Annotated in this window: 53 protein-coding genes; 27 read left to right on the top strand and 26 right to left on the bottom strand. The window is 67.2% G+C overall.

Annotation, left to right across the window (positions count from 1 at the left end; genetic code table 11):
* Window positions 1-31 precede the first annotated feature (31 nt).
* Window positions 32-439, bottom strand: a complete 408-nt coding sequence (locus TF1_RS10925) for a CD225/dispanin family protein (RefSeq protein WP_011290679.1) — start codon at window positions 437-439, stop codon at window positions 32-34.
* 951 nt (window positions 440-1,390) lie between these two features.
* Between TF1_RS10925 and TF1_RS10920 the strand changes: the two genes are divergently transcribed.
* The 3 genes from TF1_RS10920 (at window position 1,391) to TF1_RS10910 (ending at window position 3,666) form a co-directional block, all read left to right on the top strand.
* Window positions 1,391-1,774, top strand: a complete 384-nt coding sequence (locus TF1_RS10920) for a cold-shock protein (protein ID WP_011290681.1) — start codon at window positions 1,391-1,393, stop codon at window positions 1,772-1,774.
* Window positions 1,775-1,910: 136 nt separating this feature from the next.
* On the top strand, window positions 1,911-2,729 hold the full coding sequence (locus TF1_RS10915; RefSeq protein ID WP_011290682.1) for a DUF3027 domain-containing protein: 819 nt from the start codon (window positions 1,911-1,913) through the stop codon (window positions 2,727-2,729).
* Between the two features lie 277 nt (window positions 2,730-3,006).
* Window positions 3,007-3,666 (top strand): AIM24 family protein, encoded by a 660-nt coding sequence (locus TF1_RS10910; protein ID WP_016188073.1) that lies wholly within the window; start codon window positions 3,007-3,009, stop codon window positions 3,664-3,666.
* Between the two features lie 5 nt (window positions 3,667-3,671).
* Here TF1_RS10910 and TF1_RS10905 read toward each other — a convergent pair whose 3' ends face one another.
* The 3 genes from TF1_RS10905 to TF1_RS10895 all read right to left on the bottom strand — a co-directional run bounded on the left by TF1_RS10905 (window position 3,672) and on the right by TF1_RS10895 (window position 8,672).
* Window positions 3,672-6,731 (bottom strand): sacsin N-terminal ATP-binding-like domain-containing protein, encoded by a 3,060-nt coding sequence (locus tag TF1_RS10905; protein WP_041427573.1) that lies wholly within the window; start codon window positions 6,729-6,731, stop codon window positions 3,672-3,674.
* A gap of 73 nt (window positions 6,732-6,804) precedes the next feature.
* Window positions 6,805-8,289: a DUF7059 domain-containing protein gene (locus tag TF1_RS10900; RefSeq protein WP_061783862.1), complete on the bottom strand. Its 1,485-nt coding sequence runs from the start codon at window positions 8,287-8,289 to the stop codon at window positions 6,805-6,807.
* Window positions 8,290-8,327: 38 nt separating this feature from the next.
* On the bottom strand, window positions 8,328-8,672 hold the full coding sequence (locus tag TF1_RS10895; protein WP_011290686.1) for a DUF2530 domain-containing protein: 345 nt from the start codon (window positions 8,670-8,672) through the stop codon (window positions 8,328-8,330).
* A gap of 128 nt (window positions 8,673-8,800) precedes the next feature.
* On the opposite strand from TF1_RS10895, the gene TF1_RS10890 reads away from it, so the two are divergent.
* The 5 genes from TF1_RS10890 (at window position 8,801) to TF1_RS10870 (ending at window position 14,126) form a co-directional block, all read left to right on the top strand.
* The gene (locus tag TF1_RS10890) at window positions 8,801-10,282 is read left to right on the top strand and encodes an NCS2 family permease (protein ID WP_011290687.1); all 1,482 of its coding nucleotides are present in this window, start codon (window positions 8,801-8,803) and stop codon (window positions 10,280-10,282) included.
* Window positions 10,283-10,427: 145 nt separating this feature from the next.
* The gene (locus TF1_RS10885) at window positions 10,428-10,877 is read left to right on the top strand and encodes a MarR family winged helix-turn-helix transcriptional regulator (protein ID WP_038043139.1); all 450 of its coding nucleotides are present in this window, start codon (window positions 10,428-10,430) and stop codon (window positions 10,875-10,877) included.
* Window positions 10,878-11,015: 138 nt separating this feature from the next.
* Window positions 11,016-12,290 (top strand): MFS transporter, encoded by a 1,275-nt coding sequence (locus TF1_RS10880; protein ID WP_011290689.1) that lies wholly within the window; start codon window positions 11,016-11,018, stop codon window positions 12,288-12,290.
* Window positions 12,290-12,838, top strand: coding sequence for an RNA 2',3'-cyclic phosphodiesterase (gene thpR, locus TF1_RS10875; protein WP_011290690.1), 549 nt, complete (start codon window positions 12,290-12,292; stop codon window positions 12,836-12,838). Before TF1_RS10880 ends, thpR begins: the two co-directional genes overlap by 1 nt.
* Window positions 12,839-13,061: 223 nt before the next feature.
* Complete coding sequence (locus TF1_RS10870; protein WP_152436213.1) at window positions 13,062-14,126, top strand: YncE family protein; 1,065 nt, start codon at window positions 13,062-13,064, stop codon at window positions 14,124-14,126.
* A 105-nt stretch (window positions 14,127-14,231) separates the two neighbouring features.
* On the opposite strand, the gene TF1_RS10865 is transcribed toward TF1_RS10870, so the two are convergent.
* From TF1_RS10865 to TF1_RS10855, 3 genes are all read right to left on the bottom strand, one after another.
* Window positions 14,232-15,230, bottom strand: a complete 999-nt coding sequence (locus TF1_RS10865) for a glycerophosphodiester phosphodiesterase family protein (RefSeq protein ID WP_011290692.1) — start codon at window positions 15,228-15,230, stop codon at window positions 14,232-14,234.
* A 100-nt stretch (window positions 15,231-15,330) separates the two neighbouring features.
* Complete coding sequence (serC, locus tag TF1_RS10860) at window positions 15,331-16,452, bottom strand: phosphoserine transaminase (RefSeq protein WP_011290693.1); 1,122 nt, start codon at window positions 16,450-16,452, stop codon at window positions 15,331-15,333.
* A gap of 157 nt (window positions 16,453-16,609) precedes the next feature.
* Window positions 16,610-17,716: a citrate synthase 2 gene (locus TF1_RS10855; protein WP_011290694.1), complete on the bottom strand. Its 1,107-nt coding sequence runs from the start codon at window positions 17,714-17,716 to the stop codon at window positions 16,610-16,612.
* 140 nt (window positions 17,717-17,856) lie between these two features.
* Between TF1_RS10855 and pdxH the strand changes: the two genes are divergently transcribed.
* The 3 genes from pdxH to TF1_RS10840 all read left to right on the top strand — a co-directional run bounded on the left by pdxH (window position 17,857) and on the right by TF1_RS10840 (window position 21,934).
* The gene (gene pdxH, locus TF1_RS10850) at window positions 17,857-18,522 is read left to right on the top strand and encodes a pyridoxamine 5'-phosphate oxidase (protein ID WP_011290695.1); all 666 of its coding nucleotides are present in this window, start codon (window positions 17,857-17,859) and stop codon (window positions 18,520-18,522) included.
* A 253-nt stretch (window positions 18,523-18,775) separates the two neighbouring features.
* The gene (locus TF1_RS10845) at window positions 18,776-19,486 is read left to right on the top strand and encodes a metal-dependent transcriptional regulator (protein ID WP_016188080.1); all 711 of its coding nucleotides are present in this window, start codon (window positions 18,776-18,778) and stop codon (window positions 19,484-19,486) included.
* A gap of 186 nt (window positions 19,487-19,672) precedes the next feature.
* The gene (locus tag TF1_RS10840) at window positions 19,673-21,934 is read left to right on the top strand and encodes an ATP-binding SpoIIE family protein phosphatase (protein WP_011290697.1); all 2,262 of its coding nucleotides are present in this window, start codon (window positions 19,673-19,675) and stop codon (window positions 21,932-21,934) included.
* A gap of 59 nt (window positions 21,935-21,993) precedes the next feature.
* Here TF1_RS10840 and TF1_RS10835 read toward each other — a convergent pair whose 3' ends face one another.
* Both TF1_RS10835 and TF1_RS16255 read right to left on the bottom strand, forming a co-directional pair.
* Window positions 21,994-22,995: a YihY/virulence factor BrkB family protein gene (locus TF1_RS10835; protein WP_011290698.1), complete on the bottom strand. Its 1,002-nt coding sequence runs from the start codon at window positions 22,993-22,995 to the stop codon at window positions 21,994-21,996.
* A gap of 82 nt (window positions 22,996-23,077) precedes the next feature.
* Window positions 23,078-23,248, bottom strand: a complete 171-nt coding sequence (locus tag TF1_RS16255; RefSeq protein ID WP_011290699.1) for a hypothetical protein — start codon at window positions 23,246-23,248, stop codon at window positions 23,078-23,080.
* Window positions 23,249-23,510: 262 nt separating this feature from the next.
* Between TF1_RS16255 and TF1_RS10830 the strand changes: the two genes are divergently transcribed.
* Complete coding sequence (locus tag TF1_RS10830) at window positions 23,511-24,653, top strand: acetyl-CoA C-acetyltransferase (protein WP_011290700.1); 1,143 nt, start codon at window positions 23,511-23,513, stop codon at window positions 24,651-24,653.
* Window positions 24,654-24,693: 40 nt separating this feature from the next.
* Here TF1_RS10830 and TF1_RS10825 read toward each other — a convergent pair whose 3' ends face one another.
* From TF1_RS10825 to TF1_RS10810, 4 genes are all read right to left on the bottom strand, one after another.
* On the bottom strand, window positions 24,694-25,905 hold the full coding sequence (locus TF1_RS10825; protein ID WP_061783861.1) for a winged helix-turn-helix domain-containing protein: 1,212 nt from the start codon (window positions 25,903-25,905) through the stop codon (window positions 24,694-24,696).
* Between the two features lie 31 nt (window positions 25,906-25,936).
* Window positions 25,937-26,455 carry a hypothetical protein gene (locus TF1_RS10820; protein ID WP_011290702.1) on the bottom strand — a complete coding sequence of 173 codons (519 nt, stop codon included), beginning with the start codon at window positions 26,453-26,455 and terminating at the stop codon, window positions 25,937-25,939.
* Window positions 26,456-26,819: 364 nt separating this feature from the next.
* Complete coding sequence (locus TF1_RS10815; RefSeq protein ID WP_011290703.1) at window positions 26,820-28,244, bottom strand: sensor histidine kinase; 1,425 nt, start codon at window positions 28,242-28,244, stop codon at window positions 26,820-26,822.
* Window positions 28,241-28,966 (bottom strand): response regulator transcription factor, encoded by a 726-nt coding sequence (locus TF1_RS10810; protein WP_011290704.1) that lies wholly within the window; start codon window positions 28,964-28,966, stop codon window positions 28,241-28,243. Before TF1_RS10810 ends, TF1_RS10815 begins: the two co-directional genes overlap by 4 nt.
* Before the next feature lie 323 nt (window positions 28,967-29,289).
* Here TF1_RS10810 and TF1_RS10805 point away from each other — a divergent pair, with 323 nt between their 5' ends.
* Entirely contained in the window at window positions 29,290-30,084 is a 795-nt protein-coding gene (locus TF1_RS10805) for an exodeoxyribonuclease III (protein ID WP_011290705.1), read from the top strand.
* A gap of 36 nt (window positions 30,085-30,120) precedes the next feature.
* Entirely contained in the window at window positions 30,121-31,008 is an 888-nt protein-coding gene (locus tag TF1_RS10800; RefSeq protein ID WP_011290706.1) for a ribokinase, read from the top strand.
* Window positions 31,009-31,101: 93 nt separating this feature from the next.
* Here the strand turns inward: TF1_RS10800 and TF1_RS10795 are convergent, their stop codons facing one another.
* Window positions 31,102-31,725: a DUF4352 domain-containing protein gene (locus TF1_RS10795; RefSeq protein WP_011290707.1), complete on the bottom strand. Its 624-nt coding sequence runs from the start codon at window positions 31,723-31,725 to the stop codon at window positions 31,102-31,104.
* Between the two features lie 227 nt (window positions 31,726-31,952).
* Between TF1_RS10795 and TF1_RS10790 the strand changes: the two genes are divergently transcribed.
* Window positions 31,953-33,995: an N-6 DNA methylase gene (locus TF1_RS10790; protein ID WP_061783860.1), complete on the top strand. Its 2,043-nt coding sequence runs from the start codon at window positions 31,953-31,955 to the stop codon at window positions 33,993-33,995.
* A 461-nt stretch (window positions 33,996-34,456) separates the two neighbouring features.
* Here TF1_RS10790 and TF1_RS10785 read toward each other — a convergent pair whose 3' ends face one another.
* From TF1_RS10785 to TF1_RS10775, 4 genes are read right to left on the bottom strand one after another with little or no spacing between them, the layout of a single operon-like run.
* Complete coding sequence (locus TF1_RS10785) at window positions 34,457-34,645, bottom strand: DUF397 domain-containing protein (RefSeq protein ID WP_011290709.1); 189 nt, start codon at window positions 34,643-34,645, stop codon at window positions 34,457-34,459.
* The gene (locus tag TF1_RS10780) at window positions 34,642-34,866 is read right to left on the bottom strand and encodes a Scr1 family TA system antitoxin-like transcriptional regulator (protein WP_255266171.1); all 225 of its coding nucleotides are present in this window, start codon (window positions 34,864-34,866) and stop codon (window positions 34,642-34,644) included. The genes TF1_RS10785 and TF1_RS10780 overlap by 4 nt, the downstream gene beginning before the upstream one ends.
* A complete protein-coding gene (locus tag TF1_RS16520; RefSeq protein ID WP_255266170.1) occupies window positions 34,808-34,990 on the bottom strand; it encodes a Scr1 family TA system antitoxin-like transcriptional regulator in 183 nt (60 codons plus the stop codon). Before TF1_RS16520 ends, TF1_RS10780 begins: the two co-directional genes overlap by 59 nt.
* 23 nt (window positions 34,991-35,013) lie before the next feature.
* A complete protein-coding gene (locus tag TF1_RS10775; protein ID WP_038043137.1) occupies window positions 35,014-35,454 on the bottom strand; it encodes a helix-turn-helix domain-containing protein in 441 nt (146 codons plus the stop codon).
* Window positions 35,455-35,800: 346 nt separating this feature from the next.
* On the opposite strand from TF1_RS10775, the gene TF1_RS10770 reads away from it, so the two are divergent.
* The 3 genes from TF1_RS10770 to TF1_RS10760 all read left to right on the top strand — a co-directional run bounded on the left by TF1_RS10770 (window position 35,801) and on the right by TF1_RS10760 (window position 37,882).
* Window positions 35,801-36,220: an ATP-binding protein gene (locus TF1_RS10770; RefSeq protein WP_041427585.1), complete on the top strand. Its 420-nt coding sequence runs from the start codon at window positions 35,801-35,803 to the stop codon at window positions 36,218-36,220.
* A 136-nt stretch (window positions 36,221-36,356) separates the two neighbouring features.
* Window positions 36,357-36,680, top strand: a complete 324-nt coding sequence (locus TF1_RS10765) for a hypothetical protein (protein WP_011290713.1) — start codon at window positions 36,357-36,359, stop codon at window positions 36,678-36,680.
* Window positions 36,681-36,967: 287 nt separating this feature from the next.
* On the top strand, window positions 36,968-37,882 hold the full coding sequence (locus TF1_RS10760) for an alpha/beta hydrolase (protein ID WP_016188091.1): 915 nt from the start codon (window positions 36,968-36,970) through the stop codon (window positions 37,880-37,882).
* Window positions 37,883-37,932: 50 nt separating this feature from the next.
* On the opposite strand, the gene TF1_RS10755 is transcribed toward TF1_RS10760, so the two are convergent.
* The 4 genes from TF1_RS10755 to plsX form a co-directional block, all read right to left on the bottom strand.
* On the bottom strand, window positions 37,933-38,532 hold the full coding sequence (locus TF1_RS10755) for a YceI family protein (protein ID WP_016188092.1): 600 nt from the start codon (window positions 38,530-38,532) through the stop codon (window positions 37,933-37,935).
* Window positions 38,533-38,679: 147 nt separating this feature from the next.
* The gene (argS, locus tag TF1_RS10750; protein ID WP_011290716.1) at window positions 38,680-40,410 is read right to left on the bottom strand and encodes an arginine--tRNA ligase; all 1,731 of its coding nucleotides are present in this window, start codon (window positions 40,408-40,410) and stop codon (window positions 38,680-38,682) included.
* Between the two features lie 49 nt (window positions 40,411-40,459).
* Window positions 40,460-41,776: a hypothetical protein gene (locus TF1_RS10745; RefSeq protein WP_011290717.1), complete on the bottom strand. Its 1,317-nt coding sequence runs from the start codon at window positions 41,774-41,776 to the stop codon at window positions 40,460-40,462.
* Between the two features lie 61 nt (window positions 41,777-41,837).
* Entirely contained in the window at window positions 41,838-42,920 is a 1,083-nt protein-coding gene (plsX, locus tag TF1_RS10740) for a phosphate acyltransferase PlsX (protein WP_011290718.1), read from the bottom strand.
* A 399-nt stretch (window positions 42,921-43,319) separates the two neighbouring features.
* On the opposite strand from plsX, the gene TF1_RS10735 reads away from it, so the two are divergent.
* Window positions 43,320-44,663 carry a KamA family radical SAM protein gene (locus TF1_RS10735; protein WP_016188095.1) on the top strand — a complete coding sequence of 448 codons (1,344 nt, stop codon included), beginning with the start codon at window positions 43,320-43,322 and terminating at the stop codon, window positions 44,661-44,663.
* Here TF1_RS10735 and TF1_RS10730 read toward each other — a convergent pair.
* Window positions 44,640-45,725: an ROK family glucokinase gene (locus tag TF1_RS10730; RefSeq protein WP_011290720.1), complete on the bottom strand. Its 1,086-nt coding sequence runs from the start codon at window positions 45,723-45,725 to the stop codon at window positions 44,640-44,642. The two genes, TF1_RS10735 and TF1_RS10730, sit on opposite strands and share 24 nt — an antisense overlap.
* 9 nt (window positions 45,726-45,734) lie before the next feature.
* A complete protein-coding gene (locus TF1_RS10725; RefSeq protein ID WP_011290721.1) occupies window positions 45,735-46,565 on the bottom strand; it encodes a hypothetical protein in 831 nt (276 codons plus the stop codon).
* A gap of 327 nt (window positions 46,566-46,892) precedes the next feature.
* On the opposite strand from TF1_RS10725, the gene TF1_RS10720 reads away from it, so the two are divergent.
* On the top strand, window positions 46,893-47,666 hold the full coding sequence (locus TF1_RS10720) for an SDR family oxidoreductase (RefSeq protein ID WP_011290722.1): 774 nt from the start codon (window positions 46,893-46,895) through the stop codon (window positions 47,664-47,666).
* Between the two features lie 11 nt (window positions 47,667-47,677).
* The gene (locus TF1_RS10715) at window positions 47,678-48,442 is read left to right on the top strand and encodes a crotonase/enoyl-CoA hydratase family protein (protein ID WP_011290723.1); all 765 of its coding nucleotides are present in this window, start codon (window positions 47,678-47,680) and stop codon (window positions 48,440-48,442) included.
* Window positions 48,443-48,517: 75 nt separating this feature from the next.
* Here TF1_RS10715 and TF1_RS16250 read toward each other — a convergent pair whose 3' ends face one another.
* Window positions 48,518-48,679, bottom strand: a complete 162-nt coding sequence (locus TF1_RS16250; protein WP_159056018.1) for an LPXTG cell wall anchor domain-containing protein — start codon at window positions 48,677-48,679, stop codon at window positions 48,518-48,520.
* A gap of 995 nt (window positions 48,680-49,674) precedes the next feature.
* A complete protein-coding gene (locus TF1_RS10710; protein ID WP_011290725.1) occupies window positions 49,675-51,063 on the bottom strand; it encodes an aspartate aminotransferase family protein in 1,389 nt (462 codons plus the stop codon).
* A gap of 241 nt (window positions 51,064-51,304) precedes the next feature.
* Here TF1_RS10710 and TF1_RS10705 point away from each other — a divergent pair, with 241 nt between their 5' ends.
* From TF1_RS10705 to TF1_RS10680, 6 genes are all read left to right on the top strand, one after another.
* Window positions 51,305-52,759, top strand: a complete 1,455-nt coding sequence (locus TF1_RS10705) for a gamma-aminobutyraldehyde dehydrogenase (RefSeq protein WP_011290726.1) — start codon at window positions 51,305-51,307, stop codon at window positions 52,757-52,759.
* A gap of 93 nt (window positions 52,760-52,852) precedes the next feature.
* Window positions 52,853-54,007 (top strand): ABC transporter ATP-binding protein, encoded by a 1,155-nt coding sequence (locus TF1_RS10700; protein WP_016188099.1) that lies wholly within the window; start codon window positions 52,853-52,855, stop codon window positions 54,005-54,007.
* Window positions 54,008-54,060: 53 nt separating this feature from the next.
* Entirely contained in the window at window positions 54,061-55,299 is a 1,239-nt protein-coding gene (locus TF1_RS10695; protein WP_011290728.1) for a polyamine ABC transporter substrate-binding protein, read from the top strand.
* A 6-nt stretch (window positions 55,300-55,305) separates the two neighbouring features.
* Window positions 55,306-56,169 (top strand): ABC transporter permease, encoded by an 864-nt coding sequence (locus TF1_RS10690; protein ID WP_011290729.1) that lies wholly within the window; start codon window positions 55,306-55,308, stop codon window positions 56,167-56,169.
* The gene (locus tag TF1_RS10685; RefSeq protein ID WP_011290730.1) at window positions 56,166-56,990 is read left to right on the top strand and encodes an ABC transporter permease; all 825 of its coding nucleotides are present in this window, start codon (window positions 56,166-56,168) and stop codon (window positions 56,988-56,990) included. The genes TF1_RS10690 and TF1_RS10685 overlap by 4 nt, the downstream gene beginning before the upstream one ends.
* 39 nt (window positions 56,991-57,029) lie before the next feature.
* Window positions 57,030-57,337 (top strand): FAD-dependent oxidoreductase (locus TF1_RS10680; RefSeq protein WP_156482502.1); only part of this gene is annotated, 308 nt, incomplete at its 3' end.

Here is a 57,337-nt window from a genome sequence, read left to right as displayed (position 1 = left end):
CCACATGGCGGAGCGCAGGTTGCGATAGCGGTCAGTAGTTCACCCCCGGTGAGATTGCTTCCTCTACCCACGATCCTGCCTGGGTGAGGAGAACACCGAAGGAGATGAGCATGACCAGGAGCATCACTGCGCCGGCTCCAAGGCAGTACCAGGAGTACCTGGTCAGAGTTTCGGCCTGAGTGTAGAGCCCTTGGTCGCGCTTGTGCGCGGCACGCACCGCGAAAACGATGCCGAGGATGCCGAACAACCAGTTCCCGCAGCACAGGAAGGTGAGTGCGTGCAGGATGAGCGCCATCGTGGAGCTGCTCGCACCGGAGGGACGGAAGGCCGCATCGCCCTCCGCGCGGTCCCCGTCCTGCGTGCCTGCGGTCCGGCGGGCCCGAGGCAACGGTTCGTCGCGGGGGTCGGCGGCTCCCGGGGGCAGCGGCGGGTTGCTCATGGGGGAGAAACCTCGATTCCGTACACCAGAAGTGGGTTGATCCCATCACATCAGAATCTGCGGCGGAGTGCCGAACAAGCCCGTGGCTTGCCGAGGGCTGCGGGGAGCGGCCCGCGCCGCCGACGGGGCCGGGGGATGCCGTGCCCCGCCTGCCCGCGGCAGTACCGTGCGGGATCGGTCATGACCACGATGGGGATTGTCCCCCGGTGACCGGAGCGGTTCACCGCGAGCGGGTGCGGGCCGCAGTGGCATGGCAGCTCGGAAGGGCTGCAGGGACCGCTGCGGATCGGTCACCGGGTAGCGTAGCGGCATGTGACGACAGAGTCGCGGAATGCCACAGGGGTGTGTGCGAGGTGCGTGCGAGGGCGCGGGCGTGCAGCGGGCTGTCCGGCATCAACCAGAAGCAAACGATCCGGAATATCACCGCATATGCCCGGTTGGCAGGCGTGCGCTACGGGAGTGATGAGAGACGATGGCCCTGCGTCCCGGCCCAGAACATGGCTGTCTCGGTGGGTCTGTCTGTCCTGCGAGTGCCGAGGCCCGAGGACGACGGTTGCCGGCCGCCGGTGGAGCCCGTCACCGCAGCGGCCGGCAACCGTGGCGGCAGCCCGGAGAATCGCCGGATCCCGTCCCACAACTCCGCAACCGGTGGTACGCGCGGGCGGCCGCAAGCGGAGAGGCCCGGAACACAGTTTTTCCGGGCCTCTCGTCCGTTTTCGTTAGCAGCTTACGGATAGGAGTGGAAAACTCGCCCCAGACCGGCCACAGTGGGAATTAGCTTGCTTTTTGGTCGTTTTAAAGAAGTTATCTAGTGGCTGTCCTGGACAGCCGCGGTTAGCCTGAAAGACCCGTCCACTGTTGGAAGGACGGGGGCCGTTCCCCACTGATCCGGTATGACCGGAGTGGGTGACGGGTCCCGGTGTTTCGACTGCGAAAGCGAAGAGGTCACACGTGCCCACTGGCAAGGTCAAGTGGTACGACGCGGGCAAGGGGTTCGGCTTCCTCACCAAAGATGACGGCGGCGAGGTCTTCCTGCACGCCTCGGCGCTTCCGCCTGGCACGACCACACTACGGCCCGGCCAACGGGTCGAGTTCGGCATTGTGGAGGGGCGCAAGGGCACTCAAGCGCTCCAGGTCCGGTTGCTCGACACGCCGCCCTCGGTGGCCAAAGCGCTACGCAAGAAGCCAGACGAGATGGTGGTCATCATCGAGGACCTGATCAAGCTGCTTGACAATGTGTCCAACACCTATCGCAGGAACAAGTATCCCGACCGTCGCGAAGCGACCAAGATCGCCAAAGTCCTTCGGGCACTCGCCGACGATATCGAACTTTGACACCCCGCACGCAACGCGCCCTGTGGCGGACGCCACAGGGCGCGTCCACACTTCTCAGGCGCGATAAGCGCGTAACGGTCAGTTATCGATCCCTTTCGTGGTCAAGCCGGTGGCGGTCATCAGTGACAATGGAGACGTGAGACGCACCCGTCGATCCCCCGTACCAGACAAGGCGTGCATTGAGGCGCAGGATCTCGCCCGTGCAGCGGCCGTGGAGATCGGGCGCCCGGAGTGGGTGGGTGAACACCTCGGCACCAAGGTCGAGGACACCCGCCTGGTCACCCACTTCTTCGAGTGCCTGAACCCCGCCTACCCGGGGTGGCACTACGCGGTCACGGTGGTGCGTGCCGCCCGGGCCAAGTACGTCACCGTCAACGAGTCGGTGATGCTGCCCGGCCCGGATGCGCTCATCGCACCCGAGTGGCTGCCGTGGAAGGAGCGCCTGCGCCCGGGCGACCTCGGGGTGGGAGACCTGCTGCCGACCCCTGAAGACGACGAACGGCTGATGCCGGGCTACGCCCAAGTCCCCACCGAAGAGACCGACGCAGACGGCGAAGACCAGCAGATGCTGTGGGAGCTGGGACTGGGGCGGGCCCGCGTGCTTTCCGAAGTGGGACGGCAGGCAGCGGCGAAACGCTGGTACGCCGGCCCGGGCGGTCCGAAGAGCCCGATCGCCACTGCAGCCCCGGCCCAGTGCGCTACCTGCGGTTTCCTTGTCCCGTTGGCGGGCAAGCTCCGGCAGATGTTCGGGGTGTGCGCCAACGAGTACGCGCCCGACGATGGCCGGGTGGTCTCCCTGGACCACGGCTGCGGGGCGCATTCAGAGGCCGCGGTGCCGGAGCGCACCTCTGAACGGCTCACGCCGGTGGTTGACGAGATGGGCTACGACACCATCGTGTTCGACGACACCAGCGAGCTGGAGCTGGTCTCCTCTGACAAGCAGGCCCGGCAGTGACGTGGGGCCTGGCAGCACCGCCGGGCCCCACGCCTGCCGCGGCGGCAGCGCGGTGTCGCTAGCGCTCACCTTGAAGGCAAGGGAACCCGCCGCGGGCCCGCGGACGTCCGAGGACTAGGGCTACGGGCCCCGTCCGGGGGAGCAGGACGCCTAGCAGGCACGCGGTGCTGGCCGTGGTGTCCCTTACCTTCGGGCCGGAAAGGACGGCTGTCCGGCAGCCGCCGCCCGCAGGGCGAACACCGCGGGCGGTGCCGCCATCGTGGAGGAGAGTAAGCGCGTGCGGAGTGAACTGTTCAACCAGGCCCAGGAGAACGACCTACCCGGGATGTCGCTGCAGAACCCCCGGATGCTCCGCGTCGTCTGCGACGGGGAGTTCTACGCACGCAAAGGCACGATGGTGGCCTACCAGGGCGACATCGACTTCGCCCACCAGGGCTCGGGGCTCGGCCGGTTCACCAAGAAGATGCTCACCGGCGAAGGCCTGCCTCTCATGCGCGTGTTCGGGAAAGGCACGGTCTTCCTCGCCCGGGACGCGTGGGAGATCCACATCCTCGACTTGGAAGACGAGTCGATCACCGTCAACGGGAACAACGTGCTCGCTTTCGAAGCGGGCCTGGAGTGGGACATCCACCGGGTGCGGGGCATGGGCATCATCGCTGGCGGCCTGTTCAACACGGTGTTCCGGGGCCGGGGCCGGGTCGCGGTCGCCTGCCACGGCACCCCGGTGCTACTCAACGCCGACCAGATGACTTTCGTGGACACCAAAGCCGCGGTCGCCTGGTCCACGTCGCTCACCACCAGCCTGCGCAGCACCGTCAAAGCGGGGGCGCTGATCGGCCGCGGCAGCGGGGAGGCGTTCCAGCTCGCTTTGGAAGGCCGCGGGTTCGTCCTCGTGCAAGCCTCGGAAGGAGGCGTGCGGGCCATGCAGCAGGGGTGAGCCGGTCACTCCAGGTCGGCTTCGGCGTGCAGCAGCGGCAGAGACTGCGGGTCGCGCAGCAGCGCCGCGACCAGGTGGCGGCGCGGCCACTGGCCGGTCGCCCAGCACAGGGCGCGGGCCAGCCCGTCTGACGTGGCGGCGTGCAGTTGGCCGGACGTGCAGCGCCACTCCACGGCCGCCCCGTCCACCAGCAACTCGCCGTGGTGCAGGTAGGTCAACGGCACTGTGCCGAGGAACGCCCGCACCTCTTCAGGAACAGGGCGGGCCTCCCCAGTCGAGGTGACCCGGCCTGCCACCACTTCGGAGGCCAGGTCGAGGTCGAGAACGTCGGCGAGGTCCACGGCACGGTCGACCGGGGCCAGGATTACGGGACGGTCTGCGAGCAGCGGCAGCAGGTCCGGGGCGTCCACGACCACGGTTTCTTCGGCGTCGGCTACCACCACGGAGCCGCCGTGCACCGCGCGCACCCGATCCGGGGGCGTGACCCGGTCCGGGGGGACGTCGGCCAGCGCCGCCCACAGCCGGCGCAGCTCAGCGCGGGAGATGTGGCGGTCCGGATCGCCCAGGCGCTCCAGGAGGTCGTCAGGGCCGTCCGGGTCGGCGAGCAGGTCGTCTAGGCGGGAACGCACTCCCAGGGCGCGGGCGAACTCCGGGTCCACGTCCACGGGGAGCTCGTCGTAGAGGCCGGTGAGGGCGGGGTCCGCGTCGGCGGTGCGCAGCTCGCTGGGGGTGCGGTCGCCGAGCAGCGCACCGGTGCGCAGCCACCATGCCGTGTAGGAGGGCACGTCCACAACCCGGCCGTCCCCGGTGAACACTCGGGTGGGTTCGACGATGGCGGCGCGCGGTCCGGGAGCGGACAGGAGTTCCAGGGCTTGGGGCCAGCGGTCTTCCCGCACGAACTCCAAGTCGCGGACTCCCACGAACTCGGGGACGACCGGGGGGAGTTCAGGGTCGCCGAGCAGGGCCGACACGGCGGCCGCCCATTCGTCCACGCCGTCGAGTGGGAGGTCGTCGAGGCTGTCTTCCAGCCCGGCGCCCAAGGTCACGTCGTGGGCGCGGTGGACAGTGAAGAGCCGCATCACCCCCACCGACTCCAGCGTCTCCGTGTCGTACGCCTCCGCCAGGTCGGCGGCGAGCACCCCGAAGGGGGCGTCGTCGGTGAAGATGTCCACGAGCGGGCTGTCCGGGTGCAGGAGTTCGGCGGCGGGCGCATAGTCGCCGTCCGCGTCCCGCAGCGCCAGCTCTGCCAGCCACGGCTCGTCAGCGACCGTCACCCCGGAGGCCGCGACCAGTTCGAGGACGGCCCGGGCGATCAGGTCCGGGTCGTTGGCGTCCAGCGAGTTCTCTACGGCGGCCCGGGTCATCGGGTCGGTGAGGATGGCGCGTTCGTTGGCTTCTACCGCTCCCAGGCGGACGAGCAGCGGGTCGACCGCTTCCGGGTGCACGATCCGCAAGCCCAGCGGTTCGAGGGCCGTAGCGTCCAGGATGCCTGAGGTGAACGCCTCCCCCGTGGGCAGCAGCAGGCCCCGGGGCCCGCGTACCAGCCGTCCGTCCCACAGCGGCACCGGCAGCGCCCCCAGGTTGTCCAGGGCGGCGCCGCGCTGTCCGACCGCGCGCAGCGCCGCGTACAGGCGCGCCCACCAGGCGGGTTCCCGGTCGACCCCGGTGAGCAGGTCGGCCAGGTCGGCAAGCGAGACTCGGCGCAGTTGCAGGGCGCGCACCCCGGGGTGGTGCAGGTCGGTGTCGCCGGGCAGCGCGTTCGGCACCAGGCCGTCCAGCACGTCCAGCAGGGTGTCGCCTCCTTCGACGAGCACCGCGTCGCGAGGGCTGAGGGAGACTCCGGTGACGGTCTGCAGGAACGGAAGGTCCGGCAGGAGTGCCGCGACCCGGGCCCGGAACCGGGCGTCGAATTCGTCGCCGCTGAGCCGCTCCAGCGGAATCAGGTCCCAGGTGGCGGGGGCGGCTATGCGGCGCAGCAGCTCGGTGTAGGCGTCGGCAGCCGCGTCGAGCAGCACGTCGGTGGCCGGGCCGAAAGCGATCCGGCGACGGTCGGGGGACAGCGGGAAAGTGCCGATCAGCAGGGCGGGGACGTGGAGTTCGTCGTCGCTGGGAGTGGGCGCGTGCACGACCCGGGGCACGTCTGGGGGCAGCACGGCTGCCCCGCTGGCCGGGTCGAGCGCCACTGCCCAGGTCAGCGACCAGTCGCGGCGTTCGCGTTCTTCGACGGGCCGGTCGGCGAGGTCTGCCTCGGTGAACTGTCCGGACCTGGTCACCGTGGACCAGCGGGTGACGTGGTCCCCCGAGGCATCGCTGCTGCGGATGGTGACCGTGCCGTCGGGCTCCCAGGTGGAGCGGAGAGAACGGACGTGGCTGTCCGTGTCGATGGTGATTTCGGCGAGCCATGGGAGGGCCAACAGCAGCGCTTGGCCGGTCTCCGCGAGCTGCAGGGCCAGACGGGCGCCAGCGTCCGCGTCGCGGAGCTGCAGGATGACTGCGCTGTCGAAACCGTCGGGCGGGCGGGTGCGGTCGGCGAACGGCAGCCGCAGCAGCGGCACCCGGTTGTCGCGGCGGGCCAGTTCTTCCGCGAGTTTCGGGTGGGCCCGGCCCGTGGCGATGAGCTCGTCGTGGACGAGGGCGGCGGCCCGGTCGCGGTTCCACCGCACTGCCCCGTCCCGGGACGCAAATACCACGTCGTCGCTGAGCGAGGCGACCGCGGTGAAGCCGACCCCGAAGCGGCCCACCGCAGCGGCGTCGCGTTTCGCGGAGGCACGCAGCGTGGACAGGGACTCCACGCCTTCGGCGGTGAGCGGGGCACCGGTGTTCGCGGCGGTGAACTCTCGGCCGCGGAGCCGCAGAACGAGGCGTCCCCGCCTGCCGGCGCGCTGGGCGGCGTCCGCGGCGTTCTGCGCCAGTTCCACGACGACACGGTTGCGGTAGCCGCCGAGGGCGTAGTCGTCTTCAGCGTTGGCGTCTTCCCGGAAGCGCGCGGGGGAAGCAGCCCAGCTGTCGAGGATCCGCGCGCGCAGGTCGGCGACGCCGAACGGGTCGGCCATAGTGTGCGTCATCCCAGAAACACTCCGCGACGATCGTGACATCTTCGGGCCTCCGGAGGCGGGAGAGAGCCCGGAATAGCTAAGATCATCGGGCTACTCGGAAAAAGCCTTCCGCGATGAGCCCACGCAACGACGCCGGGGTCCGCTCCCGCAGCACCGCTGGATCCTGACCGATCAGTTCCGCGATCGCGTCCAGGAGCGGTCCCACCGGGATTGTGCCGTCGCATACCCCAGCGAGCGCGGCCTCAACCGTCCCCACTTGGGCTACTCTGCGCAGGCCTTGAGTCTGGCGGAGCAGGATCCGTTCCGGGTCGGGCGCACCCGGGACGCTGATCCGCTCCTCCCGCACCCCGGGGGCAAGGGCGACGCGGGCCGCCAGCAGGGCTGCGTCGGTGAGGCGGTGCGCACTCATCGCCCCGTCCACCACGTCCGGCAGGTAGGGGCCCACCGGCTGGTCGATTTCGTGCCGCAGCTCCTCCACGCGCACGGTGGCGTCCTGGGCGGCGTCGTTGCGCAGGCAGATCCACCCGAAGCCGATGCCTTTGACGCCTTCCCGCTCGAAGTAGTCGAGCCAGGCGTCGTAGCGCTGGGCGTATTCAGGGCTGCCCGCTTCGCAGGAGTCGCGCAGCCACAGTTCCACGTATTCGGCAGGGTCTTGGACGTCGCGCTGCACCACCCAGCCGGAGCAGCCGGTCCCTTCGACCCAGCCGCCGACCCGGTCCCGCCAGTCTTCTCCGTCCACGTGCAGCCAGTTGGCGAGCAACTGGCACCAGCCGCCTTCCGTGAGGTGCGCGGGGGCAGCGGAGACGAGGGCGGCGCACACCGCGTCGCCGGGCAGGTCCGATTCCCGGTAGGTGTAGCGGGCCGTATCCGGGGTGATCACGAACGGCGGGTTGGAGACGATGAGGTCGAACCGTTCTCCCTGCACCGGCTCGTACAGCGACCCTTGCCGGGTTTCGACATTGTCCACCCCGGAGAGGGCGCAGCTCAGCCGGGTCATCCACAGGGCGCGCGGGTTGACGTCGGTGGCGCAGACCCGGGTGGCGCGTTCCGCCAAGTGCAGCGATTGCACGCCGCAGCCGGAGCCCAGGTCGAGGGCGCGTTCGACTGGACCGTCCACGATGAGCTGGGCGAGGGTTGCCGAGGCGCCGCCTGCGCCGACGACGTGGTCGGGGCGCGGCTGCCCCTCCCCGGGGCGCACGGTCAGGTCGGAGACGGTGTAGTAGGGGCGGCCGTCGGCGAGTTCCCACGGTTTGATCTGCACGAGGGCGCGGGCTTGGCCGTCGCGGATCGTCAACAGGCCCGCCTCAGCGAGGTCGGTGAGCGGCAGGGAGCGCAACGCGGTCTGCGGTACCGCTTCGCCGAGCCACCACAGGCGCAACAGCAGGCCGAGCCGTTCTTCTCCACCGGTAGCGCGCAGGGCGGGAACCACTTGTTCCCGGGCGAGGGCTCGCGCCGCGATGTCGCCGAGGCGGTCGCGGACACCGGAGACGGTGTAGTCGGCGTCGAGCAGGGCGTGGCGGAGCCGGTCAGCGAGGTGCGGTGGAAACGGGCGGAACGTTTCGGACACCCGTTCATTATCGGGGACATTCCCCGAAACGGCGCGGCTCAAGGGCGGGACTGTCGGGAAACTTTCCCGGTCGCCGGGTCGGACGCGGAGTCAGACGGGGGCGAGGAGGAACGGTCGGAACCGGACGCGGCGCGCTGGGCCCGGCGCCGCTCTTCGGCTTCGGCGCGGCTGCGTAGCAGGCGGGGGACGTACCAGAAACCGAACACTCCCAGGGCGATCCCGGTCACGCAGACCCAGATCCACCACCGGCTGTCCTCAGGAATCCGGTCCCCTTGGAGGAGAAGGACGATCAAGGCGATGGTCCATGCTGCGGTGCCTACCGCCGCGGGGATGCGGTAGTCGGATTCGTGGACCTCAGGGTCGGGCTGCCGGGGTTTACGCACACTTTCAGGCTAGACGATCCGCGCGGTGGGGCCGCCGAGCGCCGACTGTCCAGTGACCCTGCTGACGTGTGAGAACTCGGAACGGATCTGATGTTTGCCCGTGATCAGGCTCTGTCAAATTAGACCGAGTGAGTGAGTCCTCTACCCCAGTTGCGCCGGTGCCGCCCACGAAGCGCACCGGTTTTGCTGCCGCGCTCGACCGCTATTTCCATGTCACCGCGCGCGGCTCGAACTTTGCTCGTGAGATCCGCGGCGGGCTGGCCACGTTCTTCGCGATGGCCTACATCGTCGTGGTCAACCCGCTGATCATCGGTACTGCTCCGGATATCAATGGCGACACCCTCGGCTTGGAACGGGTGGCGGCGGTCACCGCACTGGTCGCCGCGGTCTCCTCCATCCTGATGGGTGTCATCAGCCGCTACCCCTTCGCGATCGCCTCGGGCATGGGCCTCAACGCGATCGTCGCCTACGTGCTGGCACCCATGATGACCTGGGCCGACGTTATGGGCCTGGTGGTGATCGAGGGTGTCATCATGCTGCTGCTCGTCTTTTCCGGGTTCCGGAAGGCGGTCTTCAACGCGGTCCCCGCCTCGCTGAAGAGCGCGATCGGTGTCGGGGTGGGCTTGTTCCTCGCCCTGATCGGTTTCGTCAACGCCGGTTTCGTGCGGCCCGGAGACGGCACCCCCGTCCAGTTGGGGGTGGGCGGATCGCTGAACGGGTGGCCGATCCTGGTCTTCGTCCTCGGTTTCGTGGTCACCATCGTCCTCATGGTCCGCCAGGTCAAGGGCGCGGTGCTGATCGGCATCGTCTTCGCCACGGTGCTGGGCATCGTGGTGGAGCTGTTCGCCAAGGTGGGGCCGCGGGTGGATGAGGCGGGCCAGGTGAACGATCTGGGCTGGGCGCTGAACGTCCCCACGGTGCCCACGTCGGCAGACGACCTGGTGTCGCTCCCGGACCTCAGCCTGGTCGGCCAGTTCAACCTGCTCGCCGACTGGCGGGGCGTGGGGATCGCCACCATGCTCATGCTGGTGCTCACCCTGCTGCTGGCGGACTTCTTCGACACCATGGGCACGATGGTCGGTGTCGCCGGCCAGGCGGGGCTCACCGACAAGGACGGCAACGTGCCGAACTCGCAGGGGGTGCTCGTCGCCGACGCGCTCGGCACTGTCGTGGGTGGTGCTGCTTCGGCGTCGGTGGCCACCACCTACGCCGAGTCTGCCGCGGGTGTCGGGGAAGGCGCGCGGACCGGTATCGCGCCGATCGTCACCGGCCTGCTGTTCATCGGGGCGATGTTCATTACGCCGCTGGCGGTCCTCGTGCCGGCTGAGGCGGCCACCCCGGTGCTGGTCGCGGTGGGCTTCCTGATGATGACCCAGATCACCAAGGTCGACTTCACGGACCTGGGGATCGGGATCCCGGCCTTCCTGGCCATCGTGATCATGCCCTACACATATTCGATCGCCAACGGTATCGGGGTCGCGTTCATCGCCTACACCATCGTGCGGACGGCTCAGGGCCGGTGGCGTGACGTGCACCCGCTCATGCTGCTGATCTCCCTCGTCTTCCTGATCCACTTCGCTGAGGCGCCCATCCAGGCGCTGCTCGGCTAAGCCCGCAAGTCCGCTTCGGCGTCCCATTCCGTCGGGATGGGACGCCGTACTTGTACGCACACTTTGTGTGAGTGGCGTTACCCGGGAAAATCCCAGGGAATCTTCCCTCCCGGGATATTGTTAGCAAGAGTAATGAGTCATGCTAATGAATCAGCCTCACCCATCCACGCCAGCCAGCACTGACGCGAGCCTGGCCGCAGCGCTCCGTATGGCCGTGGGGCGGCTCGCCCGACGGCTCCGTGCCCAACGGCCCGACTCCTCCCTGTCCCTGGGACAGGGATCAGCGCTCTTCACGCTGGCGCGACACGGGACGATGACTCCTGGCGCGCTCGCCGACCACGAAAAAGTGCAGCCGCCGTCGATGACCCGCATCATCGCCGCGCTTGAAGAGCGCGGCCTGGTCCGCCGTAGGCGTCACCCCGACGACGGCCGCCAGCAGTTGGTGGAGATCACCGAGGAAGGCATCCAGCTCGTCCAAGCCGACCACCAGCGCCGGGAAGCGTGGCTCACCCGGCAGCTTGCAGAACTGAGCCACGAGGACAAGGAGGTCCTCAGGCGGGCAGCGGAGATCATGGACCGGTTGAGCCAGTCGTGACCTGGGCGGCGGGAGGGTGACAACCCGGAGGAGCGAGTCGCTATCAGCAGCACAACACCGCGTTCGGATCGTCGCGTAACAGCGGACGAGCAGTCCGCAGACTCGGCAGAACCCGCACAGTCCAAAAACCGTCCCAGCATGTTCCGGTCGCTGGCCAACCGCAACTACCGCCTCTTCGCGCTGGGCCAGGTGATCTCCAACCCGGGCACCTGGATGCAGCGCATCGCCCAAGAGTGGCTGGTCCTGCAACTGAGCGGCGGTAGCGGGATCGCGCTCGGAGTCGCCACCGCCCTGCAATTCCTTCCCACGCTCCTGTTCGGCCTGTGGGGCGGTGCACTCGCCGACCGGATGTCCAAGCGGCGGCTGCTTATCACGAGCCAGAGCATGATGGGCCTGCTCTCCCTGGGCTTGGGCCTGCTGGTGACGTTCGGCACGGCCCAGGTGTGGCACGTCTACCTGTTCGCCCTCGGACTCGGCCTGGTCACCGTCGTGGACAGCCCGGCCCGGCAGAGCTTCGTGGTCGAAATGGTGGGACGCGAGGATCTTCCCAATGCGGTGGCGTTGAACAGTGCCAGCTTCCAACTGGGCCGCGTGGTCGGCCCCGCCGCCGCAGGCATCCTCATCGGCCTTATCGGCACCGGGCCGGTCTTCCTCATCAACGCGGTCTCGTTCGCCGGGGTCATTACTGGATTGCTCATGATGCGCCCCAGCGAACTCCACGTCAGCGAGCTCGCGCCGCGCTCCAAGGGGCAAGTCCGGCAAGGGATCCGCTACGTAGCCGGACGCCGGGACCTGCTCCTGCTGCTCGCCACAGTCGCCTTCGTGCAACTGTTCGGCTCCAACGTGCAGAACCAGCTCGCCCTCATGGTCAACAACGTCTTCCAGGCGGGCTCTGAGGCGTTCGGGCTGGCCGCGACATTCCTCGCCCTCGGCTCCTTCACGGGCGCGCTCATCGCGGCGCGGCGCGAAGCACCCCGGCTGCGCACCGTGCTCATCGGGGCGCTCCTGTTCGGCGTCCTCCAGGTCGTCGCCGGGCTCATGCCCGGCTACACGGCGCTGCTCGTCGCCCTGGTGCCCATGGGCATCTGCTTTATGACCTTCACCACCTCTATGAACGCCTACTTCCAGTTGAACGTGGAACCGCAGATGCGCGGCCGCGTCATGGCGATGTACATGCTGGTGTTCCTGGGGGTCGCCCCCATCGGCGCGCCTATCGTCGGTGTGCTCGCCGACCTGTTCGGCCCCGCAGTCAGCATGGTCGTCGGCGGAACGGTGAGCGTCACCATCGCCGTGAGCGCCGCCATGCTCCTGGGCCGTAGTCTCGGAGTGAAGGTGCGCCTCCGCGCCCGCCGCCCCTTCGTCGACGTCATCCGAGACAAGGGCCCGGAGCGCCGCCCTGAGCTGGAGGAATAATGCGTCTCTTCACGGCTGTCACTCCCCCCGCCGCGGCGCTCGACGCCTTGGACGCGGCGGTGGCGTCCGCCCGACCCACGGCCCGTGGACTGCGCTGGGTGGCCCGGGAGCAGTGGCACATGACCCTGGTGTTCCTCGGCGACGTGCCTGACGACCAGGTGGACACGGTCGCCGGGGAACTGGGACGGGTGGCGGCCCGCCACCCCGCGATGTCCCTCAGCCTGCGCGGAAGCGGGACGTTCCCTCCCCAACCGGTCCGCTCCCGGGTACTGTGGGCGGGTGTGGACGGGGACACGGCGGCCCTCACCGCACTCGCAACCGACCTGCGCGAGGCCGCTGTCGCCCTGGGCATCCCCGTGGAGAACCGCCGCTACGTGCCCCACGTGACCGTGGCCCGGGCCCGCATCACCACCAACCTGACCGCGCCCTGCGCCCGCCTGGAAACCCTCGCCACCGAACCGTGGCAGGCCGCCGAAGTGCACCTCGTGCACAGTCGGCTGGGCGCTGTCCCCCGGTACCAGACCATCGCCACCTGGAAACTAGCCTGAGAACACCGGTGCCCGATCCGATGACCGCCAGGCAGTGATCAGGAGAAGACGGAGCGACCCATGAGCATGCTCACCAACAATCGGAAGCAACGCTGGCTGCTGCCCACGGTGCTCGCGGTGATCATGCTGATCGTGATCATCGGGTCGCTGGTGTAGGCGAGCCCGCACCCACCCCGGCGGAGGCAGGAAACCGCCGCGCTCCCGGACCGGTCAGGATGGCAGGATGGGCGCCATGACCAGAGGCGTCCGCGGCGTGGGGGTAGTCGTCCTGCTCGGAGTGTGCTGTATCACGGGGGCTGCCGCTCCCGCACCGGCCACACCAGAGCCTTCCCCAACCTCTCCGAGCAGAGCAGTGCCGGAAGGGACCGAGCAGCTCTTCACCCTCACCGATCCGCGGATCGCCGAATCCAGCGGGCTGGCGGTCTCCCACCGCCACGAAGACATCTACTGGACCCACAACGACAGCGGCCCCGACTACGGCCCCACCCTGTATGCCGTCAACGGGGAAGGCGACACGGTGGCCACCGTCTGGCTCGCCGGGGAGGGGGTGGAGGCCCGCGACTGGGAAGCCATCGGGATCGGTGTCGACGAGCATGGAGAACCCGCGATCTACGTCGCCGACATCGGAGACAACTACCAGGGCGGGTGGCCGAACGTCCGGGTCTACCGGATTCCTGAGCCGCGGGAGCTGGTCGACCAGACCGTGACCGCGACCACGTTCACCTTCGTCTACGAGGACGGGGGACGGGACGCGGAAGGACTGCTCATCGACCCGCGGGACAACCGCCTCTACATCGTGTCCAAAGAGTTCACGGGTGGGGTGTACGCCGCGCCTGAGCAGCTCGACCCGGACGGGGTCAACACGCTGACCCGGGTGGGCAGCGCCCCGCTGTTCGCCACGGATGCGGCATTCTCCCCCGACGGGAGCTACTACGCCATCCGCACCTACTGGAATGCGACCCTCTACGACGCTTCCGAGGGGGTGCCGGGACGGCGGATCGCTACCGTCACCCTGCCGGAAAGCGATCAGGGCGAGTCACTCGCCTTCACCCGCGACGGGAGCGCCCTGCTCGTCGGTAGCGAAGGCACGCACAGCCCGGTGTGGCGGGTGCCTGTGGACGAGTTTCTGGACGCTCCTCCCGAGGCAGCGGATGAAGAGCCGTCGCCGGAAGCGACCGAGGAAGCCGACCTTTCCGGCGGGGGCGGCGCGGGCGGCCTCATCCTCGTCGGGGCCGGGATCGCGGCCGTGGCGATTCTCGCCATCGTCTGGCTTGCGCGTAACAGCTAGCGAGCGCCCCGCAGGCGGCGGCGCCGGGGCCCCGGTAACGACGGCTCAGGACGCGCCGGTTGCCGCAGCGCGGCCTGAGCCGGGACGAGACAGAGTCAGGGCAGGTCAAGCCTGGGCCAGGAACATCTCCCGGGCCAGGAACGCGTGCCGGGAGTGGTCGGTGAACACCCCGTCGACCCCCGCTGCGAAGAACGCCTCGTATTCGGCGGCAAACGACCCGTAGGCGGTCGGGTCGTCCCCGGAGCGCAGCTTCGGCGGCAGGAAGTGGTTCTCGCTGCGGAACGTGTAGGGGTGCACGAGCAGGCCGGCCTCGTGGGCATCGGCGACAAGCGAGGTGGGTTCGCCGAGTCCGCCCTCCTCAGTGACCGGGATGACGAGGGACTTCTCCGGACCGATCGCTTGCGCGAAGGACGCCACTTCTGCCAGCCCTTCCGGGGTGGTGTAGCGCTGCCACTGCTCGCCGGTGCCCATGAGGAACACCAGCGGCACCTCCAGTTCCTGCAGTTTGCGCAGACTGTCCGCCTCAAACGACTGGAGGAACACGGGGAGCCGCGGCTCGGGGCCGTGCAGCCCGCGCTCCCGCAGCAGGGCGATCAGCGGCGGCTCCAGATCCAGGCCCAGGGAGGCGTGGTAGGAGGGGTGCTTGGTCTCCGGGTAGACCCCGATCGGCCGTCCCAGCTCCCTGGTCAGCTCATCCGCCAGGTCGACGATCTCTTCCAGGGTGGGAATCTCGTACCTGCCGTTGAGCTCCGCGTTGTACGGGCGCACGTCCGGGAGCCGTTCGACCGCGCGCAGCGTTTTGATCTCCGCCAGGGTGAAGTCGTGCGCGAAGAACCCGGTGACCTCGCGCCCGTCGATGGTCACTGTGCGGCGGCGGTCGGCGAACTCGGGACGGGACGCCACGTCCGTGGTCTGCCCGATCTCCGGTTCGTGGCGGGCGATGAGATGCCCGTCGGCGGTGGCCACCAAGTCCACCTCGATGAAGTCGCCGCCGTAGCGCGCTCCCAGTTCGTAGGAGGCCAGAGTGTGCTCGGGACGGTGTCCAGACGCGCCCCGGTGAGAAATGATCTTGAGGTGCGGAGGTTGCGGCTTCTTCTTGGGCATGGCCGAGACCGTTCGTGATCCGTGCTGCGGACGCGTCGGCCGGCCCGGAGAGCCCCGGACCGGCCGACAAGGACTTGCGATAGGGGTGTGTGGTGTCAGCTCAGCCGAGCTTGCCGACCACGTAGTCGATGCACTCGGTCAGCGCGCGCACGTCCTCCGGTTCGACAGCCGGGAACATGCCGATACGCAGCTGGTTGCGGCCGAGCTTGCGGTACGGTTCGGTGTCGACGACGCCGTTGGCGCGGAGCACCGCGGCGACCTTGGCGGCGTCCACCTCGTCACTGAAGTCGATCGTACCCACCACCTGGGAACGGAGCGCGGGATCAGCGACGAACGGCGTGGCGTACTCGGACTTCTCCGCCCAGCTGTACAGGATCGACGACGATTCCGCGGTGCGGCGGGCCGCCCACTCCAAGCCGCCCTGCTTGTTGAGCCATTCGATCTGCTCCGCGAACAGCAGCAGCGTGGACACGGCCGGAGTGTTGTAGGTCTGGTCCTTACGGGAGTTGTCGACCGCGGTCGTCAGGGAGAAGAACGCCGGAATGTAGCGGTCGGTGGCCGCGATCTCGGCCATCCGCTCCAAGGCGCGCGGCGACATGATCGCGATCCACAGTCCGCCGTCCGCCGCAAAGCATTTCTGCGGAGCGAAGTAGTAGACGTCCGTCTGGGTGATGTCCACGGGCAGCCCGCCCGCGCCGCTGGTGGCGTCCACCAGCACGAGCGCGTCCTCGTCAGCGCCTGCGATCCGCTCGATCGGCGTGGCCACACCGGTGGAGGTCTCGTTGTGGGTGAGCGCGTAGACGTCCACGCCGGCTTCCGCGCGCGGCGGGGCGTAGGAGCCCGGCTCCGCGGTGATGACGGTGGGCTCGTCGAGCCACGGCGCACCTTGAGTGACCTTGGCGAATTTGGACGAGAACTCGCCGAACGACACGTGCTGGGATTTGCGGCGCACCAGGGTGTGCGCGGCGATGTCCCAGAAGGCGGTGGTGCCGCCGTTACCCAGCACCACTTCGTAGCCGTCCGGGAGAGAGAACAGTTCGGCCAGTCCGGAACGCACCCTGCCGACGAGCGACTTCACCGGCTTCTGGCGGTGCGAGGTGCCGAGATAGGTGGCACCAGAGGAGGCCAGGGCGGTCACCTGTTCAGGACGGACTTTGGACGGGCCACAGCCGAAACGGCCGTCGCCGGGCAGAAGGTTCTCTGGAATGTGGATCTCGGTCACTCGGCCAGCCTACTCCGGTGGACCGCTGGATCGCGGGAGAGGGGCCGTCCTGCGGCGTGATTCCCCGCACCGGAGCGGGGGGACGGCTAGGCGCGCGACACACGAAGTGAACCCCGGCCGGTGACCGGGGTTCACGAGTGTGCGAAACCAGACAGCTTTAGATGCCCTGGGCGAGGGCTTCGTCGGCGCCTTCGACGCTCTTGATGTCGCGCACAGCGGGGCCGACGTAGCGGGCGCTGGGCCGGACCAGGCGGCCGGTGCGCTTCTGCTCCAGGATGTGCGCGGACCATCCCGCGGTGCGGGCGCAGGTGAACATGGACGTGAACATCGACGCCGGGATCTGCGCGAAGTCCAGCACCACCGCGGCCCAGTACTCCACGTTGGTGGCGAGCACCCGGTCGGGCTTGCGGGCCTGCAGTTCTTCCAGGGCGGCCTTCTCCAGGGCGCTGGCGACTTCGAAGCGGGGGGCGTTCAGTTCCTTGGCGGTACGGCGCAGGACCCGGGCCCGGGGGTCTTCTGCGCGGTAGACACGGTGACCGAAGCCCATCAGGCGCTCGCCCCGGTCCAGGGCCTGGGTGACGTACTTGCGCGCGTCACCGAGGCGTTCCGTCTCGTCGAGCATGTGCAGCACGCGGGCGGGTGCGCCGCCGTGCAGCGGACCGGACATGGCACCCACGGCTCCGGAGAGGGCGGCGGCCACGTCGGCACCAGTGGAGGCGATGACCCGGGCAGTGAACGTGGAGGCGTTCATGCCGTGTTCGGCAGCGGACGTCCAGTAGGCGTCAACGGCCTTGACGTGGAGGGGGTCCGGTTCGCCACGCAGTTGGATCATGAACCGTTCGACGATGGTCTTACCTTCGTCGACCCGGCTCTGCGGAACCTTGGGCTGGTCCCCGCGGGCGGACTGGGCGATGATCGACAGGGCAGCGGAGGCAGCGCGGGCGACGTTGTCGCGCGCTTCCGCCTCGTCGATGTCCAGCAGCGGCTTGAAGCCCCACCGTGGTGCCAGGGTCGCCAGCGCGCTTTGGACGTCGACACGCACGTCACCGGTCGAGACCGGCAGGTCGATCGGGTCCGCGAAGGGAAGTCCGGGGTTGAAGCTGTTGTCTACCAACAGCCCCCACACGCGCCCGAAGGTGACGTGGCCGACGAGCTGCTCGATGTCGACACCCCGGTACCGGAGGGCGCCGCCCTCTTTGTCCGGTTCGGCGATCTCGGTCTCGAACGCCACGACTCCTTCGAGCCCGGGTTTGAAGTCCGACATACCGGCTTCCTCCGTCTCCTCGGTCCTCGGATTAGTAATCCATTGAACCGTTCGAGGATCTTTTGCTGACATGCGAGGTGCCGTTAACGGCCCGCCCACTGCTGGCGGCTACCCCACGGATCGTGTGAGGATGCACCACTGTGGACTATTCTGACCCTGCTGAGCTGCGTGAATCATATGACGGAGCGCCGTTAGACCCCCGTGGCCTGGCACCGCAGCCGATGGACCAGTTCCACGCCTGGTTTACCGAGGCCTGCGAGGCGGAGCTGTCGGAGCCCAACGCGATGGTGCTGTCTACGGTGGACCCCGATGGTGCGCCGAGCGCCCGGACCGTGCTCCTGAAAGGGTATGACCGGCGTGGCCTGCGGTTTTTCACGAACTACCGGTCGCGCAAAGGGGTGGCGCTCGCCCGCGAGCCGCGCGCTTGCGTCGTGTTCCCCTGGCATGCGATCCGCCGCCAGGTCATCGTGTACGGCTTTGCTGAGCGGCTTAGTGACGAAGAGAACGACGCGTATTTTGCGCAGCGGCCGCACGGGTCCCAATTGGGGGCGTGGGCGAGTGAGTACCAGTCCGCGCCGGTAGCGGACCGTGCAGAGCTGGACCGGGCGTATGCGCGTTGCGCGGAGCAGTGGCCGCCGGGCACGCCGGTGCCTCGCCCGGAGTATTGGGGCGGGTTTCTCCTGGTCCCGCAGGAAGTGGAGTTTTGGCAGGGCCGTAGTGACCGGATGCACGACCGGTTCCGCTATCGGCTGGTCTCCGGCACGCCGAGTGAAGGGGCGTGGCAAATCGACCGGCTTTCACCATGAAAGAACGGACAGTATTAAGAGATTCACCAATTTGTTAAGTGGTATAGGTCACGTTTTCGGAAAAAGAGTTGCGCGCCGTCACGCTATGATCGGAGGGGACGGTGATGTTTCCACGGTCAGATGCGCGTTTTAGACTCACGGCTGGCGAATACCCTCACCCACGCGTGCAACCCCGGAACAGGCGCGCACTGATCTGTGTTGAGACAACTGTCGTTGGCCGCTCTCAACCGGGCTCAGAAGGGGAGAGGGAGCCTTGACCGCACAGGGACTTATTGACACTACGGAGATGTATCTCCGTACGATCTTCGAGCTTGAGGAAGAGGGGATCGTCCCGCTCCGCGCCCGTATCGCCGAGCGTCTGCGCCAGAGCGGCCCCACCGTGAGTCAGACGGTTGCGCGCATGGAACGCGATGGCCTGGTGCGGGTGGAGAACGACCGCCACCTGGTGATGACGGAAGAGGGACGTCGTCTGGCCACCCAGGTCATGCGGAAGCACCGTCTGGCGGAACGGCTGCTGGTGGACATCATCGGGCTGCCGTGGGAGGACGTCCACGTCGAAGCCTGCCGGTGGGAGCATGTGATCTCCGAGGCAGTGGAAGAACGGCTGATCGGACTGCTCAAAGAGCCGTGGACGTGTGCTCACGGGAACCCGATCCCCGGCCTGGACGAGCTGGGTGTCGAAGGCTACGAGCCGGAGCCGTTCGCGAGTAGCTCCATCGTGCCGATCCCCGAGGCGCTTTCTGACACGCCGACCAGGGTGACGATTCGCCGTATCAGCGAACAAATCCAAAGCGACACCAAGACCATGCTCGCTCTTAAACGCACCGGGGTACAACCCGGCAAAGAAGTGACGCTCGAGGCGAGCGATGACGGTGTGCGAGTGATTGGTGGTAACGGCGAGGATGGCGAGTCGATCGAACTGCCCCGGCAGGTCGCCAGTCTTATCTTCGTTACCCGGGTCTGACCGGAGCGTCGGTCTCGCATCCAGCCCACGAGATCAGCCGTTGCTCTGCGCACACATCCTCACAGTTGCTAGTCTCGCCACATGGCGTGGACCGGAACGAATGGAACCGCGCGCGCCTGCCTTGGGGCGGCCGATGCGGTGCTCGTCGGTCATCAGTACGGTCCGTGACGGCGAGGTGGCTGTGTGATGAAGCGGTGGGGGGAAGCCTTCTACGACGATGCACTGTCAGGAGCCGAAGTCCTGGAACAGGTGCAGATCGCCGTGGTGGTGACGGACCGCTTCAGCAACCTCCGCTACTGGAACTCTTACGCCACCCAGCTTTTCGGGCTCGATGACGGGCGCGACTACCTCGGCACCCCCCTCGTAGACATCGGTATCCACGAAGCCGACCACGAGCAGCTCGCCCAGCTCGCCCGCAGGGTCCTGCGTGGGGACACCTGGGAAGGCACTTTTGCGGTGCTGCGCAAGGACTCCACCTGGATGCACCTGCGGGCCAGCGCGGTTCCCCTCCGGCCGTCCTCCGGTGCCGTGGAGGGCGTGGTCCTCTTCATCACCGAGGCGCTGCGAAGCGGCCGGATTGAGGAACAGTACGGGCTGCTGGACCGGATCGGACGGCGACTGGCCAGTTCGCTCGAGTTCGAAGCCACCGTGAAGGCTGTCGCGGAGATCCTGGTCCCCCAGTTCGCCGACCACTGCTTCATCGACCTCAACGACCACGGCAGGCTGATCCGCCGTGTCTCCGTGCACGCCGAGGGGTGGACTCCGCCGCCGGGCAGCTGGCCTGACGTCGGCGAGGAGGTGCACTACCCCGAGAAGCACTTCGTCTCCAAGGCACTGCGCCGGATGGAGACGGTCGTGGTCAGCGACTACTCCAACCCGGGCTCCACGGCCGGAGTGTTCCCCAACCGGCGTTCCGTGCGCGTCTCCGAACAGGTCGGAGTGACGTCGGTGATCGCGGCGCCGCTGCGCGCCCGCGGTGTCACCTTAGGCGTGCTCACCCTGGCCCGGTCCGGGCTCACGTCCCGCGACAAGACCGACTACGACAGTTTCGACCGCGACCTGGTCGGCACGATCGCGTCCCGGGTCGCCGTAGCAATCGACAACGCCCGCCTTTTCGAAGAGGAACGCGACACCGCACTCGCCTTCCAGAACAGCCTGCTGCCCCGGGAATTCCCCGAATTCGACGGACTGTCCATCGCCCACGACTACATTCCCGCCAAACCGCTGGAGGCGCACGGCCAAGGAATCCAGACCCAGGTCGGCGGGGACTTCTATGACGTGATTCCGCTGTCGGCGGGGCGGGTCGGCATCGTCATCGGCGACGTCGAAGGCAAAGGCCCCCACGCAGCAGCGGTCATGGGCCAACTGCGGGCCGCGCTGCGGGCGTTCGCCCAAGCTGACCGGGAACCCGCCGAGATCCTGCGCGAACTCGACGAGTGGGTCCGCCAGTTGGGCCGCCCGGACGGGGAAGGCAACACCTGGGTACCGAGCGTCAGTTGCTTGTACATGGCGTACGACGCCTGGTCTCGGGAGCTGACGTACGCCAACGCGGGCCACCAGCCTCCACTGCTGATCTGCGGCGGCAAGGTCGACGACCTGGACATGGCGATCCGCGACAAACTGCTGGGCGTCAAACCCAAGGGGGTGCCCGGCGACTCGGTGTACCGGCAGGGGGAGCTCACGCTGCCGCCGGGGGCGACGCTGCTGCTGTACACGGACGGCCTGGTCGCACGCCGGTCGTACGACGGCACCGTCGACATGGAGGCCGGACTGGAGCAGCTTCGGTCACGGGTCCGGGAGGTCGCCGACAAGGACGTCCACCAGATCCTGGAGGTGGCTAAGCGCGCGGTCCCCGGAGTGGCTGACGACGACACCGCGCTGCTCGTGGTTCGCTCCCACCCGGAGGAGCTGGCGCTCAAGCAGGAGTGGTTCCCCGCCGAGGCGCCTACGGTGGCGGAGGCCCGGCACTTGGCCGTGGACACGTTCAAGGAGTGGGGGATGGACCGGGATCAGGCAGAGCTGGCCTGCCTGCTGGTCTCGGAGATCGTCACCAACGTGGTCATCCACGCCACTCCCCACCCGGTGACCCGCGAGTTCACCGACGACGGGGTCAAGGACTCCGACGAGCAGCTGCCGCTGGACGGTTTCGACGAGTTCGACGAGGACTGGTCGGATCTGCTGGAGGAAGCGGCCGAGCAGGATGAGGAGCCGGTGCCCACCAGCCGCGAGTTCCTGCTGCGGCTCCGCCGCGGCGCCTCCTCGGTGTGGGTGGAGGTCTTCGACCACGACCTGCGGCTGCCGCGGATCCGTACTGCCGGTGCGGAAGACGAAGGCGGCCGTGGCCTCTACCTCGTGGACCAGCTGGCCGAGCGGTGGGGGTCCAGGCCCACCCCCGACGGCAAGGCCGTGTGGTTCCAGATCCCCATGCACCAGCCGGACAGCGAGTGACGGCGCACCACGGTCGGTAAGACAGCCCTTCTCCCAGGGCGGTTGTTGGCGACCCTTCCTCACTCCGGTTTCGGCCGGTGGTGGAACGGCCGGGGTTTCGGCACGTCCCGGGGTTCCACATAGGGTTCCACGGTGAGGCGCTGCCCCGCCTGGAGGGCCCGGCTCCGTTCGATCTCCGCGTTGTATTCGATGCCCAGCAGGATCGCGATGTTGGAGATCCACAGCCAGACCAGGAAGATGACGACCGCGGCGAGACTACCGTAGGTGCGGTTGTAGTTGGCGAAGTTCGCCACGTAGAAGGCGAAGGCCGCGGAGGCGCCGAGCCAGATGAGGACCGCCACGATGCCGCCGGGGCTCACCCAGCGGAAAGGTCGTTTGACGTTGGGGGCCGCCCAGTACAGCACCGACACCATGAACATCATCAGCAGGACGAGGACCGGCCATTTGACGATGTTCCACAGGGTGACGGCGGTAGGACCGGCCCCTATGAAGTTCCCCACCCACTGGGCGACCCCGCCGCTGAGGATGACTGCGAGCGCGCTGATCGCTACCAGTGTGAGCAGGAGCAGGGTGATGCCGACCCGGACCGGCAGGGTCTTCCAGAACGGGCGGCCTTCCCGGATGTCGTACACGATGTTGGCGGCCCGCATGAACGCGGCGACGTAGGCGGAGGCCGACCACACCGCCAAGGCGAGGCTGAGCAGCCCCACCAGGCTGGCGGTGGCCTGGTTGGCTTGGAGGTTGGTCAGGACTCCGGTGACGATCTCCACGGTCTCGTCGGGGGCCACCGCGCTCAGTTGGTCGCTGATCGTGTCGGTGGCCGACTGGCCGGCCAGGCCGAGCAGGGACACCAGGACGAGGAGCGCCGGAAAGATCGACAGCACCGCGTAGTAGGTAAGCCCGGCGGCCAGGTCGGTCAGGTTGTCTTCCTTGAATTCCACGACGGTGCGTTTCAGCGACGCCCACCATGAGGTTGCGGGAAGTTCGGCGGGAGACTCGGGCACCGCGGCACCGGTACCAGCAGCCGGGGATCGACTCGATGAGGCCGAGCGCTTGCTCATCCCACTCCCCTTGTCGTCGTCGGCTTTGAGACACGACTGCCCCACGAGACGGCGATGAATCGTGGCGTAGGGAGGAGCGCGGTCACGTCGTGGTCTGATACGCCCACAGCAGCAGCACAGCAAAGATGAAGACCACCGCGATCCCTTTGGTGCTCCACGGCACGTGGACCCGTTTGCGGAGCCAGCGGACTCCGAGGACGACGAAGAGGACCAGCAGGCCGAGGAGGATCGCGCCGTCGTATGCGCCGCTCATGAGCAGACCTTTCCGCTGAGTTTCCGTCGGTGGGAGGAGGGACGCCGGGCAGGCCCGCGGCCGTGGGACTCCCGGGAGGCGGGGAGGACACGACCGGAGCACTGCCGGGTGTCGGCGACAGGGATAAGTCCATCACGGATTCCTACCCACGCGGCGAAGGCGGGCAACGGCGTGAAAAGGAGCGGGTGCAACGGGTTGCCCCCGCCCCTCAACCGAATATCGTTCGGTATGGAGGTTTGCTCACGCGACCGAAGGAGGAACCGTGGCCGAGGCATACATCGTCGGAGCGGTGCGCACCCCGATCGGGACCAGGAAGGGGGCGCTCGCTGCGGTGCACCCGGCCGACCTGGGCGCCCACGTGCTCAAAGAACTGGTGAACCGGACCGGGATCGACCCGGCCGCGGTCGAGGACGTGATCATGGGCTGCGTCACCCAGGTGGGGCCGCAGGCACTCGACCTGGCCCGCACCGCATGGCTTTCTGCCGGACTCCCGGAGAGTACGCCGGGGGTCACCATCGACCGCCAGTGCGGTTCCTCCCAGCAGGCCGTGCACTTTGCGGCGCAAGGGGTCATGTCCGGCACCCAAGACCTGGTGATCGCGGCGGGTGTGGAGAACATGGGCATGGTCCCCATGGGCGCCAACGTGCAGTTCGCCGTGGACAACGGGTTGTCCGTCTACGGGCAGGGCTGGGTCGAACGGTACGGCACCCAGGAGATCTCCCAGTTCCGCGGGGCCCAACTGATGTGTGAAAAGTGGGGGTACACCCGCGAGGACTTGGAGAAGTACGCGCTGGAAAGCCACCGTCGGGCTGCCGCGGCGATCGAAGCGGGCTACTTCGACGCGGAGACTGCCCCGCTGGCCGGGGTCACCCACGACGAGGGGGTGCGCCCCGACACGTCGCTGGAGAAGATGGCCGAGCTCGCACCGCTCCGCGAAGGCTGGGCGTTGACCGCGGCCGTCTCCAGCCAGATTTCGGTGGGGGCGAGCGCCCTGCTCATCGCGTCGGAGCGGGCCGTGGCCGAGCACGGGCTCACCCCCTTGGCGCGGATCGTGCAACTGGCTTTGGCCGGGGACGACCCGGTGTACATGCTCACCGCGCCGATCCCCGCCACTCGGATCGCGCTGCGCAAGGCCGGGCTGGACATCGACGACATCGACGTGGTCGAGATCAACGAGGCGTTCGCCCCGGTCCCCATGGCGTGGATCGACGAAATCGGCGCCGACCCGGCGAAGGTCAACCCCAACGGCGGTGCGATCGCCCTGGGCCACCCGCTGGGGGCCACCGGCGCCGTGCTCATGACCAAGCTCGTCCACGAACTGCGCCGCACGGGCGGCCGCTACGGGCTGCAGACCATGTGCGAGGGCGGGGGACAGGCCAACGTCACCATCATCGAACGGGTGTGACCTGCCAGCCGGGCGGCCCTCGTGTGGGCTGCCCGGCTGGTCAGTCCGCGCTGTGGACGACGCCCTCCGGCAAACCGAGCCATTCCGCCATCTGATCCAGTTCCGCGGAGAGCTCCGCCATGGTGTCCGCGGGCGCGTGGTCTTCCAGCGTGGTACGCCGCACCAGCAGCCTGCCGGAGGCCCGGTCGGCTTTCAGGTCCACCCGGGCGACGAGGCGGTCTCCCAGCAGGAACGGCAGGACATAGTAGCCGTGCACCCGTTTGGCGGCGGGCACGTAGATCTCCAAGCGGTAGTGGAAGTCGAAGAGCGCTTTGATGCGTGCCCGCTCCCAGACGAGGGAGTCGAACGGGCTGAGAAGCGCCCGCGCCGCCACCGAATTCGGGAAACGCGCGTCGCGGTGCAGGTAGGCGGGTTGCCGCCACCCTTCGACCCGGACCGGGATGAGCTCCCCGGAGTCCACCAGGTCACGGACGGCTGCCCGGCCGTGGGCGGCGCTGAGCCGGAAGTAGTCGCGCAGGCACCGCTCGGTGGCTACCCCGTGGGCGCGGGCGGCGATCGCCACGAGTTGGCGCCGGGCATCGTCCGGGTCGGGGTCGGGCGCGGTGTGCACTTCTGCGGGGAGCACCCGGCTGGTCAGGTCGTAGCGGCGTTCGAAGTGCTGGTTGCGCCCGTTCGCGGTGATCTCGCCCCGCCAGAACAGGTATTCCAGCGCGGATTTCACGACCGACCAGTTCCACCCCCACCGCTTTGCGCTGTGCGGGAGGTCGTGCCGGAGCGCGTCCGCGACTTGGCGGGCGGTGACCGGACCGGTCCGGGCGACCTCGTCGAGGACCGCCCGGACCAGTTCCGGGTGTTCTTCCCCGGCGCGCTGCACGATACGCCATGCCCCGGTGATGTCCGCCATTCGCCACCGCAGCAGCCGGTGCGTGTGCAGGGGGATGAGACTGGCCTCGTGCGCCCAGTACTCCACAAGGAAGTGGCCGGGCGTGGTCGCCGCCCGGTCGAGGAGCGCCCGCTCGTAGGGGCCGAGACGCGCGTACACCGGCAGGTAGTGGCTGCGGCACAGCACGTTCACGCTGTCGATCTGGATGACGCCGATCCGGTCGACCACCTGACGCAGGTGGTGCGCGGTGACCGTGCCGGAAGGGCGCGGGTCGGCGAATCCTTGCGCAGCCAGTGCTACGTGGCGTGCTTGGGTAAGGGACAGAGTCGCGTCGCGCCGAGGCGAGGGAAGCGCCGCTGATTCGTACATGTGTACAACTTAGCGGCGGGGGGTGACGCTGTTAGAAATCTTCCTCACCGCAGCCCTCCCACAGCATGAAGACGGAGTCGCTGCACGTGGCTTCCGGACTGGACGAGGGGGAGTAGCGGTGCGGCGCTTCAGAGCGGGGGGACCAGTGGTCGGGGCCGGACAGTTCAGCGATCTCCCGTCGGTCGTTGCTGCGGTCGTCGGTCTCCGCGGGGGGTGTGGGAGTGGGTTCCGACGGGCGGGGCAGCGTCACGGGCTGCAGGTCTGCGGCACGCGTCAGGGTCTGCGGGGGAGTGGTGCGCACCACCGGCACGGGGGGTGTGGTGTGCTGGGGTGCAAAGTACGAGGCGACAGCGGCGGGCTGGATCTCAGCGTCGGGTGTGGACTGCGCGATCGAATCCTCAGCGTGGGGCGACAGGAGGCCGGCTGCACCGCCGAGGGAGAGCACGGCGAAGGAGGCCACCAGCCAACGCGCCCGGGTGGCGCGCACGATCCACGGCGGACGCGCGTGTCGGGGTCGGCAGCCCGGCCGGCGGCAGAAGGCTAGGCGCATGAAGAAGAGTCTCCTCCCAAGTGTGACGGTGAAAACCACCCAACAACACAGATTATAACTTTATGCAACTAAACAGTTTCTCTATGTAGTGGAATGGGGGATTGCCCACCCATACCCACACAGAGGGGGTGTCCGTTGCGGACGAGTCCAGATCCCGCCGGGGACCTGGAGCGGGGGTCAATGCGCGGCTTTCCGGAGAAGAGGTCGGGATTATTACCCTCAGTAACGGAGATGGGGAGTGAAACCGCCTCTCCGGCGCTCGCCGCCATGGGCAATCCTGGCATAGGATCGCGGCTTACATCAGCGAAATCTCAAGGTTGACCGGCACTTTCAACGACCCGGGCGTGGTAGGTGGTGATACGCGTCAGTCTGTGGAGTGATCCCCCGAAGGAATACACACCGTAACCGTTGTCCCTTCGCCGGGCCGAGTGTCGAGGGTGACGCTGCCGCCGTGGGCGTCCGCGATCGCCTTCACGATGGGCAGCCCCAGGCCACTGCCCCCGCCGGGATCCCGAGCAGCCCGGTAGAAGCGGTCAAACACCCGGGACGCGTCCTCGGGGGACATCCCCGGGCCCGCGTCGGTCACCGAGAGCACGACCTCATCGCCGTCCGAGTGCAGCCGCACCGTCACCGGGGTGTCCGGCGGAGTGTGTTCGCGCACGTTAGACAGGAGGTTCGCGAGGATTTGCCGGAAGCGGGTCTCGTCGATCCGCCAGAAGAGCCGGTCGGGAACGTCCAGGGTGAACTCCCGCTCCGGTTCCAGCGACGCCGCGTCCCCGGTCATGTCCCGGACGATCTCAGCCACGTCGCGGGTGGCGAGTTCCAGCGATCCGGTGCGGTCCAGCCGGGCCAGCTCCAAAAGCTCCCCCACGAGCTTGGACATGCGGGTCGCTTCCGCTTCGACCCGCCGCATCGCCTCGGGGAGCTCCGCGTCGGGGATCGCCCCCTGCCGGTACAGCTCGGCGTAGCCGAGGATGGTGGTGAGCGGGGTGCGGAGCTCGTGGGACGCATCGGCAGCGAAATCACGGACCCGCCGCTCAGACTCCGCCTTGGCGCGGAACGCGTTCTCCAAACGGGCCAGCATGGTGTTGATCGCCATCCCGAGCCGCCCCACCTCGCTGTACGGGTCGGCGTCGGGCATTCGATCGCCCAGGTCGGACCCGGTGCTGATCTGTCCAGCGGTGGTCGCCATCCGGTCCAGCGGAGCCAGCGCCCGCACAATCAGCCGGCCGCCGATCAGCAGCAGCCCGCCCAGCAGCAGCACCGCGGTGATCAGCTGCACGGTGACCAACTGGCGCGGATAGTCTTCCCGCTCGTCGGTAGGCACCCCGCTGACCATGATCGCGTTGGGGCGCATCCGCACCGTGATCAAGTGCGGGGGAACTCTTTCATCGGGGGTGTCCAGTTCGACGATCTCCTGCGACGAGGCGTAAGAGCGCAGCTCCGTCAAGGAGAGGTGGGCGAGCCGGTTCAACACCACGTCTTCGCGGAGCGTGTCACCGTAGATCTGGTTGACCTCCCCGGTCTCCGGGTTGAGCAGCACCACGAAGTAGGGGGACGGACTGGGGGCGTCGACCCCCACCGGTGGAGTGTCGTTGTCCAACCGGATCATGGCCCGCTCCGTGGTGAAGAGCAGTTGGGCTTCGAGCCGCTCGGTGATGAACGACCGCAGGGTCAGCACGCTGACCAGCGAACTGACCAGCAGCCCCACCCCGGTGACGATGAGAAGGCCAGCGAGCAGCCTGGACCGCAGTGTTCCCGGAGGCGCGAACAGCCCGCCGATGATCATTTGTCGTCTTCTTTAACGCGGAGCGCGTAGCCCACACCGCGCTGGGTGTGGATCAGGTTGGGGCCGAAGGGATCCAGTTTGCGCCGCAGGTAGCTGACGTAGGTCTCCACGATCTGGGATTGGCCCGCGTAGTCCCATCCCCACACGTTTTCCAGCAGCTGGGCCCGGGTCAGCACCCGTCCGGCGTTGTGCATCATGTAGGCCAGCAGCCGGAACTCGGTGGGCGACAGGTCGATCGGCACCCCGCCGCGGCGCACCGTCCACGTCTTCTCGTCCAGCTCCAAGTCGGCGACCCGCAGGACGCCGTCGGACGACTGCGCGGAGTTGGGGTCGCGTTTGACCCGGCGCAGCAGGGCGCGCACGCGGGCGATGAGGGCCTCGACGGAGAACGGCTTGGTGACGTAGTCGTCGCCGCCCAGGGAAAGCCCGGTCACCGTGTCCGAAGGGGTGTCCCGAGCAGTCAGGTAGATCACCGGGACGTCGTCGTCCTCGTCCCGCAGTCGGCGGCACACGTCGAAGCCGCTGATGTCCGGCAGTAGGACGTCCAGCAGAATCAGGTCCGGCCGTTCTGAACGCGCAAGGGCGAGTCCTTCCTCCCCGGAACCGGCGGTGCTGACCTCGAAACCGTGGAAACGGAGGGCCGCCTGGACCAAGTCCCGGATGTTCGGTTCGTCGTCGATTACGAGGACATGGGGTCGCGCCGTGGTCTCTGATTCCGTCATCGATCCACCTAGCGGGAGACTTCGGGGGCTCCTGCCATGGTATTCATGCCGGTCTCAAGGCTGAACCGGGGAACTTTCCGGGCTGCGCTCGCCCAGCGGCCGGCGCGGCCCCGCGTCCGACGCGGTCCCGCCCCCGTCCCCGGAGGCGGGACCCGCCGCGCGCCGGTCATGGTGGAGAGTCCATGGGACATCGACCATCCAACCTCCTCTTCCTGGGATATAGGCGGGTACAGGCTGGGAAAACGCTGAGAACTGGAGATGCGGGCTTTCCTCCCTGACTGAGCGGGTTCGGGGGCGCAGAGCATGAGCGCTAGCCTTGCGGTGTGCGATTGGCGACGTGGAATGTGAACAGCGTTCGGGCGCGTAGTGAGCGGATCGCTGCCTGGCTGCGCAGGAGCGACGTGGACGTGGTCGCTCTCCAGGAAACGAAATGCCGGGACGATCAGTTCCCCACCGCGGTCTTCACCGAGCTCGGCTATGAGGTAGCCCACCACGGGCTGTCCCAGTGGAACGGTGTGGCGATCGCCTCCCGGGTGGGGCTCAGCGACGTGCAGATCGGCTTCCCCGGCCAGCCCGGGTGGGGGGAACCGGAGGAGGCGGAGGCCCGCGCGATCAGCGCCGTCTGCGGGGGAGTGCGGGTGTGGAGCCTGTACGTGCCCAACGGCCGGGAAATCGACCACCCGCACTACACCTACAAACTGCAGTGGCTGGCCCGGCTCCGCGAAGCCGGGGAGGCGTGGCTTTCCGAGGACCCGAAAGCGCAGATCGCGCTGTGCGGGGACTGGAACATCGCCCCCTACGATGAGGACGTGTGGGACATGGCGGAGTTCGAAGGCCGCACCCATGTCACTAAGCCGGAGCGGGACGCTTTCCACGCCGTAGTGGACGCCGGTTTCACCGACGTGGTACGGCCGCATGCGCCCGGCCCCGGGGTCTACACCTACTGGGACTACAAAGGACTGGCGTTCCCGAAGCGCAAAGGGATGCGCATCGACTTCATCCTGGCCTCCCCCGCGCTCGCCGAGCGGGCCACGGACGCGAAGATCGACCGCGAGGAACGCAAAGGCAAAGGCGCGTCCGATCACGCCCCTGTCATCGCTGATTTTCAGCTTGACTGAGCCTTTCCTGGATAGCGTGGGAGTGTGAAGCAAGGAGTGGCACCGCGGATCGCAGTCTTCGGCAGCGTCAACATGGACCTGGTGGCCTACGTGGACACCCCGCCCGCCCGGGGGGAGACCGTCCAGGGACGGCAGTTCAGCCAGGTTCCTGGCGGCAAGGGCGCCAACCAGGCGATCGCCGCAGCACGGGCCGGGGCGGACGTGGTCTTCCTGGGCGCGGTGGGCGACGACGTTTTCGGCCCTCAACTGCGCGCCACCCTGGTCGACAACGGCATCGACGTCTCCGGGCTGCGCACAGTCGGGGGCGCTTCCGGAATCGCCCACATCGTCGTGGACCGGGAGGGGAACAACTCGATCATCGTCATCCCGGGTGCTAACGGCACGGTCACCGGGCTGCGGGAGAACGACACCCTGCTGCTGGACGGCGCCCAGGCGCTGCTGCTGCAGTTGGAGACGCCGCTGTCCGGGGTGATTGCGGCGGCTCGGGCGGGTCGTTCACTCGGGGTGACCACGGTACTGACGCCTGCCCCGGCGCAGCCGCTCCCCCAGGAGCTGTTGGAGTGCGTCGACGTCCTCCTGCCCAACCAGTACGAGGCGGCGACGATCACCGGCGAGGACACCCCGGAGCGGGCACTGGCCGCGCTCTTGGAGACCGTGCCCGAGGTGATCATCACGTTGGGCAGCAGGGGTGCGCTCTACGGGGCCCGGGACCGCGAACCCCTGTGGGTCCCGGTGGTCCAGGTGGAGGCCGTCGACACGACCGGGGCAGGGGACACGTTCTGCGGGGCGTATGCGGTGGCTCGGACCGAGGGCCAGGACCCGGAGTCGGCGCTGCGGTTCGCCGCGAAAGCGGCCGCTTTGTCGGTGCGGATTCCTGGGGCGAGCACGTCGATGCCTACCCGGGCCGAGATCGACGCGTTCTGAGCGGCGCCGGGCACATGCTGCTGTGCCCGACAGCAGACAGCCCTGCCCCGGCAGACCGGGGCAGGGCCGGTGTGCGGTCTCCCGACAAGCGGGTCAGGACAGTGAGACGGTGACCCCGCTGCTGAAGAGGGATCCGTGGAGTTTCACCGAGACGGGCTCCACGCCTTCAGGAAGGTCGAAGACCACCTTCGCGTCGACCTTGTTGCCGGGGTTGATATCGGTGAGGAACGCTTCGGAGTCCTCCAGGTAGATCTCCGCCTCGCCATCGTTGGAGTACTCCTTGCCGTCGGCGTCGTAGAGCTTCACGCTGGATCCGTGGAACATCTCGGCCTGGTCGCCGATGTTCTCGACGGTGACGTGCACGATGACGAACTGGCCCTGGGCGTCGTGGTGCAGGAAGTCGTTGCCGATCCGGGATACGCCGGTCTCGATGTCGGTCACCGTGAAGGCGAACGCCCCGTCCTCGACGGTGTCGCCGATGCCGGCGGTCTTCTCTTCGTCGCTGCTTTCCGCGCTGTCGCCCTTGTCGTCCTTCTTGTCGCCGGAGGAGGCGCTCTGCCCCGAGCTGGAGGAGTCGCTTCCCACGCTGGCGATGACCGCGACACAGCCGACGAAGCCGAAGAGTACGACGAGGCCTAGCCCGATCAGCGTCGCCCACAGGCAGCCGCGGCTCTTCTTCGGCTGAGGCTGGGGAACTGGGGGTACGGGGTGGGTCATGGCAGTGTCCCTTCGCTGGTGGGAGTGGTGGCAGGTCGACGTGGACAGGCACGCGACGCCAGACGGCGCCGAGTTGTTTACACAGTGATTCCTTCTGGAAACCGAGAAACATGTAAACATGGATTGTGTGCGTAGTCAACATACATATTCTTCTTGGGTGGTGGTGGCTTGTGTACTGACTGCGCGGTAGGGTTCCCCCAGCAAGCCCTCACCACGCAGGAGTCGCGATGCCATCCACCCCAGCCGGGACTGCCACCGTGAACTCGGTCGGAATCGCTCGCCTGGCCGGAGTGGGAAGGGCAGCCGTCAGCAACTGGCGGCGGCGGTACCCGGACTTTCCCGCTCCTGTCGGCGGAACCGAGAACAGCCCGCTCTTCGACCTCGCCGAAGTGAAAGAGTGGCTGCGCAAGACGAACAAGCTTGCCGAGAAAGAAACCCCTGAAGCCGCGGTGGAGGCGGTGTGGAGCCTGCTCGACCCCCTCCGGAGGCACCTGGACGGGGCTGACGCCGTCGCCTTCCTCGGAGCCGCCCTGGCACTCCGGGACCAGGGTTTCGAGCTGGCGGAACTCTCCGACGACGCACTGGGCGCCCACCTCCTGGCCCAGCTCGGACCAGACCCTGATCCGCCGGTGCTGCCCGACCCCGCGGTGTGGCGCCGCCCCCTCCTCGAAGCAGTCACCCGCGTCGGCGTCCTCGGCCCCGCACCGGACGCCCTCGAACACCTCCACCAGCGCTACCTGTCCTCAGCCTCCCGCCAGCTTTTCGCCGACACCCCGAAACTCGGCGCCCTGATCGCGGAACTCGCCGCCCTGCAGACCGGCACCGTGTTCGACCCGTCGTGCGGCAGCGGAACCCTGCTGCACGCGATGGCACGGCATGCCCCCGGTGTCACCCTCTACGGACAGGACATCGACCCTGCGGCTGCCCGCCTCGCCAGAGTCCGCCTGCAACTCGCCGGAGCAGACGCCGACATCCGCGTCGGCGACTCGCTGCGCGCGGACGCGTTCCCCGGTCTCGCCGCCGACACGGTGGTCCTCCACCCCCCGTTCAACCAGACCGACTGGGGGTTCGAAGAGCTCAGCTTCGACTCCCGGTGGCGGTACGGCACTCCTGCCCGCAAAGAGCCCGAACTCGCCTGGGTGCAGCACGCCCTCGCCCACGTGCGGCCCGGCGGTACCGCGATCGTTGTGCTGCCCCCCGCCGTGGCGTCCCGCGGCAGCGGCCGGCGGGTCCGGCGCGAACTGCTCCGGCGTGGCGCGCTGCGCGCGGTCATCGCCCTGCCCACCGGACTCGCCACCCCGATGGGCACGCCACTGACCCTGTGGATCCTCCGCAACCCGGAAGACAGCACCGACCTGCCCGGCAAGGTGCTGCTGTTCGACGCCTCCGATGGGCGCGTCGACGACTCCCCGGAAAGCTCCACCCAGCCCTGGTCGGCCGTGGCCCACGCCATCACCGCCACCTACCGGGAATTCCTCACCGATCCGGATGCGGTGGCGAAGACCCCGGGCCGCCACCGGGCCGTGCCCTTGGCCGACCTGCTGGACGAGGCAGTGGACGTCGCCCCCGGGCGCTACGTGCAGCGGCTGAGCGCCGGCACCGACAACCTGGACGAGACCCGCAGCGACCTCATGCGGCTTTCCGAGGACCTCGTCACTTCCCTGCCTGGGCTGCGTCCCGCCACCGGCACCCTCTACCAGGCGATGGTCACCCTGGGCGAACTGAGCCGCATCGGCGGGTTGGACATCGTGTACCGGCGTTCCGGAGAGGATCCGGGGGACGACGAACCGTCCCTGCCCGCACTCACCGCGGAAGACATCGAACGCGACACCGCACCGTCCGGCAGGGTCCGCTCGGACAACAACACGGTCCAGCTCCAAGCCGGGGACGTGGTCTTGCCGCGGATCGCCCGGCGGCCCGTGGCACGGGTGATCACCGACGAGCAGGCTGCGCTGCACAGCAGCATCTACCTGCTGCGCCCCAATCCCGAAGTGGTCGACCCGTGGTTCCTTGCGGGATTCCTCACCGGTTCAGGAGCCTGCGCGGCGGCCGCATCTACCAGCCGTCCCGGGGTCACCCGCATCGCCGAGCTCCGCAAAGTGGAGGTGCCCCGCCTGCCGATCGCTGAGCAGCGCGCCTACGGGGACGCGTTTCGTCGCCTCCACGAGTTCCGCCGCACCCTGCGTCGCACCACCGAGGTCGGCGACCGCTTGTGGTGGCTGCTCACCGAAGGGCTCGCAGTGGGCACTCTGCGCCCCGAACAGGACTGAACTGAAAGGCCGTGAGTGCTATCGGACGTGCGTGACGCGAAGGAGTCCGGGCGTGGGTGCGCCTGAATCCAACGAACCGCTGTGGCTGCCCGCAGCCGGGGCGGTTCATTGGATTCAGAAGGGAGCGCACCATGCTCGTGGCCGCCCCACCGGGTCCGGAAAGGACGCGTCTGCGGTACTCGGCCTGGTCGCTGCGGCTGGCCGTCCCATGGCTGCTGCATGTGAAGACTGGGGAAAGCCCTTGTGCTTTCGAGGAAGCTAGGAGAGGTTGCTGTTTCGAACGCTCCAGTCCGTGTAACGGATCCAGGTGTCCATACGAGCGGCAGGACGGTAAGAGCTGCTTTCCCCTCGCAGAATTCCTGGACAATATCGCTAGGTCAATAGTCCTGAAGACGGCAGGGGGAGAAATTACTCCGGTGTGGCCCCCGAATCCAAAGTCCGGGGGCCAGAAGTCATCCTTGTTACAGGCGTCCTGCTTTGACGTCTGCGAGGAAAGCAGCCCATGCCTCCGGGGTGAAGTCCAGGTGGCCCAGCTCCCGGTGCTGGGTGTCACGGACTAGCACCGATCCGGGAACCTCAGCAATCTCCAGGCAGTTTCCCCCGGTGTCGCTGCTGTAGCTGGACTTACGCCATTCAGTGTGGTGGTTCATAGGAACTCTCCTCTGATCTTCTCGATCAGTTTCCGTGATGCATCGGGTGGAAGAGCGGCTCCTCGTAGCTCCCCGAAGCGACGCGCATAGTGATGCAGTTCGTCTGTGGTGTCGACCAGCATGCCGGAGATCCGTGTTTCCAGATAGAGGACTTGGCCTCGATCAGGCACCGTGATCACCTGGAATCCCGCCATAAGCTCCGGGTGGAACTCGGTCGACATCGGGACTACATAGATCCTGACATTTCGGGAGTTGTGAGATCTCTAGGAGGTGGTCGAGCTGTTGTCCCATGACTGCTCGCCCACCGATTGGGCGGATCAGTGCTGATTCGTCGAGGACGACCACCAGCAGCGGGGGACGAGCTGAGGTCAGGTGGACTGACGGTCCAGACGAGCTCTGACTTTCTGGTCGATCTCCTCGACGCTGGCAGTGGGCTGGGCGAGCTGGATCCGCGTGCGCGCATACTCCTTGGTCTGAAGCAGGCCGGGGATCAAAGCAATCTGGAACTCCCAGATCTCGGAAGCGGCACGCTGCAACTGCACGATGTCCCGGAACCAGTGCGGGAAGGCGCTGTTGGTGTGGTTGATCTCCCACAGCCTTCTGACCTTCCCGCCTGTGTTAAGGACGTGGTCGATTTGTGCTGCGAGATCCGGTTTGCAGTTCCGGATTCCTCGCTCCACAGCGCTGAGCATCGCTTGTGAGATGTTGAGCGCTTGACTGAGCTGGGCTTGAGAAAGTCCTTGCGCCTCCCTGAGAAGTCGGATTTGAGAACCTAACTTCAGCCAGTGGGGGTTGACCCTGTCTGCCATTCCTCCACTCCTCAACACATGTCCACAACATCTAACAACACTGAAAGACAAAAAACACCAGTTCTGTTGAATCAGTGGATGTTCTGGATTTGTTGAGGGAGTGTTAGATGCGACGGTCTAAGGCCCCCTCGAGAAGCTGCATGGATCTGTCAAACAAACGGCCCTGGCCGGCGTCGCGACCGCCGAACCAGGGCCTTAGCCTCCAACCTTCCCAAACCAGGTGGTGACTCATGGACCAGGCTAATTCCTCCTCGCTGCGCAGGATGCAGCGAATGTGCAATATCTGCTTTTCTGTCCCATTAATCCTGATCGCTTTTCTCGAACCGTTCGGTCAGGAGGCGGCCCGGTGACGATTTCCCTCACGTCTTTCCCCGGAATTCCGGACAGTGTGGCGGCCGCCCGCAGATTCGTCACCGGGATGCTCCGCCTCTGCCCCCAGACCAGTGCTCCCGACGAAGTCGTGCACCGGGTAGAGCTGATCGTGTCCGAACTCTGCACCAACGCGATCCGCCACACCCGTTCCGGGGATCCCGGACAGAAGTTCCACGTTCACGTGTGCACGGATGAACGCGGTGTCCACGTCGAAGTGCGCACCCTGCCCCCGCGCCGCCCGCGCTCCGTGCCCCGTGTCGTCCCGCCAGAGGATCCGTTCTCCGAGCATGGCCGAGGCATGTTTCTCGTCGACCAGTGGGCAACGCAGTGGGGAACACTCTCCCCACGGGAAAACGGCGTCTACTTTCTCCTGGCTTGGGAGCCATCCGATTGATCCCGGTCTCTGAGGGAACGACGGGCTGACCTTAACCACCACCCTCTTTCCACCGCCGAGCGGCAGGCCGGAAAACACCGGCCTCCACCGCATCACTCGACAGTGCTGTCGCCCCCTGCCTCGCGAGGAAACCCGCATGACCACAACCATTCGTCACCCCCAGCCTCGAATACGCCCCCCTCGTCCCTGGATCCCCAACGATCCGCCCGAAACCGTGCTGCCAGCGTGGATGTACGCTCGCCGGGAACCGCGCTTCCCCTACCGCATCATCCATCCGGACGACTCTCGGACGGCGAGCACCGCCGATCAGGCAGAACACCTGAACAAGCAGCGGTGCACCAGCCCACGTATCCAGTCCTGCCTAGGACTGCGGACGCTTGTGCTCCTCACGAGCACGGCTCTGCTGGCCAGCACGGTGCTCCACGCCTGCACCCAGCTCACAGCCTTCTGCCCGCTATGAACTTTCCAGGTGGCGGCGCGGCTGAAGTGCCTCACCAAGAGCCCTTCCCCGCCGGATCACCCCGGCAGGCAGGACGGTAGAGACCCCAACCGGACGGATGGGCATTGCGCGAAACGGTCCTGCCATGCTCGCTCCGCCAGAAGGCTTTGACTCCTTCGCGAGCGCAGCGTAAGCCTCACAGCGTCGAAAAGCGGGTACGGAAGGCACAGAACAACCCGAGTGCCGCCTCAGTGCCCTGGCGTGTCATGAACCACGGCACTCGAGGCCCGCCCAACCTGGAGGCTGCCGTGACCGGACAGACCCGGCGAGAGCAGGTGAGCTTCGACTCTGCCGGCGTCGCATGCGCCGGAATCCTCTACCACCCGGCGGAACCCGCCCCCGGCAGGCAGCCGTGCGTGGTGATGGCCCACGGTTTCACCGGAACCATGGACCGCCTCAGCCACTACGCGCAGCGGTTCGCAGACGCAGGCCTCACCGTGCTCACCTTCGACTACCGCAACTTCGGGGCCAGCGGAGGACAACCCCGCCAACTCGTCGACATCGCCGGACAGCAAGCCGACTGGCACGCCGCGATCCGGTTCGCCCGCTCCCGCGACGACATCGACCCCGACCGCATCGCCCTGTGGGGGTCGTCCCTAGGCGGCGGCCACGTGCTTACCGTCGCAGCGGATGACCAGCGGATTGCCGCAGCCGTGGCGCAGATCCCCTGGCTCGGCGACTGGCGCACCACCAGGGACAAACTCCGCTCCCTTGCTGATCCGAGCACCCGCAAGCTGGCGGTGGCTGCGGTGCGGGACGCCTGGCGGGCCTGGCGCGGTCGGGCACCGCTGCTGGTGAAAGTCGTGGGACAGCCGGGGCAGGCTGCGATGTTCACTGACCCGTCTGTGCGGCGGGCTCTCAACGTCAACGACAGCGAAGACACGCTGTGGCGCAACGAGTTCGCTCCGCGCGCAGTGTTCTCCCTTGCCCGTTATGCCCCTGGGTCGGTGGTGGACCGGATCACGGTTCCTGTCCTCGTGTGCGCGGCAGAGCAGGACCAGGAGATTCCCTTCGAGTACGTGCGGAAAGTTGCGGCCCGTAATCCGCGGATCGAGCTGCGCGGCTATCCGGGGCGCCACTGGGAGGTCTACCGGGGCGGGGAGTCGTATGAGCGCGTGGTCGCTGATCAGCTCGTGTTTCTCCGCGGCCACCTGGGATGGTGACCGCGGGATCGGGAAAGACGGTCGGAAACCGACCGGAAATTGACCGGAAACTATTCCACGTCGCCGGGGTCGCTGTCCTGCAACCGGATCTCCAGCACGATGTCCACTTCGTCGCCGATCAGGCGACCGCCCCAGGGCAGCTCGCCGCCGTCGCTGATGCCGAAATCCGACAAGCGCAGCACCGTGCTTCCGCTGAAGAAGTGGCCGTAGCCGTGCTCGGCGCCCAGATAGTGCGGCGCTTCACCAACCCACTGGCAGTCCAAGGAGACCGGTGCCGTCACACCGTGCAGCGACAGCTCCCCGTGCAAGATGAACGCGTTGGCTTTGCGGTCGGTGGGCGTTTCGATCCCGGTGCTGACGAACCGCATCTCGGGGTACCGCTCCACGTCCAGGAAGTCGGCGGAGCGCAGGTGCGTGTCGCGGGCTTTGACCCCCGTGTTGAGGCTTGCGGTGTTGACGGTCACTTCCACCTTGGATTCGCGGGGGTCTTCCGCAACCCACACTCTTCCGCGGGCTCGGTTGAGCGTGCCCTGGACGCGGCCGAACTTCAGATAGTGGGCGACGAAGATCAGATTGGAGTGCAGCGGGTCCAGATACCACGTCCCCGGCTGAGGGCCCACCCGCTGCGCCTTCTCCTCCTGTACGGTCATGGCCTGCTCTCTGGTCACGGGGTGAATAGGGAGACTGATGTGAGTATGCCGGGGGCCACAGGAAGCTGAGAATCGGGTTAGAAAATTCACATAACACACGTGGGCCGCCCCAAAAACCGGGACGGCCCACGGGGAAGCGGAAGACGGCTACATCTGCTCGGGAGCCCGCACTCCGAGCAGGTCCAAGCCCTTGACCAGCGTGTGCAGGGTGACCGCGGTCAACGCCAGCCGCGAGTTGCGCACCTCGTCCCGGTCGGCTTTGAGCACCGGGCAGGCCTCGTAGAACGCGGTGAACGTCTGGGCCAGGTCGAACAGGTAGGTGCACAGCCGGTGCGGTTCCAGAGTGTCGCCCACCTGGACCACGGTGGCCCCGAAGTCCAGCAGTTTGAGCGCGAGAGCACGCTCCGCAGGCTCGGTGACCTGGATTGGACCGGTGACCTGCGCCGGGTCGATGCCGCCCTTGCGGAAGATTGAGCGGATGCGCGCGACCGCGTACTGCAGGTAGGGGCCCGTGTTGCCGTTGAGCGCCAGCATGCGGTCGAAGTCGAACACGTACTCGGTGTCGTGCGCGATCGACAGGTCGGCGTACTTGACCGCACCGATACCGACATCGCGGGCGATCGCGGCGCGGGTCTCCTCGTCCAGGTCGGGACGGGTCTGGGCGACTACCGCGGAGGCGCGCTCCACAGCCTCGTCCAGCAGCGCCATCAGCCGAACCGGGGCGCCGCTGCGCGTACGCAGGATCTTGCCGTCGGAACCGAGCACGTTTCCGATCTGCACGTGGATCGGCTCGGCGTTGCCCAGCCATCCGGCCTGGCGCGCAGTCTCGTACACCATGCGCAGGTGCAGGGACTGCGGGGCGCCGACGACGTAGATGATCCGGTCGGCTTTGAGCTGCTCCACCCGGTACTTGATGGTGGCCAAGTCGGTGGTGGCGTAACCGTATCCGCCGTCGCTCTTCCGGATGATCAGCGGCACCGGTTTGCCTTCACGGCCGGTGAAGCCTTCAAGGAACACGCACAGCGCGCCGTCGCTGACGACCGCCAGGCCCTTCTCGGCCAGTTCGTCGCAGACCGGTCCGAGCATGTCGTTGTAGGTGCTCTCCCCGGCAAGGTGGGCGTCGGTGAGCGTGACGTCGAGCTTGCGGTAGATCCGGTTGAAGTAGATCTTGGACAGCTCGATGAGGTCGCGCCAGAGCCGCAGCGTTTCGGCGTCGCCGCTCTGCAACGCGACCACGCGCCGCCGGGCCCGGTCAGCGAAGTCTTCATCGCTGTCGAACTTGGCGCGCGCGGCCTGGTAGAAGGCGTTGGGGTCGCTCTTGAGCTGGGCGGCTTCAGCGGAGTCCTCGCCGACCTCCAGCAGGTGCTCGATGAGCATGCCGAAGGGGGTGCCCCAGTCGCCGATGTGGTTCTGCCGGATGACGTGGTGGCCGAGGAACTCCAGGATGCGGGCGAGCGCGTCGCCGACCACGGTGGTGCGCAAGTGTCCGACGTGCATCTCCTTGGCCACGTTCGGCGCGGAGTAGTCGATCGGGATGTTCTGGGACTCCTGCACCGGCGTGCCCAGCCGCTCGTCTGTGAGCAGATCGTGGACCTGGTGGGCGATCCAGTCGTCGCGCAGCGTCAGGTTGATGAACCCCGGTCCGCTGATCTCGACTTTGCTGCAGACATCAGAGATGTCCAGGTGCTCCGTGATCGCAGTGGCGACGTCGCGTGGGGAACGTCGCAGCCGCTTGGCCAGGGCCAGCGCGACGTTGGCCTGGAAGTCGGCGAACTGCGAGGGACGGATGACGGGGTCAGTGTCGCGGTACTCGGGGCCGAAAGCGGCACCGAGCGCGGACTGCACCCGCCGAGCGAGAACTGTTTGCGGATCGGCCATGTCCTCAGCTTAGTGAGTGGCGAGACCACTTCGCGGAAAGAGCAGGTCATCACGGGTCACTTCGCTCCGGTACGGGACGGGGCGGGCGAAGGGAGCGCCAGCGGACGAGGACGATCCACCACAGGGCTGCGATGGGGAGCAGGGTCAGCGCATACCACGGCACCCGCCACCACGGGGAGACGGTGGTGGTGGGAGCGGCCGGGATCCGGTCCGGCACGGTCGGGACCGTGGTCAGTGCCCACATGAGGAACGCGTCACCGACCGGGAGCACCCCGCCGAGGTAGCGGCGTTTGCCCCGCCATTCCACGGCCATGCCGGTGGCCTCGGCGAACCCGGTGAGGGCGTCGGCCGTGGCGGTGTCCTGCGCGAGGATGCTTCCAGCGAGAGCAACAGTGCTCGCGGAAGCGGACAGGCCGAAGATCAGCGGACCGGAGTCGACGTCCCCGGGGGAGCGGTTGCCCCGCGGATATTCGCGCACCCCCGGCAGCATCGCGTGCTCGGAGGCGAAGAGCTCCCGGAACACGGTGTAGTCGGCGGCCGCCCACTCTGGGTCGATTTCGAACAGGAACCGCAGCAGCAGTGTCTGGGAAGTGCCGCGCGCCCCTTCGACCGGGTGTCCGGTCACGGGGTCGACCCGATGCGGGATGAGCCCGGTGGCAGGGTCGAGCCGGGCGCGCACCTCGGTCATCCACAGGCGGAACAGTGCGGCGTAGCGGTCCTCGCCTGCCAGGTGGTCGCGGAGTCGCAGGGCCGCCATGGCGACGACGTTGTCCACCGGCCACGCTTGGCCGGGATAGGAGGTGAGGTAGGGGGTGCCGTGGGCGAGGGAGGCTTCGAACGCTTCGGCGATCTCTTCAGCGGCGGCGTCGAGCGCGGCCATCTCCTCGGGAGCCTGCTCTGGTCCGCCCGCGACAGCCACGATCTGTCCGCGCAGCCAGGCGCTCCAGCCCGCGTGGAATACACCGTAGGCGGGGACTGCAACCGAGGAGAACGGTCCCGTGCCTTCGGGGGAGTAGAGCCGTTTGAGGGACCAGCGGGCCTCCCGTAACGCTCGGTCCTGCAGGTCGGGGTCGCGCTGGGCCACGGACAGCCACGTCAGCCCGTACAGCGCGTGCGTGAAGAAGTACCCCTCGGGGAACAGCTCCTGCATCGCCGTGCCCGCTCCCTCGTGCAGTGCTTCCCGGACGAACTCGAGGCGGGGCAGCGCGTCGGCGACCACGTCGGCGTCGGTGCGCTCCAGCGGGGAGGGGGTGTGGGAGCGGACAGTCGCCAAAGTCACTACCCCGGTGACCATGACGGCTGCCACGGTGAGGAGCACTGCCGCTGTCGTGCCGGCAGGGGAACGGTGGGGAGGTTCGTCGGTCACGTCGGTCACTTGACAAGAATGCCGGTTGCGCAACGGGGAGGGGAACCGCGCGTGGTGGTGGTTACTCTTCGGGGGCGCTGAGCCGGTGCAGCCAGGAAGGGGTGCGGCTCACGCCTGCGATGCCGCGGCGGATCTGGTCGGTGATGCGGCCCACCACCAGGTTGTGGGCGAGCAGGCAGGCGTGGGCGATGCCTTCGGCGCGGCTGGCGCCGTGGGCGATGACCACGGTGCCGTTGAGGCCGAGCAGGACTGCGCCGCCGTAGGTTTCGGAGTCGAACCGGGTCCGCAGTTCTCGGAGCGCACGGCGCTGGAACAGGGTGCCGAACCGGGCCAGCGGGCTGGAGGTGAGTGCCGCGCGGATTTCGTCGAACGCGAAACGGACCGCGCCTTCCACCGATTTCAGGGCAACATTGCCTGTGAAGCCGTCGGTGACGACCACGTCCACGAGGCCGGCGAGCAGGTCGTGGCCTTCGATGTTGCCGCGGAAGTCCAGGCGGTCTTCCGTGGCGTTCGCGGAGAGCAGTTCCGCCGCTCGTCGGGCTAGTTTGTTGCCTTTGCCCGGTTCAGAGCCGATAGTGAGGATGCCTACTCGTGGTTCGGCGATGCCGTGTCCGACCCGTGCGTAGGCTGCTCCTAGATGGGCGAATTGCACCAGCATTTCCGGCTTGGCGTCGGCGTTAGCGCCAGCGTCGAGCAGGATCGTCGGTGTGGGGGTGGTGGGGAGGACAAGGGCAAGCGCGGGACGGAGCACGCCAGGGAGCGTACGCAGGCGGACCGTGGCGGTGGAGACCACTCCGCCGGTAGAACCGGCGGAGACGAGGGCAGCGGCGGTGCCCTGCCGGACCAGTTTGCAGCCCACCGCGACACTGGAGCGAGCCCGCCGCCAGGCGGCGAGCGCCCCCTCGTGCATGGCCAAGGCTTCCTCGGCGTGCACGATGGGTAGTTCCCGGGCTGCTTGTTCCGCTGCGACGAGGGGGGCGAGCTCGGAGGAGCGTCCCACCAGGGCGAGGCGCAGTCCGTGCTCGCGCACAGCGCGTACCGCTCCGGCGACGATCTCGCGAGGCGCGTGGTCCCCGCCCATCGCGTCGACCGCGATCAGGGGCGGGGCGGCCGGAGGCCGCTGGGCGGTGACTGGACTGCTCATGGGGCTCCTCGTGCGGGTGGGACGCGGTAGCGGACCAGACCGATGCGTCCCTGGCGTCAGGGTATTCCTCCTTGTCGGCAAGTGGGCACTATGGGGGGACCCGGGTGTCAGAGCACCGTCATCCAGTCGGGAAGCTGGGAAATTGCTGTGTTTTCTGGATAATGCCGTATCCGGAATTCTCGCCCCACAAGGGGATGAATAGGGTAGAAAGCCTGCCGGAATCGGACTTCGCATGTGAACGGGGGCGACGCAGCCCCTGTCACCCCCGGACCGCGCCAACAAGGTCAACAACGAGTCCGATGTGCGCACACAGTGCGACCGCAATGTCACTTATGGTTGGCCAACCGTTGACCGAGTGACATGTGATACGAGAGGAGAGACGTGAGCTTGACGCACGACATGGCACCCCAGGCGTCCGCTGGCCGCCGGTTTCGTGCCTACACGTCGAAACACCTCGATGAATTGACCGCCCGTGCGGGATTCGGGGAAGAAGAGCGGCTCGCGATCCGCGCGGTGGCCACGGTTCTGCCGTTCCGGGTCAACTCGTATGTCATCGACGAGCTCATCGACTGGGACGCTGCTCCCGACGACCCCATCTACCGGCTGACTTTCCCGCAGGCGGACATGCTTCCCGAAGCGGATGTGGCGCGCATTGCCGACCTGCTGCGCAAGGACGCGCCCCGCCAGGAGATCAACCGGGTCGCCAGTGAGGTGCGAGCCAGACTCAACCCCCACCCGGCTGGGCAGCTGCAGCTCAACCTACCCAAGATGGACGACGAGCCCATGCCGGGCGTGCAGCACAAGTACCCGGAGACTGTGCTGTTCTTCCCCAAGCAGGGACAGACCTGCCACTCCTACTGCACTTACTGCTTCCGCTGGGCGCAGTTCGTGGGAGAGCCCGACCTGAAGATGGCCTCCGACGAGATCGACCGCCTGGTGGCCTACCTGCGGCAGCACCCCGAGGTCACCGGTGTCCTGCTGACCGGCGGTGACCCGATGATCATGGGCGAGGCGGTGCTGCGCCGCTACATCGAGCCGCTGCTCGAGGTGGAGACGCTGGAGTCGATCCGTATCGGCACCAAGGCGCTGGCCTACTGGCCGCAGCGGTTTGTCACCGACCCGGACGCCGATGACACGCTCCGCCTGTTCGAACAGGTCGTGAACTCCGGCAAGAACCTGGCGTTCATGGCGCACTTCTCGCACCCGCGGGAGCTGGAGCCGGACATCGTGCGGGAGGCGGTGCGGCGGATCCGTGACACCGGCGCGGTCATCCGCACCCAGGCGCCGCTGATCCGCACGATCAACGACTCCTCGGAGACCTGGGCGACCATGTGGCGCACCCAGGTGCGGCTCGGCATGATCCCCTACTACATGTTCGTGGAGCGCGACACCGGGCCGCAGGACTACTTCGCGGTGCCGCTCGCCCAGGCCTACGAGATTTTCCGCAAGGCCTACAACAGCGTGTCGGGTCTGGCGCGGACGGTGCGGGGCCCGTCGATGTCGGCGACCCCGGGCAAGGTGTGCGTGGACGGCATCACCGAGATCAACGGTGAGAAGGTGTTCATGCTCCACTTCATCCAGGCCCGGAACCCCGAGCTGGTCAACCGCCCGTTCTTCGCCAAGTACGACGAGAAGGCGGTGTGGCTGTTCGATTTGAAGCCCGCGCTGGGCGCCACCCGCTTCCCTTACGAGGAGGAAGCGCCCAGCGAGCCTGGTGCGCTAGTCGACACCCCGCACCCCTGACCGCCGCGGTCGCGGTCCCGGCGGGCGGAAGAAGAGCCGGGACCGCGCCGCACCTCCCGGCAGCCGGAGCCCGCGGAGGGGAAGGCTGCGGGCCAGGTCAGCGGCGCCGATCAGCCCGGCGTCGTTGCCGAGAGCGGCCCGCACGATCCGGGCTTCGGGCCGATGGCCGCGGCCGGTGAGCGCGCGGTGGAAGTGGGCGCGCGCCGGAGCGAGCAGCAGTTCGTCGGCTTCGCACACCCCGCCGCCGATGATGAACAGTTCCGGGTCGAACGCCGCGGCGAGGTTTGCTAGTCCGGCGCCGAGCCAGGCGCCGAGGTCTTCCAAGAGTTCGATGCAGGCGCGGTCGCCTTCACGGGCGAGGGCGGTGACCAGCGGCCCAGTGATCTGGGCGGGGTCGCCGCCTGCCGCGTCGAGCAGGCGGGAAGCCATGGGCGAATGCGCCGCGGCGAGTTCCCGGGCCTCCCGGGTCAGCGCGTTGCCGCTGGCGTACTGTTCCCAGCAGCCCCGGTTGCCGCATTCGCAGCGGTGCCCGTCGGGCACGACAACCATGTGGCCGAACTCTCCAGCCAGCCCGTAGCGGCCGCGCCGCAGTGCGCCGTCGATGATGATGGCTCCGCCGATGCCGGTGCCGAGGTTCACCACGACGGCATCGCGGACGCCGCGTCCAGCGCCGAAGCGGGTTTCGGCCCATGCTGCGGCGTTGGCGTCGTTCTCCACGATGACGGGAAGCCCGAGCCGGTCCTGGAGCGCTTCCCGCAACGGTTCATCGCGCCAGGACAGGTGAGGGGCGAAGAGGACAGTGGAGCGCCGTGCGTCGACGAATCCGGCGGCGCCGATGCCGACTGCCTGGATGCGATGGTCGCGGCGTAACTGTTCGACGACGTCGACGATGGTGTCTTCGACGATTTTGGGGCTTTTGCTGCGGTCTGGGGTTTCTGTGCGTATCCGGTCCAGTACGTGTCCGGCGGGGGTGACGACACCTCCCGCGACTTTCGTACCTCCGATGTCGATGCCGATGACGAGTCCGCGTGTGCGGCGTCCAGTTGTTCGCGTGAAGACCACGCGGTGACACTAGTCGACGTGGCGGACCGGTGGGGTTGACCGCTCCGAAACAGTCGGGAGCTGCTGGTGGAACGCGGGGGAAGGTTCCAGGATGAGGTCGTGGCGCCCGGCGATGAGTTCCTGGAACCAGATTTTGGCGCGGATGAACGGGCGGCGCAGTCGCTGGTCGCGGCGGATCGCGGCGGCGAGTTTGGCGGATCCTTCCGGGTAGCGCCACCGCGCCCACGGGGAGCCGGGCACGGCGAGGCGGATCGCGGTGATGATGCTGATCACGGGGATGAAGATCCCGATGATGCCGCTCCAGATCTTGCCTTTGAGCAGGCTCACCGCGGCGCCCGCGAAGTTGATGAGGATGAGCGCGACCATCCCGATCTGGGTGATGGTGGTGTCCACGGTGATCCCCCACAGCCCCCAGCCCACGGGGCGCAGCCCGGTCAGGAGCAGGCCGCTGAGGGCGATGGCGACGAACACCGCGTCGACCGAGGTGCGCCCCTGTTCGGTCCAGTACACGTCCCGCAGATGCAGGATCAGCGCGAACTCGTCGAGGACGAGGGCGGCGCCGAAACCGAACAGGGCAGCGGCGGTCGCCATGGCTGCGCCGTCGCGGTCGGTGATGAGCAGCCCGGCGACCCCGCCGATCAGCATGAACGCTACTCCGAAGACCACGTGGTGGATGTGGAGTCCGAACGGGGTGAGGTTTCCGGGCCACCACCGCACTCGGGCACGGATCATCCGCACACTGCAGCGGATCATCAGGAAACCGGCGACGAATGCGACAAAGAAGCTGAAGAGCGGCAAGCGGCCAGTGGCCACGATGTGGACGGCGAACCACTCGCTCACAGATGCCTCCTTCGCCCGGACGGACGCGCTCGCAACCAGGGGAGAGGGGTGCCGGGACGGCACGGAGTACCCGGGGGTCGATCGGACGGGGAGGCATGCCCGGTCCAACGCCCTGGTGGGTGAATAGGAAAGTGTAGGGGCGACACTTCTGTGCGGACATCCATATTGGTGGTGAAAACCTCCACGATGGGGGTCGGTTCCGTCGCGGACTTCCCGGGCTGGGCGAGTGCAGGATGTCGGAAGTAGCACTGTAGGGGGATGGGAAATTCCCCACCACACCGAACGTCGTTCTAGTTTTTTGGTGGGCTGCTTAATAGAGTGCGCCCCATGGAACTGAACGGAGTTGCCGCCCTCGTATCCGGCGGCGCAAGCGGTCTGGGAGAAGCAACGGTCCGGGAGTTGACGGCGGCTGGAGCGACCGTCGTCATCGCGGACGTCAACACGGAACGCGGTGAGGCCCTGGCAAAGGAAGTCGGCGGTGTCTTCGTCCGCACCGACGTCGCCGACGAGGACCAGGTGCAGGCGGCGGTCCAGGCCGCCGTGGACACCGGGAAACCGCTTCGAGCAGCGGTGTCTTGTGCGGGCATCGCGTGGGCGGCCCGCACGGTGGCCCGGGACGGTACACCGCATGACCTCGCCTCCTTCCGCAAGATCATCGACGTCAACCTGATCGGCACCTTCAACGTGGTGCGGCTAGCCGCAGCAGCGATGGCGAAAACCGAGCCGATCAACGACGACGGTGAGCGCGGCGCGATCGTCAACACCGCCTCCGTGGCCGGGATCGAGGGGCAGATCGGCCAGATCGCCTACTCCTCGTCCAAGGGCGGAATCATCGGGATGACGGTTCCCGCCGCCCGCGACCTGGCCGCGGTCGGGGTGCGCGTCAACACGATCGCCCCCGGCATCCTTGATACGCCGATCTACGGCCAGGGGCCGGAAGCCGAGGAGTTCAAGCAGCGGCTTGCTGCTCCGGTGCCTTTCCCCAAGCGCCTGGGTACCCCGGCGGAGTTCGCCCAGCTGGTCCGGGCACTGCTGGAGATCAGCTACATCAACGCTGAAGTGGTGCGGATCGATGGCGGTCTGCGCATGCAGCCGAAGTAGGGGAAGGAAGCATGGCCGACGAAGTTCTCTACGAAGCGGCAGACGGGGTCGCCGTCATCACCATCAACCGGCCCCAGGCGAAGAACGCGGTGAACCGCGCGGTGGCCGAGCAGATCGCTGCGGCTTTGGACGACCTCGACTCCCGCAAGGACCTCACGGTCGGGATCCTCACCGGGGCAGGCGGCACCTTCTGCGCGGGAATGGACCTCAAAGCCTTCCTCGCCGGGGAGGTCCCGATCATCGAGGGGCGCGGGTTCGGCGGTTTCGCCCAGCGTCCGCCGCGTAAACCGCTGATCGCGGCGGTGGAAGGCTATGCGCTGGCCGGAGGGTTTGAAGCGGTGCTCGCCTGCGACCTCGTGGTCGCCGCCGAAGACGCGAAGTTCGGCATCCCCGAGGTCAAACGGGGCCTGGTGGCCGCCGCGGGCGGGCTGCTGCGCCTGCCGCAGCGCATCCCCCGCAATATCGCCATGGAGTTCGCGCTGACCGGCGACTTCGTGGATGCGCCGCGGGCCGCTGAACTGGGGCTGGTCAACCGGATCACCCCCAGTGGGAAGGCGCTGGACGGGGCTCGGGAGCTCGCCGCGCGGATCGCGGAGAACGCGCCGCTGGCCGTCGCGGTCTCCAAGCAGGTCATCGTCGAGTCCGCAGACTGGTCTGCTGCGGAGCGGTGGCAGCGCCAGGATGAGCTCACCGGCCCGGTCTTCACCAGCCGGGACGCGGCAGAAGGGGCGGCGGCGTTCGCGGAGAAGCGCAAGCCCGTCTGGACCGGAGAGTAGGACCTCTTCGGTTGCTGGTGTGGCTGTGCCACGGCTGACGGCGCTCCGTGCCGTGGCACGGCCACAGTCATGCGGTTACTTCAGCCGGTGCCTGGCTGGACGGCGGCGTCGGGTCATCGCGATGAGCACGGCACCGAGGAACGCTGCAGCCGCAGCGATCACAGTGAACGCCGAGGTCTCGCTGCCCGTCACCGGCAGGGTTCCGCCGCCGGGAGTCGAAGGCGCCGTCGGTGCCACCGACGGTGACGGCGAGTGCGAGTGCGTGGGCGAGTGCGTGGGGTGGTGGGTGGGCTTATGCGTCGGCTTGTGCGAATGGGTCGGATGGTGTGTCGGCTTGTGCGAGTGGGTCGGGTGGTGAGTTGGGTGGTGTGTCGGCTTGTGCGAGTGGGTCGGGTGGTGAGTTGGGTGGTGCGTCGGATGGTGTGAGTGGGTTGGGTGGTGCGTCGGGTGGTGATGCGTAGGCCGGGGCGGCCGATGGGTAGGCGAATGCGTGGGCAGATGAGTCGGGTGGTGGTGCGTGGGCTTGTGGGAGTGGTGGTGCTGCCCAGAGGTTGAGTTCAAGGCTTCCCCTCCCAGCCGGGTCGCCGCGGGAGGCGGCCATTCCGTCGGCCACGAAGCAGCGAGATCCCGCGGATCTGCGGCATTCGGGGGGAGGGTCACACCAGCAGGAAGGTTGTGGTGTTCCCGCTCGGAGCAGCCTGCCGCCCCGGAGCCGGGAGAGAAGCATTCCCAGACGGAGATGTCCGAAGCATCGTGGACCAGCACCGTCGCCGAATCAGCCTCGGGCTCGGTTACGGAACGGTCAGCAGTGTGCCAGGCCAGGAACGATATCGCGGAGAAAGTCAAGGCAGCCGAGAGTCCGGACGCCGCAATTCCCCTCACCAGAAGACTCAACCTTCCCCCCAGGAGTGAGCGCTGCCGATTCCGCACCCAGGGCTTCGGGTGCGCAACCCAAACAACAATCCGTCGGGGGGAATCCTGAAACTCGCCACGCGGTACGCTTGGTCAACAATTGGCCCTGCCAACCCAGTTTTGACCGGCAGATGATCGTGACAACGATGGCTGATGAACTGAGAGTGGTCTCCTGTTTCCTGTACGTCAGGGCTGGTGGGGTGCTTTCTCCGGCGGTGTGCACCGGGACCGTGAAGCAGTAGACAGGCTGCAACAGCAAGGGACCGGAAAGGCTGTCGCACCTTCCGGTCCCGGAAAGACGAGGGTGGGAAAGACCAGGGTCAGATCCGCTGCCAGGCCTCAGTGAGGACCTCGCGCAGGATGCTCTCCATCTCAGCGAAGTGCTCGGGGCCGCAGATCAGGGGCGGGGAGAGCTGGACGACGGGCTCTCCGCGGTCATCGGCGCGGCACACCAGGCCGGCGTCGAACAGTGCGGGGGAGAGGAAGCCCTTGAGGAGGCGGTGCGCTTCCTCGTCGGTGAAGGTCTCCTTGGTCTCCTTGTCCTTGACCAGTTCGATCCCGTAGAAGTAGCCCTCGCCGCGCACGTCGCCCACGATCGGCAGGTCGAGCAGCTTCTCCAGGGTCGCACGGAACGCCGGCGCGTTGGCCTGCACGTGGTCGATGAGGCCTTCGCGTTCGAAGATGTCCAGGTTGGCCAGGGCGGCCGCGGCCGCCACCGGGTGGCCAGCGAAGGTGCTGCCGTGCAGGAAGGTGTTGCCCGCCTCCCGGAACGGTTCCACCAGGTGCTCCCGGGCGATAAGACCGCCCATCGGCACATAACCCGAGGTCACACCCTTGGCGAAGGTGATGATGTCCGGCAGGTAGTCGAACCGCTGGGCGCCGAAGTACGCGCCGACCCGGCCGAACGCGCAGATGACCTCGTCAGAGACGAGAAGGACACCGTAGCGGTCGCAGATCTCACGGAGCCGCTGGAAGTAGCCGGGAGGTGGCGGGAAGCAGCCGCCCGAGTTCTGCACCGGCTCGACGTAGACCGCTGCGATGCTCTCCGGGTCGTTCTGCAGGATGGCTTCTTCCACCTGGTCAGCAGCCCAGCGGCCGAACGCTTCGGGGTCGTCGCCGTGGACCGGGGCCCGGTAGATGTTGGTGTTGGGCACCTGGATCGTGCTCGGCACCAGCGGCTCGAACGGGGTTTTGATCGCTTGGAGGCCGGTGATCGACAGGGCGCCCATGGTCGTGCCGTGGTAGGCGATACGGCGGCTGATCACCTTGTGCCGGGTGGGCTGGCCGATGAGTTTGAAGTACTGGCGGGCCAGCTTCCAGGCCGACTCCACGGCTTCGGAACCGCTGGTGGTGAAAAAGACCCGGTTGAGGTCTCCCGGCGCCAGGTCGGCGAGGCGGTCAGCCAGCTCGATGGCGGTCGGGTGGGCGTAAGTCCAGATCGGGAAGTAGGCCAGTTTCCGGGACTGTTCCGCGATCGCCTCGGCGATCTCGGTGCGGCCGTGGCCGACTTGAGAGACGAACAGGCCGGCGAGACCGTCCAGGTACCGTTTGCCGTTAGTGTCGTAGACGTAGGGCCCTTCACCTCGCGTGATGACCGGGACGTCGGTGTCCTGGTATGCCGCGAGCTCGGTGAAGTGCATCCACAGGTGGTCTTTTGCCGCCTGTTGAAAGTCGTTCGCCGCGAGTCCACTACCTGACCGCACTGTCACTTGGTTCCCCCAGAGCTGCGTTCTAGCGGAGGGGTGGCCGGGCTGTGGCGTCCTCCGTACAGAGAGTGTGGGAACACGCGGTGCTCCCGATGAAAATAGTTGCATCAAAAGCAGACATGTCAAGTATTAGTCGTGAAACGCGATATTTACAACGGAATCCCTTGTTTTGTGTCGTTGGTTCTGTCAGGGTATGCATAACAACCCTGCGTTTGCCGTGACGCAGTTGACCAAGGAGTAGAAAGTGACCAGCCACTCCGACGGCCTGCGCCGCCTGCGTAACTTCATCAATGGTGAGTACGTAGACTCCGTCGACGGCCGAACCGCACCGGTCGTCAACCCAGCCACGGGTGAGGCCTACGCCGAAGCACCGGTGTCCACGGCAGAAGACGTGGACCGGGCCTTCCGTGCCGCCGCCGACGCCTTCGAGAACGGGTGGCGCGACTCCACCCCCGCCGAACGGCAGATCATCCTGAACAAGATCGCCGACGCAGTGGAGGAACGCGCCGACGAGCTTGTCGCCGCCGAAGTCGAGAACTGCGGAAAGCCTGTCAAGGCCACGCGCGAGGAAGAGATCTGGCAGGTCACCGACGCGCTGCGGTTCTTCGCTGGTGCGGCACGGGTGCTGGAGGGCAAGGCGGCCGGCGAGTACATGGCCGACCACACCTCCTGGATCCGCCGCGAACCCATCGGCGTCGTCGGCCAGATCACTCCCTGGAACTATCCGATGGCGATGGCCGCGTGGAAGATCGGACCGGCGCTCGCTGCGGGCAACACCATCGTCCTCAAGCCGTCCGACACCACGCCCGTCTCCACTCTGCTGCTCGCCGAGATCGCCGCAGAATTCCTGCCGCCCGGCGTGTTCAACGTCGTCACTGGTGACCGCGACACCGGGCGCGCCCTCGTCGACCACCCGATCCCGCGGCTCGTCTCGCTCACCGGGTCCACCCGCGCCGGATACGAGGTCGCCCAGTCCGCATCCCGCGACCTCAAGCGGCTCCACCTGGAGCTGGGCGGCAAAGCCCCGGTGATCGTCTTCGACGACGCGGACGTCGAGAAGGCCGCCGAAGGCATCGCCGGAGCCGGGTACTTCAACGCGGGACAGGACTGCACTGCTGCCACCCGCGTGCTGGCCGCCCCCGGCATCCACGACGACCTGGCCGCGGCACTTGCTGAACAGGCGAAGAAGACCAAGACCGCCGGCCCGGACGAGACCGACGCTTACTACGGTCCGCTGAACAACCCCAACCAGTTGGACCGGGTCAGCGGCTTCTTCGAGCGCCTCCCCGACCACGCCGAAGTGCTCACCGGCGGTTCCGCCGTGGACCGTCCCGGCTACTTCTTCTCGCCCACGGTCGTGTCCAACCTGCGCCAAGGCGACGAGATGGTCTCCGAAGAGATCTTCGGGCCGGTCATCACGGTCCAGCGCTTCGACGACGAGGACACGGCGGTCGCGTGGGCCAACTCAGTAAAGTACGGACTGGCATCCAGTGTGTGGACCAAGGACCACGCGCGCGCTCTGCGGGTCTCCCGTCGCCTCGACTTCGGATGCGTGTGGATCAACACGCACATCCCGATCATCGCGGAGATGCCGCACGGAGGCTTCAAGCACTCCGGATACGGTAAGGACCTGTCCCTTTACAGCCTGGAAGAGTACACGCGCATCAAGCACGTGATGAGCTACATCGGCAGGGACTGATCATGAGGCAGGTCCACGCCGTGGACCAGGATTGAGGTCGGCGGGCCTTCGGGCCCGCCGCAGAGTACGACCCCCACCAAAGGACCCCCGACTATGGCGACCACGACGGAAAAAACACCGGCCGCGCCTGGCGTAGTAGCGACAGAGAGCAACCAGGCAGTCCCCGCCATCAGTCTGGAAAAAGTCAGCAAGACCTACCGATCCGGGCAGGTCACCACCACCGCGGTCGAATCCATCGACTTGGAGATCCGTCAAGGGGAGTTCTTCTCCCTGCTCGGGCCTTCCGGTTGCGGCAAGACCACCACCATGCGGATGATCGCCGGCTTCGAGGAGCCCACTTCAGGAGTCGTGCGCCTGTCCGGTAAAGACGTCACCGGGGTTCCCCCGAACCGCCGCGACGTCAACATGGTCTTCCAAAGCTACGCCCTGTTCCCGCACATGACCGTCGCGGAGAACGTGGCCTTCGGACTGAAACGCAAGAAAGTCCCCGCGGCCGAGATCCGCACTCGGGTCGCTGAAATGCTCGAACTCGTCGAGTTGGGGGACCGGGCCAAGTACAAGCCCAGGCAGCTTTCTGGGGGTCAGCAGCAGCGTGTCGCACTGGCCCGCGCCCTCGTCAACCGGCCGAGCGCACTCCTGCTCGACGAACCTCTCGGTGCTCTTGACCTGAAACTGCGCCAGGCCATGCAGTTGGAGCTCAAACGCATCCAACGCGAGGTCGGCATCACCTTCGTCTACGTCACTCACGACCAGAGTGAAGCGTTGACCATGTCCGACCGCATCGCCGTCATGAACAAGGGCCGGATCGAACAGCTCGGCACGCCAGCGCAGATCTACGAGACCCCCGCGACCCGGTTCGTGGCCGGGTTCATCGGCACCTCCAACATCCTCACCGGGACCGCGCAGCGGGTCTCTGACACTCTCGTCCGCATTGACTACGGCGGCGACCAGCACGTCCTCGCGAACACCCCGCAACAAATGTCGGATTCGGGACTCGTAATTACCGTTCGTCCTGAAAAGATCCGACTTGGGAAAGATGTGCCGGATGCCAATGTAAGTCGCATTCGCGGTACGGTGCGTGAGGTTGTCTATTTGGGAGCAACGACGCACTACACTGTGCGAACGGTTGACGACACCGACATCGTGGTGTTTCAACAGAACTCCTCCGACGCCAGCAACCTCGCAGATCACGGAGACACCGTGTGGCTGTCCTGGCGTCCCGAGCACTCTTACGTGCTTCCAGGCTGAACAGTTCAGCCGTTCCTCTGCACCATCCCCCCTAACTCAGGAACGACGGCACCGTGCGTAGAAAACACACCATCAATCCTGCTGTGCTGCGTGGCTTCACCCAGCGTCGTGTGAGCCGCCGCGACACCTTCAAACTCGCTGGTCTTTCCGCTGCCGCCCTGGCGCTCGCCGGCTGCGGTATCGAGGGACAGGGCCAGCAGTCCACCACCTCGGAGAACTTCTGGAACGGGAAGGAAAGCAACGGCAAAGTCCGCTTCGTCAACTGGCCGCTCTACATGGACCCCGAAAAGCCGGAGCTCAAGCGGTTCACCGAGCAGACCGGCATCGAGGTCGAATACAGCGAGGCCATCCAGGACATGCCGTCGTGGTTCGGAGAGATCCAGCCGCTCCTGGCCAACGGCGACGACATCGGCGCCGACCTCATGGTCATCAGCAACGGGCAGGAGCTCACCAAGCTCATCGCACTGGGCTACCTCGCCCCGCTGAAGCGCGACCAGTTGACGAACTTTGCCGAGTTCGCCGACGAGTTCTACACGATGTCGGCCTACGACTACGGCAACCAGTACACCGTTCCCTACGCCTCGGGGATCACCGGCATCGCCTACGACCCCGAACGGGTCGGACGCGAAATCACCTCCATCAAGGACCTGTGGGACCCCGAGTTCAAGGGACGGGTCGGCATGATGCGCGACCCGCAGGAGATCTCCAACTTCGCGCTGCTCTACAACGGTGTCGCTCCGGAAGACTCCACCCCCGAGGACTGGGAAGCCGCTGCCGAAGTCCTGAAGAAGCAGCGCGACGACGGGATCGTGCGTGCCTACTACGAGCAGGACTACATCCAGCCGCTCACCAACGGCGACATCTGGATCACCATGGCCTGGTCCGGTGACATCTACCAGGTCAACGCCGAAGAAGGCACCAACCTCAAGTTCGTTATCCCCGAAGAGGGCGCCACGCTGTGGACGGACAACCTGACGATCCCGATCACGGCGCAGAACCCGGTCGACGCCCTCATGCTCATCGACTTCTTCTACGACCCGGACATCGCCGCGAGCCTCACCGAGTACATCAACTACATCTGCCCGGTGCCGCACGCGAAGGAAGTACTGCTCGACCGGGCCGCGGAACTCGACGGCGAAGACAGAGAAGCCCTCGAAGAGCTGGCGAACAGCCCCCTCGTCTTCCCCTCCGAGAGCGACTACGCCAGACTCCACAACTACGTGGTGTTGGACGTGGAAGCCGGGGAAGACGAAGAATTCAACTCCATCTTCCAAGCGGTGACCCACGCTTAGGGAACCATGACACGGTTGCTGAACAGGGCCGCCCCCTACCTGCTGGCGCTGCCCGCCTGGATCTGGCTAGGTCTCTTCTTCGTAGTGCCGATCGTCGGCCTGCTGTGGATGTCCCTGATGACCGGAAACATCATCGTGGGGTTCCAGCAGACCTTCAACGTCGGCATCTACCCGGAAGTGATCACCACCTACTGGGAGCACATCCTGCGCTCCCTCGGGTATGGACTGGCCGCCACCCTACTGTGCATCGCCATCGGCTACCCGGTGGCCTACTGGATCGCCTTCCACGGTGGCGCCCACAAGTCCACCTACCTTCTCCTCCTCCTACTTCCGTTCTTCGTGACCCAGGTGCTGCGCACCATCTCCTGGAAGTTCCTGCTTGCCGACGACGGCCTGATCCTGGGGACGCTCAAAGCCATCCACCTGCTGCCGCAGGATGCGCGCGTCCTCAGCACCTCGATCGCGGTCATCTTCGGACTGGCATACACCTTCCTGCCGTTCATGGTCCTGCCGATCTACGCGGTGCTGGAACAGGTGGACCACAGGGTCGTGGAAGCCGCCTACGACCTGTACGCGTCCCGATTCCACGCGTTCGTCCACGTGATCCTGCCGATGTCCCTGCCCGGTGTCTTCGCCGGCGTCCTGCTGGTCTTCGTGCCTAGCAGCGCCGACTACGTCACCGCATGGGTGCTCGGCGGCACGCACAACACCATGATCGGCAACGTCATCCAGTCGCAGTACTTGGTCAACAACGCGTACCCGACCGCCGCGGCCATTACCTTCGTGCTGATGTCGGTCCTGCTCATCGGGATCTTCAGCTACGCCAAGGCGCTGGGGACTGAACGGGTGATGGAGGTGCAGGCGGGATGAGCGCCACAGCCACCAAGGCCGAAGCAACCGTGTCCCGTCGCCAGCGGCGGCCCAGGATCACACTGGGCAAAGTGTTCACCTGGGCCGTCCTGGTCTGGCTGTTCCTGCCCATCGCGGGCATGATCGCCTTCAGCTTCAACGACATCAGCGGACGCCACAACGTCACCTGGCAGGGCTTCACGCTCAAGTGGTACGGCAAGGCGTTCGTCTACCCGGACCTCAACCAGGCGCTGTTCAACACCCTGCTCATCGGGTTCGCCACCATGCTCATCGCCGGAATCACCGGCACCCTGCTCGGCTTGGCGATGGGCCGCTACCGGTTCCGCGGGCAGCAGGCCAGCAACCTGGTGATGTTCGCCGCGATCTCCGCACCCGAAGTCGTCATCGGCGCGTCACTGCTGTCGCTGTTCATCGCCCTCAACCTGACCCTGGGCATGACCACCGTGATCATCGCGCACGTCATGTTCAGCATCTCGTTCGTGGCGATCACCGTGCGGGCCCGGGTCATGACCATGGACCCCAGCATTGAGGAAGCCGCGCGCGACCTCGGCGCGGACAGTTGGACCACGTTCCGGCTGGTGACCTTCCCCATGCTGTTCCCCGCAATCATGGCGGGCGGCCTGCTGGCGTTCGCGCTGTCAGTGGACGACTTCATCATCACCAGCTTCGTCAGCGGCGACCTCACCACCTTCCCGCTGTGGATCTGGGGTTCCACCCGTGTCGGCATCCCCCCGCAGGTCAACGTGATGGGCACGCTGATCTTCGTGGTGGGTGTGCTGCTCGCCATCACCAACATCATCCTCGCCCGGCGGCGCTCCTGACCTGGGCGCCGACCCTCCCGACGAGAAGAGGGATATCCCGTGTCCGCTCTCGCACGTCTGGCCGCTGCCGCACTCGCCGACGCCAAACCCACGGTGTTCTGGCAGGACCCCCAGGTCGCGGGCCACACGGTTCCCGAACCGGAACCGGAGCTGCGGGGACACATCACCACCGATCTGGCTGTGGTCGGCGGCGGCTACAGCGGCCTGTGGACTGCGCTGCTCGCCAAAGAACGCGACCCTGACCGGGACGTCGTGCTGCTGGAAGCACGCACCGTGGGATGGGCGGCGTCCGGCCGCAACGGCGGCTTCTGCGAGTCCAGCCTCACCCACGGCCACGCCAACGGGGT

Origin of the sequence: Thermobifida fusca NBRC 14071 = JCM 3263 (genome assembly GCF_001592045.1) — a bacterium.
Taxonomy (GTDB): Bacteria; Actinomycetota; Actinomycetes; order Streptosporangiales; family Streptosporangiaceae; genus Thermobifida; species Thermobifida fusca.
The sequence above is the reverse complement of the archived record's forward strand: the minus strand, read 5'-3'. Positions and strand labels throughout refer to the sequence as shown.

Coding starts and splice junctions, on each gene's coding strand:
- TF1_RS10790 (WP_061783860.1), top strand. CDS start 31,953: ATGCCATCCACCCCAGCCGGGACTGCCACCGTGAACTCGGTCGGAATC.
- TF1_RS10870 (WP_152436213.1), top strand. CDS start 13,062: ATGGGCGCCATGACCAGAGGCGTCCGCGGCGTGGGGGTAGTCGTCCTG.
- TF1_RS10715 (WP_011290723.1), top strand. CDS start 47,678: ATGGCCGACGAAGTTCTCTACGAAGCGGCAGACGGGGTCGCCGTCATC.
- TF1_RS10720 (WP_011290722.1), top strand. CDS start 46,893: ATGGAACTGAACGGAGTTGCCGCCCTCGTATCCGGCGGCGCAAGCGGT.
- TF1_RS10700 (WP_016188099.1), top strand. CDS start 52,853: ATGGCGACCACGACGGAAAAAACACCGGCCGCGCCTGGCGTAGTAGCG.
- TF1_RS10840 (WP_011290697.1), top strand. CDS start 19,673: ATGAAGCGGTGGGGGGAAGCCTTCTACGACGATGCACTGTCAGGAGCC.
- TF1_RS10795 (WP_011290707.1), bottom strand. CDS start 31,725: ATGACCCACCCCGTACCCCCAGTTCCCCAGCCTCAGCCGAAGAAGAGC.
- TF1_RS10835 (WP_011290698.1), bottom strand. CDS start 22,995: ATGAGCAAGCGCTCGGCCTCATCGAGTCGATCCCCGGCTGCTGGTACC.
- TF1_RS10810 (WP_011290704.1), bottom strand. CDS start 28,966: ATGACGGAATCAGAGACCACGGCGCGACCCCATGTCCTCGTAATCGAC.
- plsX (WP_011290718.1), bottom strand. CDS start 42,920: ATGAGCAGTCCAGTCACCGCCCAGCGGCCTCCGGCCGCCCCGCCCCTG.
- TF1_RS10905 (WP_041427573.1), bottom strand. CDS start 6,731: ATGACGCACACTATGGCCGACCCGTTCGGCGTCGCCGACCTGCGCGCG.
- TF1_RS16255 (WP_011290699.1), bottom strand. CDS start 23,248: ATGAGCGGCGCATACGACGGCGCGATCCTCCTCGGCCTGCTGGTCCTC.
- TF1_RS10865 (WP_011290692.1), bottom strand. CDS start 15,230: ATGCCCAAGAAGAAGCCGCAACCTCCGCACCTCAAGATCATTTCTCAC.
- TF1_RS10690 (WP_011290729.1), top strand. CDS start 55,306: ATGACACGGTTGCTGAACAGGGCCGCCCCCTACCTGCTGGCGCTGCCC.
- TF1_RS10780 (WP_255266171.1), bottom strand. CDS start 34,866: ATGTCGACCGAGTTCCACCCGGAGCTTATGGCGGGATTCCAGGTGATC.
- thpR (WP_011290690.1), top strand. CDS start 12,290: ATGCGTCTCTTCACGGCTGTCACTCCCCCCGCCGCGGCGCTCGACGCC.
- TF1_RS10785 (WP_011290709.1), bottom strand. CDS start 34,645: ATGAACCACCACACTGAATGGCGTAAGTCCAGCTACAGCAGCGACACC.
- TF1_RS10820 (WP_011290702.1), bottom strand. CDS start 26,455: ATGCGCCTAGCCTTCTGCCGCCGGCCGGGCTGCCGACCCCGACACGCG.
- TF1_RS10765 (WP_011290713.1), top strand. CDS start 36,357: ATGACCACAACCATTCGTCACCCCCAGCCTCGAATACGCCCCCCTCGT.
- TF1_RS10885 (WP_038043139.1), top strand. CDS start 10,428: ATGAATCAGCCTCACCCATCCACGCCAGCCAGCACTGACGCGAGCCTG.
- TF1_RS10775 (WP_038043137.1), bottom strand. CDS start 35,454: ATGGCAGACAGGGTCAACCCCCACTGGCTGAAGTTAGGTTCTCAAATC.
- TF1_RS10880 (WP_011290689.1), top strand. CDS start 11,016: ATGTTCCGGTCGCTGGCCAACCGCAACTACCGCCTCTTCGCGCTGGGC.
- TF1_RS10755 (WP_016188092.1), bottom strand. CDS start 38,532: ATGACCGTACAGGAGGAGAAGGCGCAGCGGGTGGGCCCTCAGCCGGGG.
- TF1_RS10825 (WP_061783861.1), bottom strand. CDS start 25,905: ATGTACGAATCAGCGGCGCTTCCCTCGCCTCGGCGCGACGCGACTCTG.
- argS (WP_011290716.1), bottom strand. CDS start 40,410: ATGGCCGATCCGCAAACAGTTCTCGCTCGGCGGGTGCAGTCCGCGCTC.
- TF1_RS10685 (WP_011290730.1), top strand. CDS start 56,166: ATGAGCGCCACAGCCACCAAGGCCGAAGCAACCGTGTCCCGTCGCCAG.
- TF1_RS10855 (WP_011290694.1), bottom strand. CDS start 17,716: ATGTCGGACTTCAAACCCGGGCTCGAAGGAGTCGTGGCGTTCGAGACC.
- TF1_RS10735 (WP_016188095.1), top strand. CDS start 43,320: ATGGCACCCCAGGCGTCCGCTGGCCGCCGGTTTCGTGCCTACACGTCG.
- TF1_RS10925 (WP_011290679.1), bottom strand. CDS start 439: ATGAGCAACCCGCCGCTGCCCCCGGGAGCCGCCGACCCCCGCGACGAA.
- TF1_RS10815 (WP_011290703.1), bottom strand. CDS start 28,244: ATGATCATCGGCGGGCTGTTCGCGCCTCCGGGAACACTGCGGTCCAGG.